The sequence below is a fragment of the Mesorhizobium shonense genome (assembly GCF_040545255.1).
Classification (GTDB): Bacteria; Pseudomonadota; Alphaproteobacteria; order Rhizobiales; family Rhizobiaceae; genus Mesorhizobium; species Mesorhizobium shonense.
The window spans coordinates 57672-115342 of record NZ_JBEPLM010000014.1; the positions used below are offsets into that span (position 1 = coordinate 57672).

Consider the following 57671-nt stretch of genomic DNA (forward strand, 5'->3'; position numbering starts at 1 on the left):
GAAGGCGGTGCGGCTCAAGGTGCTTTCGCTCCAGCGGCCGCAGCCGCCGCTGCCCGATCTCGTCTATTACTTCGCCCCGCTGAAGCAGGGCCGGCTCGACTATCTGGTGCAGAAGGCGGTCGAGATGGGCGCAGGCATCCTGCAGCCGGTCATCACCCAGCACACACAAGTGGCAAAGCCCGGCATCGAGCGGCTGCGCGCCAACGTTGTCGAGGCGGCCGAGCAATGCGGCATCCTGGCCGTGCCGGACGTGCGAGAGGCCGAAAAACTGGAGCGGCTGCTCGGCGGCTGGGACAAGGAACGGCGGCTGATCTTCTGCGACGAAGACGCCTCGACCAACAATCCGCTGCCGGCCTTGCAGAAGGTAAGTGAGAGAAAACTCGCGCTGCTGGTCGGGCCGGAGGGCGGATTTTCTGACGACGAGCGCAAAATGCTGAGGGCGCTGCCCTTCGTCACCGCCATCCCGCTCGGGCCGCGTATCCTGCGCGCCGATACGGCGGCTGTGGCGGCCCTTGCGGTGATGCAGGCGACGATCGGCGACTGGTAGGATCTTCCCTTCTCCCCTTGTGGGAGAAGGTGTCGCCGAAGGCGACGGATGAGGGGTGCTCCAGAAGACACCAACGTCTCACTCCGCTGGAACACCCCTCATCCGTCTTGGCGCTAAGCGCCGATCCACCTTCTCCCACAAGGGGGAGAAGGGAAGGCGCGCCGTGCAGATCAAATCCTGTTGAGGCGTGGCTCAGGATTTTTTGCTTGATCGGCTGCTGACATTTCGTCCATCTAGCGCCGGCGGCCGTCCGGCCCCTGCAGCGCCACGCCGCCTTTTTGGTGTGCTAAGAACGCTGTAGCACTAATATCTAGCGCAGGATGCCCGGCGGAAATCGAGGTGGATTTCCGGGCAATGCGCTTGGAGGGGCTTCATGGCGCGCGACACAACCGATACCAGTCCCATCGAAGGCATCGACGAACTCGTCGGCTACCTGGCCGCGGGCAACAAGCCGCGCGACAAATGGCGGATCGGCACCGAGCACGAGAAATTCCCCTTCTATGTCGACGGCAACGCGCCGGTGCCCTATGGCGGCGAGCGCGGCATCCGCGCCATCCTCGAAGGCATGCAGGAAAAGCTCGGCTGGGATCCAATCATGGATGCCGGCCGCATCATCGGCCTGGTCGAGCCGACCGGCCAGGGCGCGATCTCGCTGGAACCGGGCGGGCAGTTCGAACTCTCCGGCGCCCCGCTGGAATCGATCCATCAGACCTGCCGCGAGGGCAACGCGCATCTGGCGCAGGTGCGCGAGATCGCCGAGCCGCTGGGCATCCGCTTCCTCGGCCTCGGCGGCAGCCCGAAATGGTCGCTCGCCGAAACGCCGAAAATGCCGAAGTCGCGCTACGAGATCATGACCCGCTACATGCCGAAGGTCGGATCGAAGGGCCTCGACATGATGTACCGCACCTGCACGATCCAGGTTAACCTCGACTTCGAGAGCGAGACCGACATGCGCCGCAAGATGCAGGTGTCGCTGAAGTTGCAGCCGCTGTCGACGGCGCTGTTCGCCAATTCGCCTTTCACCGAGAGCCATCCGAACGGGCTGCAGAGCTGGCGCGGCGACATCTGGCGCGACACCGACAACCAGCGCTCGGGCATGCTGGAGTTCTGCTTCGCGCCGGATTTCGGCTTTGCCGACTATGTCGAATGGGCGCTCGACGTGCCGATGTATTTCGTCATCCGCGACGGGCAGTATCACGACATGACGCGCTATACGTTCCGCCAATTCATGGCGGGGGCCGCGCGCGCGCAAGTGCCTGATGGGCTGCCGACAATGGGCGACTGGGCAAACCATCTGTCGACCCTCTTCCCGGATGTGCGGCTGAAGCGCTTCCTCGAAATGCGCGGCGCCGATGGCGGGCCGTGGCGGCGCATCTGCGCCCTGCCGGCTTTCTGGGTCGGACTGCTCTATGACGAGCAAGCGCTGGATGCGGCCGAGACGCTGACATCGAGTTGGACCTACGAGGAAGCACTGGCGATGCGCAACGCGGTGCCGGAGCACGGCATTTCGGCGCCGTTCCGCAACGCCACCTTGCGCGAGGTCGCCCGCGACGTGCTCACCATTGCGCGGATGGGGCTGAAGAACCGCTGCAAGAAGAATCGCGACGGCTATGACGAGACCTCGTTCCTCAACACGCTCGACGAAGTCGTGGCGCGCGGCACCACCAGCGCCGAGGAGATGCTGTCGGCCTACCACACGCGCTGGGGCGGCTCGATCGAGCCGGTGTTCATGGAATATGCCTATTGACCGTCTGGCATCCGCTTGACGGTGGCGCGGCAAAAGCTGCTTCAATCAGGAATGGAAACGAACTAGGTTTCTCCGACGAGGATATTCCCGGAGGAGAATCCGATGCCTTCCCTGTTCGATATCTTTGCACAAGCCCAGAATGGTAGCGGCATGCAGGCGCTGGCCCAGCAATTCGGCCTCTCGCAGCAGCAGGCGCAGGCCGCGGTGCAGGCACTGCTGCCCGCCTTCTCGCAAGGACTCCAGCGCAACACCGCCGATCCTTACGGGATGGGCGCCTTCATGACAGCGATGGCGAGCGGCCAGCACGCCAAATATTTCGAGGACGCGACCCGGGCCTTCTCGCCGCAAGGCGTCGATGAAGGCAACGGCATTTTGGGCCATCTGTTCGGCTCGAAGGACCTGTCGCGCGCCGTCGCTGCCCAGGCCGCGCAGGCGACCGGGCTCAGCCAGCAGGTGCTGCAGCAGATGCTGCCTGCCATGGCATCGATGATGATGGGCGGGCTGTTCAAGCAGACCAACAACCAGATGCAAGCCGCCGGCGGCTTCGGCGGCGGCGGCAATCCGCTCGGCGAGATCATCGAGGAGATGATGCGCCAGGCGGGAGGTGGCGTGCAGGCCCCGCAGCCGCGTCAGGCGCCGCAACAGGCGCCCAATCCTTATGGCGACAACCCGCTCGGCAAGGTCCTGCAGGACATGTTCGGCGGTGGCGCGCAGCAACCGCAAAGCCAGCCGCAGCAGGCGCCGAACCCTTACGGCGACAACCCGCTCGGCAAGGTGCTGCAGGACATGTTCGGCGGCGGCGCGCAGCAGCCGCAGGGCCGGCCGCAGCAAACGCAGCCGACGCAGACGCAAAACCCTTATGGCGACAGTCCGCTCGGCAAGATCTTCGAGGAGATGCTGCGCCAAGGCGGCGGACTGGGCTTGCCGGGCGGGCAGCCGGCGCCGCAACAGCCGCAGCAGCGCCAACCCCAACAGAGTCAGCCGCCGCAGCCGCAGACCAATCCGAGCGGCCGGCCGCGAAACCCGTTCGACGACATTTTCGGCAGGATGTTCGAGACCGGCGCGCAGCAGCGCGACGAGTATCAGAGGGGGATGGAGAGCATCTTCGACCAGTTCAAGCGCGGCATGGATCGGCGGTAGGGACGCCCCAAAAGAAAAATGCCCGGTCCTGGAGGGGAACCGGGCAATGTGCAGGCAGGCCGGCGGGGAACCGGCTGGGAGTGTGGGAGCCTGCATGAAGCTTGGTCGCGCCGAGCCTTCAAAAGGTTCAAAGGCGACCGAAAATGCAGTCAGCGCAGCCGATCAGGCCACCTTGCGCGCGATATCCTCGACCGTGTCGGCGCGGTCGCTGGCGATGGCGCGCAGCTTCGCCGTCGGGTCGCGGCCGAAGGGCACCGCGACGGCGACGTGGAGGTCGGCGCGGGTGAGCCCGATATCGGCAAGCTCGGCATCCGACATCTCGCCGAGGCGATAGAAGGCGCGGCGATTTTTCCAGGCGCGATAGGTATCGGCGACCGCATTGAGCACACGCGTCGCAACAGCCGGACGCGTGGTGATGCGCGGGGTCTGGGTGGCGAATTCGAACGTGGTCATGGCAGTCTCCTTCGGGGACAGAGCGGACGAAACCAACCAATCGGCGCCTTGGGAGAAGCGCCGTTCCGGTCTCGATACACATGCCTTCATGTGGATGTTGGCAATTTGCCATCGATCGATTGATTAATCCAACGAATGTTTCTAATCTTTAGCATCAACATCAATGATGGATTGAACCGATGAAAGCGCCGCTCGATCTCGATCAGTTGCAGACCTTCATCTCGATCGCCGACACCGGCAGCTTCACCCGGGCGGCCGAAGAGGTGCACCGAACCCAGTCGGCGGTGTCGATGCAGATGCGCCGGCTGGAGGAGCGGATCGGCAAGCCGCTGTTCGAAAAGGACGGCCGCACCAACAAGCTGACCGAGGAAGGCGACAGGCTGCTTTCCTATGCGAGGCGGCTGATCTACCTCAACCGCGAGACTTTAGCCGCCTTCGACGACCAGCGGCTCGAAGGCACGATCCGCATCGGCACGCCGGACGACTACGCCGACCGCTTCCTGCCCGAGATCATGGCGCGCTTCTCGCGCTCCAACCCGCGCGTCGAGCTCACCGTCATCTGCGAGCCGACGCCGGGACTGGTCGAGCACATCAAGCGCGGCAATCTCGATCTCGCGCTGGTGACGCACAACGACACGCGCGGCCAGTCGGAAGTGGTGCGGCGCGAGCCGCTTTTGTGGGTCACCTCGGCCAACCATGCCACGCATGAGCAGGAGATCCTGCCGATGGCGTTCGGCCGGCCGAACTGCGTCTGGCGGCGCGCCGCGGTCGACGTGCTCGACCGGCAGAGCCGCGAGTACCGCGTGCTCTTCTCCAGCTTCTCGGCGACCGTTATCACCGCCGCCGTGCTTTCCGGCCTCGCCATCTCGGTGCTGCCGGAATGCGCGCTCAGGCCCGGCATGCGCGTGCTGGGCGAGGCCGACGGATTCGACGCGCTGCCGGACTGCCGCATCGGCATCATGCGCGGCCAGACCTCGCAGCCGGAGATCGTCGATGCGCTCGCCCGCCATATCGCGGAAAGCCTCGACAACATCTCGGTGCCGGTCGGCGAGGAAACGGGAAGCTTCGACTTCGCGGCACTCGCCTTCGCCAAGATGAAGCGGACCAAGGCAAACCAGATCCTGCCTGGCTGGTAGGTCGTCCGCCCCGAGACGTCGGACGAAGACAGGCCCGGGCAGCGCCAGGAAGGATTGTTCCCTACCTTGACGCGGCCCGATAAGCGTTCCCCAATCACGTTATGAGCGAAGCAGCAACCGAATCACGCAGCAACGCCACCGAATACACGGTGAGCGAGATTTCCGGCGCGCTGAAGCGCACGGTCGAGGACGCCTTCGGCAATGTGCGGGTGCGCGGCGAGATTTCCGGCTATCGCGGTCCGCATTCTTCCGGCCACGCCTATTTCGCGCTGAAGGACGACCGCGCGCGGATAGACGCCGTGGTGTGGAAGACCACGATGTCCAGGCTGAAATTCCGCCCCGAGGAAGGGATGGAGGTGATCGCCAGCGGCAGGCTGACCACCTATCCCGGCAAATCCAACTACCAGATCGTCATCGACAATCTCGAGCCGGCGGGCGCCGGCGCACTGATGGCGCTGCTGGAAGAGCGCAAGCGGCGGCTGCAGGCCGAGGGCCTGTTCGATGCCGGGCGCAAGCGGCGGCTGCCGTTCATGCCGCGCGTCATCGGTGTCGTCACCTCGCCGACGGGCTCGGTGATCCGCGACATCATCCACCGCATCAAGGATAGGTTTCCGCTTCACGTGCTCGTCTGGCCGGTGAGGGTCCAGGGCGAGACAACCGCCAAGGAGGTGACAGCCGCCGTCAACGGCTTCAACGCGCTCACCTGGGACGGCGCCGTGCGGCAACCCGATCTCCTGATCGTGGCACGCGGCGGCGGCAGCCTGGAGGACCTTTGGGGATTCAACGACGAAGGGCTGGCGCGCGCTGTCGCTGACTCGCACATCCCGATAATTTCGGCCGTCGGCCACGAGACCGACTGGACGCTCATCGACTTCGTCGCCGACATGCGCGCGCCGACGCCCACGGGCGCCGCCGAAATCGCGGTGCCGGTCAAGGCCGATCTCGAGGCCACGCTTGCAAGCCTCGGCGCGCGGCTCAACGCCTGCGCCTCGCGCAATCTCGAACGTAAGCGCCAGGCCGTGCGCGCCGCGGCGCGCGCGCTCCCCTCGCCCGACCAATTGCTCGCGCTGCCGCGCCGCCGTTTCGACGAGGCGACCAGCCGGCTGGGCCGTGGGCTGACGGTGAGCATCGAGCGCAAGCGCGCACGGCTGGATCGGCAGCGGCTGACGCCGGCGACCTTGTCGCGCCGGCTCAACGAGACGCGCACGCTGACTGGCCGCGACATTGCCCGCGCACGCGCCGCCTTCTTCGCCATCGTGCGCCAAGGCCGGGCACGCTTCCAGCGCACGTCGGTGAGGCTGTCGCCGGCGCCGATCGTCAGGCGGCAGAAGCTACAGGCCGACACTCTGGCCGGACTGACTCGTCGCCAGGACCAGGCGGTGGCGCGGCGGCTGGATCAGTTGCGAGCCGCTCTCACCCAGGCCGACCGGCTGCTCGCCACGCTGTCGCACAAGGCCGTGTTGGCGCGCGGCTTCGCGCTGGTCAAGGATGCCGATGGCGCCGTCATCAAGCGGGTCGCCGAATTGGCGCCGGGGGCGGCGCTGCAACTGGAATTCGCCGACGGCAATGCAGAGGCCATCGCCACCAGCGGCGGGGCGCGGCCGAAGCTGGCCGCCAAGCCCTCGACCAAGCCCAAGGAGCCGGGCAATCAAGGCTCGTTGTTCTGAGCATGAGCAGCCACCGCCCGCATCTTCGCACGCCTTCCGGCAAGCCGCGCCTGCGCTCGTTCGAGATAGCGCTGGACGGCACGCCCGGCCGCTTCAACGCCATCACCGACGTGCCGGGGGTCGCGGTCGGCTACACGACGCTGATTGCCGGCGACGGGCCGCTCCAGGTCGGCAAGGGACCGGTGCGCACCGGCGTGACCGCGATCCTGCCGAGGCCGCCTGGCGAGCTCGCCACGCCGGTGTTCGCCGGCGTGTTCAGCCAGAACGGCAATGGCGAACTCACCGGCACGCATATCATCGAGGAGACCGGCGCCTTCAACCTGCCGATCACCATCACCAACACCCATTCCTGCGGTGTCACGCGCGACGGCACGCTGCACTGGATGAGCCGGGTGCTGCCGGCAGCGCTCGACAGCGCCTGGGGCCTGCCGGTGTCGGCGGAGACCTATGACGGCTTCCTCAACGACATCAACGGCCATCATGTGGGCTTCGATCATGTCGCCTCAGCACTCGACGGCGCAACAGGCGGCGCCATCGAGGAAGGCAGCGTCGGCGGCGGCACCGGCATGATCTCGTTCGGCTTCAAGGCGGGGTCAGGCACGGCCTCGCGCATCGTCGAATGGCAGGACAGAAGCTACACGCTCGGCGTGTTCGTGCAGGCGAATTTCGGCAAAAGGCGCAACTTCACCCTTCGTGGCCGGCGCATCGGACCGGAGTTCACCGAACCGGCGATCCGCGAGGCCACGGCGCGCGCCGAAAAGGGTTCGATCATAGTGATCGTCGCCACCGACGCGCCGTTCCTGCCGCATCAGATGAAACGGCTGGCCAGGCGCGTACCGCTCGGCATCGCCATGACCGGCGGCTATGGCTACCACAGCTCGGGAGACATTTTTCTCGCCTTCTCGACCGCCAATCCCGAGGCCGCGCTGGCGGCTTCAGGCCGCCTAGCCCGCGCGGATTTCATCCCGGACGTCGATATCGATCCGTTCTTCGACGCGGTGGTGCAAGGGGTGGAGGAAGCGATCCTCAACGCGCTCACCGCCAATGAGGACATGACGGGGCGCGACGGCAATTTCGTACCGGCGCTGCCAACGGGATGGCTGAAGAACAAGTCCGGCTAAGGCGCGTCGCGATCTTTCAGATTCGCTCCTTGCGCTTTAGTTTCTGATTTTACGCATGTCTTTGTCCCGAAACCGGTTCCCACTTTCGGGAGACATGCTTTAAGCCAGACGCTCGGCTCGTTTGCAGGAGAATGCCGGGTTTTCCGGCGGGCGGGTATCTTACTCGGACGGCTTGTCCGGCTGCGTTTCGTCCTCGTTCTCCTCGGCGACTTCCTCGAGACGCGATGCGATCAGTTCCTTGATGTCACCGACCTCTTCCTGGATGTCTTCCAGAAGGATGCCTTCCTCGGCTGCCTTGGCGCAGCACTCCTCAGCGAGGGTTTCGGCCTGCTTCTCGATCCTGGCCGGCGAATGCGGGCACTGGACTTTCTCGCCAATCCATCCGCGCAAGAATTCGATCGCATGTTCACTCATACTGCTTCTTCCCTAGCGGCAATGCCGGTTGGTAGTCATGAACGCCCCCCAACGGATGCACGCCCCATTCGAACCCGAGTCGGCCTCGACCGGCAAGACTTCTTGCCCAAGGTCCACACAGCGGGAGGAATTGGAGGGTTCAGGGAACACGTTCTGATTGGTGAGGGTGATGATGCTTGGCCAGGACCGTCAAAGATCCGCACTATTGTTTCTGTTTGCTTTTTCCCGGTTTTTCGAACCGATTTCCGTCACAACACGCAACGCATTTACGGCGATCCCGCAGGCGCACCCAGGGCGAGAAGCCGAAAGCCGCCGCTATATAGTGATATCCTCACGCAATGTCGACTCCGGACGCCGTCCTGCTTCTTTCCGTCGCGTCAGGTGAGGCAGGCAACCATCGGATCGGAAGGCTATAGTCGCCTTCAACAGGCACAGTGCGATGCCTTCATTGGCCCTTGAACGCTCAAGTCGGGCACGCGTAACATCACATCGCTCAGACTGAGTCTGTTTCATTCGTCCGGACTAAATGTCCGGATCGGTTTGGATATTTTCCTTTGCATACGGATGCAAAAAGCAGCGCGCCGGAGCGCGGCAAGTCCTTTGCCCATGTGGCGGAAGCCTCCTGGGGCAAGGGGCTCAGCACCCTGCTGCGCATCATGCGCATGACGCTGCGCCATCCCTGGCAAGTCGCGATCACCATCGTCTCGACCTTCATTGCCGCGACGCTGCAGCTTCTCATTCCACGCCTGCTGGGGCGCGCCATCGATCAGGCGCAAGGCGTGATGGCCGTGGGCGCCGGCACCGCCGCGCAACAGGCGCTTTGGAACACGGCGCTCACACTGCTGGTCGTCAGCGTGCTGCGCGGCCTCTTCACCATGGCGCAGAACTACCATGGCGAGGCCGTCGGCCATCGGACCGGCTATGAGTTGCGCCTGGCGTTCTATGAGAAGATCCAGCGGCTGAGCTTTGCCTTCCACGACCGGGTCCATACCGGCGATCTGATCACGCTCGGGCTGCTCGATCTCGACGGCGTGCGCATGTTCTTTTCCACCGGCGTCCTGCGCGTGGTCCTGCTCGGCGTGCTGATCAGCGTCGGCGCCTATCTCTTGATCAGCACCGATCTCGTGCTCGGGCTGCTCAGCCTGAGCTTCGTGCCGTTCGTCGCCTGGCGATCCTCGGTCACCCAGTTGCGGCTGCGCAGCACCTGGCTGACGCTGCAGGAGCGCCTGTCGGTGCTGAGCCGAGTGATGGACGAGAATCTCGGCGGCATCCGTGTCGTGCGCGCTTTCGCGGCGCAGCGCCATGAGCTCAAGAAATTCGACCGCGCCAAGCAGGACGCGCTGGACCTCGCCAGCCAGCGCGTCGATATCCGCGTCAGCAACACCAGCGCCATGAACTTCTCGTTCCTGGCGGCCATGGGCCTGGTGCTCTGGTTCGGCGGCCAGAAGGTGATGTCGGGTCAAATCAGCGTCGGCACGCTGGCTCAGTTCCTCACCTTCATGACCATCCTGCAGATGCCGGTGCGCCAGCTTGGCCTGATGGTCAACTCGTTCGCACGCGCCTCGACCTGCGGCACGCGGCTGTTCGAGCTGCTCGACACCGAGCTCGACATCAAGGACGTGCCGGGCGCCAGCGACCTGGTCGTCACCGAAGGCGTGCTGCGCTTCGACGATGTCGGCTTCTGTTATGCAGGTTCAACTGGGCGGCCGACATTGTCCGGCATTTCCTTGGAGGCGAGGCCCGGCCAGACCATCGGCATCGTCGGCCCGCCCGGCAGCGGCAAGTCGACCATCGCGCATTTGATCCCACGCTTCTACGACGTGACCTCGGGCGCTATCACCATCGACGGCCAGGACATCCGCGCGGTCACGCTGCGGTCGCTGCGCAAGGCGGTGGGCGTCGTGCAGCAGGACGCCTTCCTGTTCACGACCTCGATCGAGAACAACATCGCCTACGGCAATCCCTGGGCACGCGAAACCCGTATCGGCCAAGCCGCTGAGTATGCCCAGTTGCACAACTACATCATCGGGCTGCCGGCCGGCTACACCACGATCGTCGGCGAACGCGGCGCCTCGCTTTCCGGCGGCCAGCGGCAGCGTCTGACCATCGCCCGCAGCCTGATGCTGCGGCCTTCGGTGCTGGTGTTCGACGATTCCACCGCGGCCATCGATGCCGGCACCGAACAGCGCATCCGGGCGGCGATGAAGCGCTTCGCCAAGGACCGCGTGACGCTGATCATCTCGCACCGGCTGGGCTCGCTGATGCATGCCGACGAGATCCTGTTCGTCGAGGGCGGCAGGATCGTCGAACGCGGCACGCATGAGGAATTGCTGGCCTTAGGCGGACGCTATCGCGCGCTCTACGACCTGCAGCTGCGACCCGACGACGATCGGCCCGCAGCACTGGGAGCCGCGTGATGTCGGACCCGCGCGACGACGAGAAGGAAGACACCAGCGGGCGTCCGGCGAAGGCGGTCGTCGGCTCGCACCGCGACGAGGAGGAGGTTTTCGGCAAGGCCTACGATCCGCGCATCGTGCGGCGCATCTGGAGCTTCGTGAGGCCGTATCAGACCCGGATTTTCATCTCGGTCGCCGCGGTGCTGGTGTTCACGCTGACGCAATTGGCGATCCCTCTGGTCATCCGCTACGCCATCGACCACGGCATGGCGCCGGGCAGGCTCGACCGTTCGGTCATGGCCTGGGCGACCGCCGCTTTCTCGGCGGTCATCCTTATGAATTATGCGGCGAGCTATGTGCAGGAAAGCGTCGTCGGCAAGGTGGCCGAGAATGTGCTCTCCGACCTGCGCCGCGCCATGTTCGGCCATCTGCAGCGGGTCTCGCTGAGCTTCATGGACAAGACCGAGGTCGGCCGGCTGATGTCGCGCCTGCAGGGCGACGTCAATTCGATGCAGGAGTTCCTCGAAACGTCCGTCATGTCTGTGGGCGACATCGTGCTCTTGTTCGGCATCGTCAGCGTGCTCTTGTGGCTCGATTTCCGGCTCGGGCTGCTGACGCTTTCGACCATGCCGATGCTGTTCATCGTGCGTCTGTTCTGGCTGCCGCGCGCCAAGGTCGCCTTCATGGCCGCGCACGAAACCAACTCGATCGCCAACGGCGCGCTGGCCGAAGGCATTCACGGCGTGCGCACCGTGCAAAGCCTCGAGCGCCAGCACGTCAATTTCGACCTCTATGACGAGAAGGTGCTGGCCAATCTCAATGCCCATCTGAGGTCGGCCAGATATGCGCAGGTGATGGTGCCGATCGTCGATACGCTGACCGGCATGGCCATGGCGACGGTCATCGTCGTCGGCGGTTCGATGGTGCTGTCGCACGGCCTCGACATCGGCGTCATGGTGGCGTTCCTGTTCTACATCCAGCGCTTCTTCGACCCCATCCGCTCGCTGACCATGCAGTACAGCGTCATGCAGCGCGCCATGGCCTCGGGACAGCGCATCTCCGAAGTGCTCGACGTGCCAGTGGACGTCAGCGACAGGCAAGGCGCGGTGGCGCTGTCGCGCGACATGGACGGCTCGGTCGAGTTCAGGAACGTCACCTTCGGCTACCGGCGGAACCAGCCGGTGCTGAAGAACGTCAGCTTCCGCGTCAATCCGGGGGAGACCGTCGCACTTGTCGGTCCGACCGGCTCGGGCAAGTCGAGCTCCATGGCGCTGGCGCACCGCTTCTACGATGTGTGGTCGGGTCAGGTGCTGGTCGGCGGGCACGACGTGCGCGACCTGACGCAGGATTCGCTCGGCGAACAGATGGCGATGGTCCTGCAGGAGCCGTTTCTGTTTTCCGGGACGGTGCTGGAAAACATCCGCTACCACAAGACCAATGCTACCCGAGAGGAGGTGGTCCGCGCGGCAAAGGCCGTGGGCGCGCACGACTTCGTCGAGCATCTGCCCGACGGCTACGACACCGAGCTCGAGCAGCGCGGCGGCAATCTCTCGCTCGGCCAGCGGCAGTTGATCAGCTTCGCGCGGGCTCTGGTGGCCGACGCCAAGATCCTTGTGCTCGATGAGGCCACTGCCAGCATCGATTCCTACACCGAGATGCTGATCCAAAAGGCGCTGGTAAAGCTGCTGGAAGGCCGGACCGGGCTCGTCATCGCCCACCGGCTGGCCACCATCCGTGGCGCCGACCGCATCATCGTGCTGCAGAACGGCGAGATCGTCGAAAGCGGCAACCACGATCAATTGATGGAACGAAAGGGCCTCTACGCCCGCCTCTACAACATGAACTACGCCTCGTTCGACGACATTTCGGAGGAGGAGATGGGAATGGACGCGGTGGCCGGCAAAGCGACGTGAGCGTCAAGGACGCCTGGATGGTTGGCGGTTCGCTATCAAGATCCTGATCGCCAGGTCGATCCTTCGCACGGTCATGTCGCCCAAAAGTGTGCAGCGGTTTTGGGGAAAACGACATGCATCGAAACAAAGATTTAAAGCGCGTCGCGATCTTTCAGATTCGCTCCATGCGCTTTAGGTTTTGATTTCTCACTGCAACAGACTCTATCATCAGGTATAGTCCCTAAGTGATCGCCGACGGCGGAGGAAAGAGCAAATGTCCGTGGATGCGGCACCGAGAAAAGTGGACGCCGAATATGCGATTGAATACCTCCAGGAACATCCGGAGGCCGGGCTTTGCTGCGAGGATCAGCGCTGGTGGATTACGCTGAACGCCAACGAGACCGATCAGCGGGTCCTGTTTCTTGATGTGGTCGAGGCTGAGCGGCTCAAAGATGATCCTCGCCTTCGACTGTTGTCCGGGATCGCTCATGCGGGCCGGTCACTCTGGGTCGTTCGGAGAATGACTTGACTATGTGCCATCCTCTAACACCCTAAGCGCCAGGCAGTGCGTAGACAACGAGGCCGCACGTGGACGCGCCGTCTCCATCCGTGAACCTGCCGCTTCGCCGAAGCCATTTGGCTGGTCTTCCCGATCGATCCGGCGATCCGTATCACAAGCCTTCGAAGCATCACCATGGCGCTGAACCAACGCCGCGTCCGTACCGCTCGGGCCGGTCACTCGCAGGTGTCTAATGTGAGGAACTTTTCTAACCCGAGGCATGGCGTCGGGGGGTGCCGAAGGAAATAGCGGCTGGACCGTCTGAAGAGAAAGGCGATCGGTACGCACTCAGCGTACTCGTCGATGCTTCAGCGGTTCAGCGTCGGCGCACCTCATCATGTTTCCAGAAAATCCAGTCCGCGGTAACATGAGCCAGAGGGACATGCACCAACCTCAGAAAGGGAGGTCCGCCATGAAAGTCAAAGACGCAATGCACAAGGGTGTCGACTGGGTCAGCCCCGAAACCGCTGTCACCGAACTGGCGAAATTGATGCGAGCCGAGGATATCGGTTCGATTCCCATCGGAGAGAACGACCGGCTGATCGGAATGGTGACCGACCGCGACATTGTCTGCAAAGGACTGGCGGAGGATGGTTTCGACAGCCGCACCGCGACAGCGCGCGATGTCATGACGACCGGCATTCACTGCTGCCGCGAAGACGACGATCTGGCCAAGGCCATGCGGCACATGGAGGAACTGAAAATCCGCAGGTTGCCGGTGATCAACAAGAGCATGCGTATGGTCGGCATCCTCAGCGTCGGCGACGTCGGTCAGTCGGCGCCGAGGGAACTTGTATCCCAATACGTCAAGAGCGTCTCCGCCCATCACCACTGAAGGGCGGCTCGCCCGGCGGATAGTCGATATCCGTCGGGCTGCGCCCATGCTCTCGATTGAAGACCTCAACCGGCCACGGCGCGCCGGCAGAAATGTCCGGTACTCGTGGCCAAGCTGGACCGCCTCTCGCCCGGACGTAAAGCTAGGCGACTTTGAGTTCCTTGACCGCCTTCTCGAAGGCAGACTTGATCGGCTTGGATACGTCCACCACGGCTTTGGTCGCGACGGCCTGGAGTTCCTTGGCCTGCTCGACGGCCGTTTCAACCTGCTTGCGGACGAAGGCGGTCTGCAGTTCAACGAATTCGGAAGGCGACTTAACGGCAACCAGGGCTTCAAAGTGCGAGAAGGCGGCTTCAGTATTGGCGCGCAGAACGGCAATTGTCTTCAACGACAGATCGCTGCCAACGGCTTTGGCGGTTTCGAAACTCGACTCGAGAGCCTTCTGGGCTTCTTCAGAGCCCGCCTTGAATTTGGCAAGAACTTCTTTTGACTGTTCGACGCCCTTTTCAGCGGCAGCGCGGAACTCGGCCGCAGCCTTGGACGGATCGAAGGTCGGCAAGGCGGTGCCTTCAGTGGTGTCAGGGGTTTTTTCAGCGGTGGACATAGTTTCCATCCTTCAGTGGACACCCCCAAAAAAGCGCCTCGTTCATTTTATGAAACCGACACAACCCAATAGCAATATTTTTGTGCGCTGCACCATGAATTTCTTGCCCTCCGTAACCAAGCGCTGAAGGCAGGGCGGCGCCTACAAATCGCTGGCGGAAACGGAACCCAGCGCACTCGCATGCCTCTCATTCAGATTTTTTCCCCGATCCTTTAACCAATTCCAGAAATCGAAAACTGTCTTTTTTAAAAGTCAGGCTGCGGTCCCTCCAGGTCGGCCACTGAGGCTATCTCGTCGAAGGTGAGATCGAACGCGTTGCAAAACACGAACACGACGCGCTCCAGCGGGGAGAGGCGCACCAGCTCGAACGATAACGTCTTCGGCGCGGACAGGAGCGGTTCGTTGCGAACAACGGTGCTCTCCTGGCTAGTGCCGCCGCCCCGGGGATCGACACTCTCGCGCCGACCGACCGGGACGCAACACCGTAGAGCCCGCATCCCCTTCAATTGAAGCAGCCAAGCTGTTAAAATGGGAGGTAGCGCACCTCGGTGCACCTGCGGGAGATGTGGGTTGTGACGACCCACCAGTTGCCCTGCAGTATTGATGCTTTGGCGGTCCAAGTGGCCCCCTGCGCCGTTCGCATCCCCCTTCAAACGTTGCCGACTGCGACGGAGCGCTGCCGCGCTTCGTGAGCGGTCAAACGCGTGCGAGCGGTTCTGGCATCGGCCCGCCGACAGGCTGGAGCGGAAAAGGGAGGAATACGATGGTCAGAAAATTTCTTTTCTCCGCAGTCCTCGCGCTGTCGTCGCTGATAGCGACACACGCGTTGGCCGACATAACTGTGCTCGTTCCCTCGGGAAGCGAGGGCGACGGCCTGAGAGCCGCTGCCGCCGACTATGCAAAGCTGAAGGGCACCAAAGTCGAGATCGTTCAGGCGCCCTATAGCAACGTTTTTGAACAGGGGGCCAATGCCGGCCAGACCAAATCGGGCGCCTTCGACATCGTATTGATGGATGATCCGTGGATTCCATTCTTCGCTGAGAACGGACACTTGGAGGACCTGACCCCATATTTCAAGAAGGCCGGGCTCGAAGGTCCGGACAACGATTTCCTGTCAAAGTCTCTGGCAGTCTGCCGCAATCCCTATAACAAGGGCCCCTATGTATGCCTGCCCTATGTCGGAAACGCGCAGATGTTCTTCTATGACGCCGCCAAGTTCAAGGAAGCCGGCGTCGCGACACCAAAGACCTGGAACGACGTGCTCAAGGCAGCCAAGGCACTCTCCGAAAAAGGCAGCGGTCGCTATTTCGGTTACGTCTTCCGGGGTGGCCAAGGCAACCCCGTCGTCGCCGACTTCATGCCGATCTTCTGGTCGTACGGCGCCGACATGTTCAACGGTGACCGGACAAAAGTGACGATCGACACGCCCGAAGGTGCCGCCGCGATGAAGACCTTCATGGCGCTGCGCGACGTCTCGCCGAAGGGTGTCGAGAGCTACAACGCCAACGAGGTCGGCCAGGCCCTGGCCGCGGGCACTGCAGCCTCGTCGATCAACTGGCCGAACTGGGTCGCGACTTTCGAAGACCCCAGCCAGTCGAAGATGGTCGGCAAGATCTCCTACTCGCCTATCCCGGCGGGCACCAAAGCGGGCAGCTCGGAAATCGGCCACTGGACGATGGGCATCATGGCTGCGGCTAAGAACAAGCAGGAGGCCTTCGACTTCATGCTGTGGGCGACCTCGCCGGAACAGATGAAAATCTCGGCCGAGCGCGGCAACCCGCCGGTGCGCAAGTCGATCTTCACCGATGCCAGCCTGACCAAACAGGAAAAATTTCGGCATTATCCAGTGCTCATGCAAGCGATCGAAGCCTCGACGCCGCGTCCGCGCCATCCGAAATGGCCCGAGATCGAGAACGCATTCGGAATCGAACTTTCCAAAGCCGTAGCTGGCACGGAAACGCCGGAGGAGGCGCTGAAGAAGTCCCAGGCGGCGGTCGAAGAGATAACCGGCATCAAGTAGCTGCCGCATTGTGATTTGAATGGAGCGACATCGGTGATGTCGCTCCATTTTTGCCGGGTCAGCCTCAGGGTAAGCACAAGCGCATCCGCGCCGGCTTTGGCTCTCGGGTTCGCCATGCTATGATTGACCGATATGACGGATAGAACTTCCGATGACCGTCTCTGTCGGTGCGAAGTTCGGAAATTCGTTCGAGCGGTGGTTTGAGCTCCACCTCCGGGTACTGATGCTTGCGCCAGCCATGCTCGTGCTCCTGACGCTCACGATATTCCCGTCGATCTATATGATCGTTGCGGCAGCAACACGGATCAGCCCGAATCCCGACCTGCCCTGGCAATTTGCCGGTGCTGACAATTTTCTGCGGCTTCTCACCGACGAGCAGTTTCACGTCGGCTTGTGGAACACGCTGGCGTTTACCGTCTTCGCTGTCGGCACCGAGTTCCTTCTCGGCCTCGGCCTCGCCTTGCTGCTCGACCGATATATCCGGCGCCTGAATTTCCTGAAAACGATTCTGATGTTGCCGATGATGCTGCCGCCGATTGCGGTCGCGATCACATGGAAGCTCATCTATGAGCCGCAATTTGGCGTGCTCAATGAGATCATGTTCCGGCTCGGCCTGCCTCTCCAGGCCTGGGCCGGCGACGTCAGGCTCGCCATGTTCTCAGTGATCGTCGCCGACGTCTGGCAATGGACGCCGTTCATGTTCCTGCTGATGCTTGCCGGGTTAGCCAGCCTGCCGGACGAGCCCTACGAGGCAGCAGCGATTGACGGCGCCTCCGCCTGGCGGCAGTTCTGGGATCTGACACTGCCGTTCCTGAAGCCGGTCATCGCCATCGCGCTTCTCTTGCGCATCATGGACGCGCTGCGGCTCTTCGATCTCGTCTTCATCTTGACCGGCGGCGGCCCCGCCGACCGGACCAAGACGCTCAGTCTCTACATTTACCAGGTGGCGTACCGCTTCGCCGACCCCAGCTATGCGGCCGCCATATCGCTGTTCGTGCTGTTCACGACTGTCGCGTTCAGCACCTGGTTCATCAAGCGGATGCGGCTTGCCGACTAGAGGGTCCATGGCGCACCGGCGAAAGAGCATCGGAATCCAGCGCATCGCCGCCTATGCGACGATCGCCGTAGCGCTCGTGATCACCCTCTTCCCGGTCTACTGGATCGCAGCCAATTCGTTCAAATACGACATCGATATCTTCTCGATACCGCCGCAATGGGTCCCCGCTAATCCGACATTGAAGCACTACCACGCCGCTTTCGTTGAGCGGCCTTTCCTGATCTACGCATTGAACAGCCTGATCATCGCGGTCTCGACGACGCTCGTCTCGGTCGTCTTTGGCTCACTGGCTGGTTATGCGCTCGCCCGTTTCCAGTATCCGGGCAGATGGCGCTACCAGATATCCTTCTGGATCCTGTCGACGCGCATGATGCCGCCGATCGTGACGATTATCCCGCTCTACATCGCCTTCAACCATCTCAGCATGCTGAATACCAAGCCTGCGGTGATCATCGCCTATACGGCGTTTAACCTGCCTTTCGCGACTTGGATGATGAAGAGCTATTTCCAGGACCTGCCGGTCGAGCTCGAGGAGGCGGCGATGGTCGACGGCGATACGCGATGGGGCGCGTTCCTGCATGTCGCCTTGCCCCTCGCCCGCCCTGGGCTTGCGGCCACCGCCATCTTTTGCCTGATCATTTCATGGAACGAGTTCCTGCTCGCCCTTATCCTGACCCTGACCGAACGATCGCAGACGTTACCGATCGGCATTGCCGGGCGCGTCACCCAGTACAACACCTATTGGGGCGAGATCAGCGCCGCCGGCTTCACCGCCTGCATCCCGATCATGATCTTCGCCTTCGTCGTCCAGAAACACCTGGTTCGCGGCATCTCGTTCGGCGCGGTCAAGGGGTGAGCCATGGCCTCGGTCGTCTTCAATGGCGTGATCAAGAAGTTCGGCGCATTCACTGCGGTCAGCGACCTCAATCTTGAGGTGCGCGACAAGGAATTTCTCGTCCTGCTTGGACCTTCGGGCTGCGGCAAGACCACGACCATGCGCATGGTCGCTGGCCTCGAGGAGGTTACTGCCGGAGCCATCTTCATCGGCAGCGACCGGGTCAACGACGTACTGCCGAAATATCGCGATGTTGCGATGGTCTTCCAGTCCTATGCGCTCTACCCCCACCTCAGTGTCGCGGATAACATCGGCTACCCCTTGAAGATCCGGAAGGTGCCGGAGGACAAGCGGCGCCGGATGGTCATCGAGGTGGCACGCCGGGTCGAGCTCGACGGCCTCCTCGACCGGCTGCCGAAGCAGCTCTCTGGCGGGCAGCGCCAGCGCGTCGCACTGGCCCGCGCCATCATCCGCACACCAAAGGTCTTCTTGATGGACGAACCGCTGTCCAATCTCGACGCCAAGTTGCGGGTCCAGATGCGGGCCGAACTCAAGCACCTCCAGCACGAGCTTCAGGTGACGACGATCTACGTCACTCATGACCAGATCGAGGCGATGACACTCGCTGACAGGGTGGCGGTGATGAACAAGGGCGTGATCGAGCAGCTCGGCACGCCGAGGGAGATCTACAACGACCCGCGAACCCTCTTCGTCGCTGGCTTTATTGGTTCGCCGCCGATGAACCTTATCGAGGGTGAGGTGAAAGATGGTGTCTTCACAAGCCCCGGCGGCATCAGGGTCGACGGCTTTGGGAGCGCGAGCGTTGCAAGGGCTGTGCTCGGCGCTCGCCCGGAGGACATCCATGTCCTTCCCGCCGCAAGCGCAAACGCCGATGTCGCCGCCCCGATATATTCGGTCGAACTGACCGGCGAAAACACGCTGGTCACCGTGCGCGCCGGAGCGACCTTGCTCACCATTCGCGCCGACAAGAACTTCGTGGGCGACTTCGATCAGATCGTGAATGTCGGCTTTGCGCCCGAACAGGTGTTCCTGTTTGATCGCCAGAGTCAAGGACGTGTCGATTTCTAGAAAGCTCCTGGCCGTCGCGGCACTCATATGGGCCGGAGCCGCCGCGGCCGACGATGATGTTATCGCGGACAACCCGCTTGTCGAAATACCCGGAGGTTCGTTCGTCTTCGGCAACGACATGGGCAATGAAAATGAGCAGCCGCAGCACATCGTCAAAGGCCGGGCCTTCGCCATGAACCAGACCGAGATCACCAACGCGCAATACCGCCGCTTCGTCGCGGCGACGGGCCATCGGGCCGCCTTCTACGACCGGCATCCAGTCCTGGGCCTGCCCGATCACCCGGTCGTCGGCGTCAGCTTTGCCGATGCCGAGGCGTTCTGCGCCCACTACGGCCTGACGCTGCCATCCGAGAAGGAATATGAGCGCGCGGCACGCGGGCCGCGGGGAGCGCGCTTTCCCTGGGGCGATGCGCCCGTAGACGCGGCACGGGCCAAATATGGACGCGACGCTTGTTGCGATGGTGATGACACTACGGCGCCGGCCCGATCGTTTCCGCTAGGGGCAAGCAGGGAGGGCCTGCTCAACCTGGTCGGCAATGTGTGGGAATGGACCCGCGACTTTTATGCGCCCTACGACGGCGAAGCATCGCCCGAAATTGCCAGAAAGTATCGGGTGCTTCGCGGTGGCGCGTGGAATAGCGACCCCACCCGCCTGAGCACGACCTACCGGCTTGCCTACGACCCGGATTTTCGCTTCGCTGCCAATGGAGGCTTCCGATGCGCGCGCTCATCGGATTGATCGCCCTTTCGCTCGTGATTGTCACAACAGACGGGGTGGCGGAGCCGAAGGCGGCGCCAGGATACAAAGTCGAAACCGTGCAAATGCCGGGGGCGATCTTCGCCGGTCTTGCACGCGACGGCGATGCCCTTCTGGTCACGGACCTCGCCGACGGCCGCCTCTACAGGTACACTCGGAACGACCGTTTCATCGCTTTCGGGCCCGTCTTGCCGCATGGCACCGACGTCATGGGCGACCCGACCGGGCCGTATCGGGTCGAGCGCCGTGGCAGCGGCTATCTCGTCGCCCAGGGCTGGACGCCAGCGAACCATGACGAAGGCCCCAACGACCACGCGATGCTCGAGGTCGACGAGGGCGCCGTCACGAAGGTCGTCAGCAACGACTTCTGGAACCCGTACGACTTCGCCGTGTCCGGTGACTCGCTCTACGTCATAGACGCCGCGCGAAACTCCGTCGAACGCCTTTTGCTCAACGGCAGCGACCGGACACAACTCTTCGCCTTCGCTCGGCTGAGCACCAGCGGCCAGTCCCTTACGGCCTTGTCGCCGACCGAGTTCGGCGACAAGCAAAAATACGAGTTCGACGCGGTTCCAACCGGCCTCGCCGTGCATGGCGGCCGGCTTTACGTCTCCCTGTTTGGCGGGTTTCCCTTCGTTGCCGGCAGTGGCCAAATTATCTCGCTGCCGCAGGCCGGCCAAACAAGCGTCGCCCGCATCGACGCCGTCAGCCTAAATGCTCCGGTCGATGTCGTTTTCGAAAAGACGGGAGAGATGCTGATCCTAGAGCACGGCACTTTCGATCAATCCCGTGGATGGGCTTCCGAAAGCGGAAGGCTTCTCAGTGTGAACCTGGCATCAGGAAAAAGGCAAGTGCTTCTCGACGGTCTGACCCGCCCGGTCGACGTGCTCCCTCTCGACAACGATGGTATCGTCATCTCACAACTGGACGGGAAGCTAGTCTTTCTCAGACAGGCAGGACCTGCCCAGTTGCACCCCTAAAATCTCCGATCGATGGGTCGCTGACGCTACGGGAATGTACGCCAGCGCCGGCGAGTTGCCGAGATCTATAGATCCAATGCGTCGGTGCACCAGCAACTCGTAGGAAGGAGGAGTCTCCCAACCGGCACTCCATGGGCGCTGCTAGGCTCAGCGGACCATGTGTATCTAAAATATTACCACCGCTCTCGACCAACGTCATCCATCAATCGGACAGAAGCTGGGCTTGGTGCTTTTAGGGTATTGGTGGTGGAATCCCAATCGATTACAAACAGAACCGAGAGCGTCCACATGCGTTGCCGGACTTTCCGGAAGCCGTTCGTGCGCGGGCACGCACGACATAGATCTCCAAAAAGCCGAGCGGACGATCGAGGGCCGCGATGTCGGCAGCAGCCGGCCCAAAAAAAGTCCGTTTCAACAAACGATTTCGACAACGGCGCTGTATTGGCGGTAGCCTCGGCGGCCCACCATAAGTCAACTAAATCAAAGCGATATGCGAAGGTTCGCCACCTTGGACTTGGCAAACCGAAGGAAGAAACTGGCGCTAAATCATTGATAAATAACGACAACGATAGGCCCGGAGGATGTATTCATACCTTTGTTTTTTCGACTTTTCGTGGGCCAAAATCAAAACTCTTCCCGTATCATTCCGTATCGTTTCGCGGCCTGAGGCTCAAGCTCCAGCCGTTCGGCCGCTCCCCGCCGGCTCTGCAGGCCCTTGCAGGCTAAATTTTAAAGGGACGCTCGGCCAGGACGGCAAGCGGATCTGGTCGCACCGCGGCCTAAACTAATGCATGTCGCCCAAAAGTGCGCAGCGGTTTTGGGCGACATGCATCAAGACAAATACTTAAAGCGCGTCGCCTGAATCCGCTTCAGCGCGACGCGCTTCAGGCCGCACTCGACGTGCATCGGCAGGCTTCGTCTCCGATATCCATACCGGCGTCGTCGTCTGCCGCCCTTCCGTGCCGCCTCAAGCCCCGTTTCAACCGAGCCTGACCTGTTACGGATCAGCAAGGCTTTCCGAGAAGTGCGCCGCGCTCTCCAATATGAGTAGTCAGTTTAGCGCAGCGCCAAGCCTCGATAATCTTGAGAAAAATCCGATACTAGGGCACAATTTGTGAGCGGAAGTGGACAGCTATCTCAAGTCCGGCCCTGTCGCGCCGAGCGACAGTTCGTGTCGGAGGAGCGGCGTCGATGGATCAGGGGTTCTTTCTTCTGTTCGCTGCGGCGTCCGTAGTCGCGGCTCTGACCTTGGTCCTGGCGCGGAATCCAGTTCACAGCGCATTAGCGCTGATGGCGTGTTTCCTGCAGATATCGGCGATCTTCGTCTTGCTGGAGGCGCCGTTGCTCGCGGTCATCCAGATCTTCGTCTATGTCGGCGCGATCATGGTCCTGTTCCTGTTCGTGATCATGATGATTGATGTGCGCGAAGCGGTGTTGCAGCGGTTCTTGCCCGGCAGCAACCTGCCTGTTCTGGTGCTGCTCGTCCTGCTTGGGGTCGAGATGCTTGTTTTGGTGCTCAGGAGCGACCGCTTTTCGGTCGCGGAGCCTGTCGCAATGCGCACCGGCGGTGAGGTCAGGCAGCTCAGCACGACGCTTTTCGCCGACTATCTCCTGCCGTTTGAAGTCGCCTCCGTCATCCTGCTGGCGGCCCTGGTAGGCGCCATCGTGCTGGCGCGGAAGGAGCCGCGGTGATGGTGCCGCTCTGGTGGTACATCGTGCTCGGAGTTGTCCTGTTCGTGATCGGAGCAGCAGGCGTGCTGCTCAGACGCAATATCCTGGTCGTGCTGATGTCGCTGGAACTGCTGCTCAACTCGGTCAATATCAATTTCATCGCTTTCGGGCATTACTACGACGACTTCCGCGGGCAGATTTTCGCAATCTTCGTCATCGCAATCACAGCGGCGGAAGTCGCCGTTGCCCTCGGCATCTTGGTCGCCCTCGCGAGGAACAAGTCCACTCTCAAGGTCGACGAAGTGACCATTTTGAAAGGATAGCCGGTGATTTCGATCCGGCCGCTGCTTGCCATTGCCGTCGCAGTTCTGGCGGCCCTTGCAGTTCTCCTTCTAAACAAACGCGAGAAACTTCGCGATGCCGTCTCGCCGTTGGCCGCGATCGCCATGTTCGCAATTGTCGCCTCAATGGCGCCCACGGTGCTGGCGGGCGGGACAGTCGATTTGCGCCTTTTCGAGATTCTGCCGGGGATCGACTTCGCTTTCCGTGTCGATGCGCTCGGTATGGTGTTTGCCACCGTCTCGTCGCTGCTGTGGATCGTGGCGTCGATCTATTCCATCGGCTACATGCGGCACTTGAATGAGCATGCGCAGACCCGGTTCTTCGCCTGCTTCGCCGCCAGCCTCGCGGCCGCCGCCGGGGGCGCCTTTGCCGCCAATCTGTTCACGTTGGTGATCTTCTACGAGGTGCTGAGCCTCGTTACCTATCCGCTTGTCTACCACCACGAGGACGAGGAGGGATGGACTGGCAGCCGCAAGTACCTCGTCTATTTGATGGGTGCGTCGAAAAGCGTGCTCCTGGCCGCACTTGCGTTGACTTACCAGATTGCGGGGTCGCTCGACTTTGTAGCGGGAGGACTGCTGGCGGGGGCCAACGCGTCAGCGTCGCTGCTAACCGTCGTCTATTTCTGCTACCTCTTCGGCTTCGCCAAGGCCGCGGTGATGCCCATGCACGCATGGCTGCCTGCGGCGATGGTGGCGCCGACACCGGTTAGCGCGCTCTTGCATGCGGTGGCCGTTGTCAAGATGGGTGTGTTCTGCGTGCTGCGCGTGGTGTTCCACGTCTTCGGCGCGGGGCTGGTGGGCGGGCTGGGACTCGGCATCGCCACGGCCTATGTGGTCTCGTTCACGATCCTGATGGCGTCCATCTACGCCCTGACGCGGGACGACCTGAAGGCACGGCTCGCCTATTCGACGGTCAGCCAACTCTCCTACATCGTGCTGGGCGCGGTTCTGCTGTCGCCCGCCGCGATGGTAGGCGGGATCATCCACATCGCGGCGCATGCATTCTCGAAGATCACTCTCTTTTTCTGCGCCGGGTCGATCTACTGCGCGTCTGGCAAGCGCAACATCAGCGACATGGCCGGCATCGGCCGCAGGTTGCCTTGGACGATGGGGGCGTTCTTCGTCGCCTCGCTCAGCATGATCGGAGTACCGCCGGCCGCGGGCTTTATCAGCAAGTGGTATCTGGCGCTCGGCTCGGTGGAGGCCGGGGAGACCCCCTTCCTTATCGTGCTCTTGGCTAGTTCGGTCCTGAACGCCGCCTATTTCCTACCAGTCAGCTATGCGGCTTTTTTCGGGACGGAGGCGCAGGAATGCCCGGCGACCGTTCGTGAAATTCCGATGCTAGCGCTCCCGCTCGTCGCGACCGCCATCCTGTCGGTGGCGATGGGCATCTACCCGGACTATTTCCTCGCCCTGGCGGAAAGAGTCGTCAGATGATCAAGCGTCTCGTCGATTTCTTTGGCGATGAGAGACATGCGAAAAGGCGTCGCCGGCTATTCTATCTGGTGCTCGTCCTGATCGTCATCGCCGACTTTCTGGTCTTCCGCGAACACGCCGAATACCTGTGGGAACGGCTGCCTGGCTGGTCTGCCCTCTATGGCTTCGGCTCCTGCGTGCTTCTGATCTTCGTGTCCAAGTTTTTTGGCCATCAGTGCGGGCTGATGCGGCGCGAGGACTATTATGACTGACTTCGTCCATCCCGGCCTGCTGTTCATTCTCGGCGCGCTTCCGATTCCCCTTTTAAATGGGTCTGTCCGCAAGGCCTATGTGCTGCTGATCCCGACGCTGGCGATCCTGGCCGTGCTCACGATGCATCCTGGCGGCTACGGCGCGGCGCGGTTCATCGGGCAGGAAATCATTGTTGCGAAGGTCGACAAGCTAAGCGTCCTCTTCGCCACCGTTTTCAGCATCATGGCATTAATCGGCATGGTCTATGCGTTGCATCTCACGCACGCAGGACAGCATGTGGCGGCTTTCATCTACGTCGGCAGCGCGCTCGGGGTAGTGTTCGCCGGCGACTACCTGACCCTGTTCCTTTTCTGGGAGGGCATGACGTTTGCCTCTGCCTACCTGGTCTTTGCCCAGCGCGGCGAGCAGGCTTTCGGCGCAGGGTTCCGCTACCTCATGGTCCATATAACCGGCAGCGTTGCCCTGCTCGGCGGCATCATTCTTCATGGGGTCGCCACAGGTTCGTTGCTCTTCGGCCCGATCGAGGGCGGGCTGGGCTTCGCCACCTGCCTGATCCTGGTCGGGTTCTTGCTCAACGCTGCGGTGCCGCCACTCAACGCCTGGCTGACCGACGCCTACCCGGAAGCGACCGTCACCGGGGCGGTATTCATGAGCGCCTTCACCACGAAGACCGCCGTCTATGTGCTGGCGCGGGCATTTCCGGGGACCGATCTTCTTGTCTGGCTTGGCACTGTGATGGCGCTTTACGGGGTCATCTACGCGGTGCTGGAGAACGATTGCCGGCGGCTCCTGGCGTATCACATCGTCAGCCAGGTGGGCTACATGGTGGCGGGCATCGGCATCGGGACCGAGATGGCGGTGAACGGCGCCGTCAGCCATGCCTTCGCGCATATTCTCTACAAGGCACTCCTCTTCATGGGTGCGGGTGCGGTGATCCACGTCACAGGGCGGCGCAAGCTCACCGAACTCGGAGGGCTCTACAAGACCATGCCGGTAACCCTTGCGCTGTACATGGTTGGCGCCTTTGCGATCTCGGCATTCCCTTTCTTTTCGGGCTTCGTCACCAAGTCGATGGTGGTGGCCGCCGCCGGACAGGATCATCGCGCGCTGGTGGTGCTGGCGCTGACGATGGCATCGTCAGGGACGTTCCTGCACACCGGACTCAAGCTCCCGTACTACATGTTCTTCGGCACGGACCACGGGCTGGAAGCGCGAGAGCCGCCGCGCAACATGCTGGTTGCGATGGGCATCGCGGCGGTGCTCTGCATTGCGATCGGGGTGTTCCCCCAGACGCTCTACGCACTCCTGCCGCATCCGGTCGACTTCCAACCCTACACCGCCGTACATGTCACCGAGAGCCTCGGCGTGCTGATGTTCACGGCCTTGGGCTTCGTCATGTTTCTAAGGGCGCTCGACCCCGAGAATACGATCAGCATCGACACCGACTGGTTCTACCGCATGGGCGCGCGGCGCTTCATGTGGCTCGCCGAAAAACCGCTGGCGCGCTACGAGAAGGCGGTGAGTGATGTGTCCGAGACCGCGGCGCTGCCCTTTCTGCACGGGTTGGCACGGGCAGGACTGCGGATCGATCTGCACGGCGTGGACGCCTTCGTGAATGGCGTAGCCCGCGCGATCCTGCTCGGCGGCGGGAAGCTGCGTCGGCTCCAGAGCGGCGTCGTGACCCATTACGCGCTGGCGATGATCGCCGGTGTGATCGCGGCTATCGCTGTATTCGCTGTGGCATGGCGGTAGGGGGCGCGATGACGGTCCCTTTGCTTAGCCTGATCGTGTTCACGCCGGCCGTCGGGGCAGCGGCGCTGATGTTTGTCCGCGGCGACGATGTCGTGCGGTGGATGGCACTAGGTGTCACCGTCCTCGACTTCGCGTTCTGCATCGCCATGCTTGGTGGCTTTGACACCTCTACCCACGAGATGCAGTTCACCGAGACACGCCAGTGGGTGCCCGCGCTAGGGATCACTTACGCACTTGGTATCGACGGGATCAGCGCACCCTTCGTGTTCCTGACCGCGCTGCTGGGCTGGATCTGCGTGCTTGCCTCATGGGTTGCGATCGACCGCAAGGTGAAGGAATTCATGGTCAGCCTGCTGGCCATGCAGGCGCTGATGCTGGGCGTGTTCTGCGCGCTGGATCTGTTCCTGTTCTACGTCTTCTGGGAGGCGATGCTTATTCCGATGTACGTGATCATCGGCGTCTGGGGCGGTGACGGCCGGATCTATGCAGCGTTCAAGTTTTTCCTCTACACGCTGGCAGGCAGCCTCATGTTCCTGATCGGTGTCATCGTGCTCTATTTCCAGGGTGGCGAGACTTTCGACATCCGCGCCCTGATGGCGCAGGATTTGCCGTTCCAGATTCAGTCATGGCTGTTCTTCGCCTTCCTGATCGCCTTCGCGGTCAAGGTGCCGATGGTCCCGGTCCATACCTGGCTCCCGGATGCTCATGTACAGGCGCCGACGGCCGGCAGCATCATCCTCGCCGCCGTGCTCCTGAAGATGGGCGCCTACGGGTTCCTGCGATTCTCGCTGCCGATGCTGCCCCAAGCATCGGTGCATTATTCCACGCTGATGCTGGTCCTTTCTGCAGTCGCCATCGTCTACGGCGGGTTGCTCGCCTTGGCGCAGGACGACCTGAAGAAGCTGGTGGCCTATTCCAGCATCAGTCACATGGGCCTGGTGACGCTTGGGATTTTCACGCTGAACCTCCGTGGGCTCGAGGGCGGCATCCTGCAGATGTTCAATCATGGCGTGACGACAGGGGCATTGTTCCTGGCTGTAGGCCTTATCTACGAGCGGACCCATACCCGCAGCATCGCGGATTATGGCGGCCTGATGAAGGCGGCGCCGGTCTATACGGCGTTTCTTGCACTGTTCGCCCTGTCGTCGATGGCGCTGCCGGGAACGAATTCGTTCGTGGGCGAGTTGCTGGTCCTGTCAGGCGCGTTCGCAGCCAACCTCGCTGTCGGCGCCGCTGCCGTTGTGGGGGCGTTGCTGGGAGCTGCCTATCTGCTTGGCATGTATAGGAAAGTCGCGCTTGGTCCGGCCAGCATCGGCATGCGGTACAAGGTTCGCGACGTGAACGCCCGCGAGATAGCGGCGATCCTGCCGCTAGCCGTCTTGGTTGTCTGGATCGGACTCTATCCGAAGCCCTTTCTCGAAATCATCGACGCCTCGGTGAAGCATCTACTGGCGCAGGTGCACGGTAAGGGGGGCGCCCAATGACCGCCGCCGCTCTTTTCCAGTCGATTCTGGCGAGCCTGCCCGAGGTCGTCGTGATTGCCGGGGCCTGCTTCCTACTGATCCTGGGACAGTTTTTGCGGAAGGGGCAGCAGCACCTCCTGGTCACGGCTTCAGTCGCGATCGTGCTGATTGCCGCCTTTGCAACACTCATGTTGGCGGGTGAGGTGCGGCCGGCCTACTCGGGTATGTTCATCGCCGACCGCTTCGCGATCTTCTTCAAGGTCGTGTTCTACCTGATCGCCGTTCTGACATTTCTTCTTTCGCGAAAATATGCCGAGATCGAAGGGATCGGGAGCAGTGAATACTATGTACTGTTGCTCTTGGCGCTTTCGGGAATGATGATCATGGCCTCGGCGATCGACCTCCTGTCGATCTATGTAGGCCTCGAACTTATGGTGCTCTGCACCTATGTGCTGACCGGCTTCCTGCGGCAGCAGCAGCGGTCGAACGAAGCGGCGCTGAAATTCGTAATCCTTGGCGGGGTCTCGACCGCGATTTTCCTCTATGGCGTTTCGCTGATCTACGGGCTCACCGGCACAACGCAGTTGGACAGGATGGCTACGGCGGTGACCGGAAACCCGCTCGATCCCGGGTTGCTCCTGGCTGTGGTTTTTATCGTCGCAGGGCTGGTTTTCAAGGTCGGCGCGGTGCCGTTCCATATGTGGGTGCCGGACGTCTATGAAGGGGCGCCGACGACGATCACCGCCTTCATGTCGGTGGGGCCTAAGGCAGCGGGGTTCGCTGTGATCCTGCGGGTGTTCCTCAACCCGCTGGTCGCCGCGTCGAATGTCTGGATCATCGTTGCCGTCATTGCGGCAGTGACGATGGCGCTCGGCAGTTTCGTGGCGCTGGTGCAGGACAATTTCAAGCGCCTCCTGGCCTATTCCAGCATCGCCCACGCCGGGTTCGCCATGTTCGGTGTGGCGGCCGGCGGTGCGGACGGAGTGGCCAGCGTGATGCTCTATTTGCTGATCTATGCGTTCATGAACCTCGGCATATTCGGCGCCATCATCATGATGCGGAACGGCAACTTCTCGGGCGAGGTCATCGAGGACTACGCCGGTTTCGCCAAGTCGCATCGCGGGCTGGCGCTTCTGATGCTGCTTTATCTGTTCTCGTTGGCCGGCATTCCGCCGACTGCCGGGTTCTTCGCCAAGTTCTACGTACTGGTCGCGCTCGTCGAGCGTGGCTTCATCGTGCTGGCAGTGATCGCGGTGCTGCTGAGCGCCGTTGCCGCCTACTTCTACATCCGCATCGTGATGGTGATCTACATGCGCGAGCCGGAGGGCGCGTTCGACCCGGCGCTGACGCCCGCGGTCGGCGCCACACTTGCCTTCACTGCTGCCGGCACCGTTGGCATCGGCCTGTTTCCGGCGTTATTTCTGAGGCTTGCGCAACATGCCGCAGTTGGTGGCTGACCGATTGGATTTGCAATGATCCGGCCGACGGAATACTCTGGCGGCGCAAGAAAGGAATGCCCAAGTTGCTTCCCAGGGCGCCCGTGTCACCGATCCCGAAGGGGTCGGTAGCGGCCTGAGCAAAGCCCTCGGTAGGTGACTGGGGCTACGCGACGTGACCGGAATGGAGTTCCTGCCGGTTCTTTTCATGGTCGCCGGAATTGTTCTGGTGGCGATGGTTACGCTTTTTGTCTCCTCGCTGCTGCGCCAATCCAATCCCTATCCAGCGAAGAACATGCCCTATGAATGCGGCATGGACCCGGCGGGCGAAGCCGCCGGAGGCCGCTTCAGGGTGCAGTTCTTCATCCTCGCGATCCTCTTTGTGGTCTTCGATGTCGAGACGATGTTCCTCTTTCCCTGGGCCGTTGTCCTGAAGGAGATCGGGCTGGTGGGCTATGTCGAGATGTTCATCTTCATATTGCTGCTTCTCGTGGGCTTCGCCTACGCCTGGCTGAAGGGGGCGCTGGAATGGGAGGCGTAAACAACGCGATCCGCGACAGTGTGCTGTTCACCACGGCCGACAGCCTGATCAGTTGGAGCCGAAGATCAGCGCTGTGGCCCGAAACCTTCGGCATTGCCTGCTGCGCCATCGAGATGATCTCGGCGGGATGTGCCCGCTACGATCTCGACCGCTTCGGCGTGGTGTTCCGGCCCTCCCCGCGCCAGTCCGACGTGATGATCATTGCCGGCACCATAACGCGGAAATTCGCGCCCGTGGTGCGCCGGCTCTATGACCAGATGCCGGAGCCGCGCTGGGTCATCGCTATGGGCACCTGCGCCATCTCGGGCGGGGTCTACAACACCTATGCGGTTGTGCAGGGGGCCGAGACCTTCGTGCCGGTGGACGTGCATGTGCCCGGCTGCCCGCCGCGGCCCGAGGCGCTGATGCACGGCTTCCTTCTGCTTCAGGAGAAGATCAAGAAATCCAGGGCGCTGGCCGGGACGCCCCTGGACCGGGTCGCGGTGCCATGAGCGTGGAGACGCCCCTCATCCGCACCCTGATCGCCGAACGTTTCGAGGGGGCAGTCAAGGAGCTTGGCTTCTCGCATGGAATCCACGTTTTCGCCGCTCCGCCTGACATGATCGTGGCGCTCTGCCGGTTCCTGAAGGAACACCCGGCGCTGCGGTTCGATTTCTTGTCCGACATCTGCGGGGTCGATCACTACCCCGAGGCGCCGCGTTACGAGGCGGTGTACCACCTCTTGTCGCTGCCGAACAAATGGCGCGTGCGGATCAAGTGCCGCTTAGGCGATCCGCCGCGGGTCCCGTCGGTGACGGGGGTCTGGCGCACCGCCAATTGGCATGAGCGCGAGGCCTGGGACATGTACGGGATCAGGTTCGAGGGCCATCCCGACCTGCGCCGCATCTATATGTGGGAAGGGTTCGAGGGCTTCCCGCAGCGCAAGGACTTTCCGCTCCGTGGCTACAGGGACAAGCTGAATCCGTTTGGCGCCGAAGGCCCGCCGCCGACGCAGCCCGACCTTGCCACCAAGGACATTCCATAGGGAGGCCGTTTCACACCGGGGCTTGAGATGACCGAAGTCACGGAACTGAGTTGGCCGGAATCCGATGCGCCCCACACCAGGGAGGTGCTTCTCAACCTCGGCCCGCAGCATCCCAGCACGCATGGGGTCCTGCGGCTCGTCCTCCAGTTGGACGGCGAATATGTCGCCCGCGTTGACCCGCATGTCGGCTACCTCCACCGCGGTACCGAGAAACTGGCAGAAAGCTTCTCCTACACCCAGATCTTCCCGCTGACCGACCGGCTCGACTACCTCTGCCCGCCCTCGAACAACCTTGCCTTCGCACTGGCGGTGGAGAAGCTCTTGGGCATCGAAGCGCCGATCCGCGCGCAATATATCCGCGTGCTGATGGCCGAACTGGCGCGGATATCCGGTCATCTCCTGATCACCGGCGCACTCCCGCTGGACCTGGGCGCCATGACCGCGCTCCTTTACGCCATGCGCGAGCGCGAAATGATCATGGACCTGTTGGAGATGATCAGCGGGGCGCGGATGCACACCTCGTTCTGCCGGGTCGGCGGGGTGCGCGAGGATCTGCCCGACGGATTCTTCCCAAAGATCCGCGAGTTCTGCGACATCTTCCCGAACCGGATCCGCGACTATGAACGGCTGGTCGATAACAACCGGGTGTTCCTGAAACGCACGCAGGGAATCGGTTTGATTTCGGCCGAAGACGGCATCGATCTCGGCCTGAGCGGCCCGAACCTGCGCGCCTCAGGCGTCGACTGGGATATCCGCCGCGACGAGCCCTATGAGATCTACGACCGGCTCTCGTTCAACGTCATCACCCGCGATGAAGGCGATTGCTACGCACGCTGGCGATGCCGCGTCGAGGAAATGCGCGAGAGCGTACGGATCATCGAGCAATGCCTCGACCAGATGCCCGACGGGCCGTTCCAGATCGACATGCCGACAGTCGCCTTCCCGGTGGACAAGGATCGGGTGCACTGCTCGATGGAGGCGCTGATCCAGCATTTCGACCTGTCGGCCTATGGCTTCAACGTGCCTAAGGGTGAAGTCTATTCGGCGATCGAGGCGCCAAAGGGCGAGCTCGGCTTCTACATCATCAGTGACGGGTCGCCGAAACCCTTCCGCATGAAGGTCCGGGCACCCTCGTTCGTCAACCTTCAGGCACTCTTTGGGGTCACCAACGCACGTTACCTGGCGGACATGATCGCCGTGCTCGGCAGCCTCGACCCCGTGATGGCGGAGGTGGACAAATAGCAGGGATTTGGACGCGATGAGCATGCGCGAAAAGATCGAAGAGGCGGCGTCGCGGTACCCCGACCAGCGCTCGGCGATCATGCCTGCGCTTCTGATAGCTCAGAAAGAACGTGGCCACCTGCCTGGCGCGGTGCTGGAGGAGGTCGCCGACATCCTCGGCGTCGAGCGAATCTGGGTCTATGAACTGGCGACCTTCTACACCCTCTTCCATACCGAGCCGGTCGGCATTTTCCACCTGCAGCTCTGCGACAATATCTCGTGCATGCTGCGGCGATCCGAGGACTTGCTGAGGCACCTGGAGGAGGTGCTCGGCATCAAGAAAGGCGGCACGACCCCAGACGGGCTGTTCACGCTTTCGACCGTCGAATGCCTCGGCGCTTGCGAGATGGCCCCGGTGATGCAGGTCGGCGACGACTATCACGGCGACCTCGACATCGCGCAGATCGACGCGCTCCTGGACAGGCTGCGCACGACGATGCGGCAGGCGACTGGCGCCGGTCTCGCCGCCGCGGGCCCGCCGGGAGAATAGCGCCATGTTCGAACCGGTCCTTCTCAGGAACGTGGACGTGCCGGATGGCCATCTGCTCGCGACTTATGAGGCCGGCGGGGGCTACCAGGCGCTGACCAAGGCGCTGCGGGAGCACACGCCCGACGAGATCATCGACCTCGTCAAGAAATCCAACCTGCGTGGGCGCGGCGGAGCCGGATTCCCAACCGGAGCGAAATGGAGCTTCGTGCCCAAGCGTGCCGGCAAGCCGAAATACCTGTGCTGCAACGCCGATGAGGGCGAGCCGGGCACCTTCAAGGACCGGATCATCATGGAGCGTGACCCGCACCAACTGATCGAAGGCATGGCGATCAGCGCCTACGCGATAGGAGCGGAAACCGCCTATGTCTACATCCGCGGGGAATACACGCTGGCGATCTCGCGGCTGGAGCAGGCGATCGCCGAAGCCCATGCGAAGGGCTATCTGGGAACACGGATCCTGGGCTCGGATTTCAGCTTCGTCATGCACATCCATTGCGGCGCCGGCGCCTATATCTGCGGCGAGGAGACCGCGATGCTCGACTCGCTCGAAGGCAAGCGGGCGCAGCCGCGTCTGAAACCGCCGTTTCCGGCCGTCGAAGGGCTCTACGCCAGCCCGACCGTGATCAACAATGTCGAGACGCTGGCCTGCGTACCGCATATCGTGGTGAGAGGACCGGACTGGTTCCGCGGCATCGGCCCGGACAAGAGTCCCGGCCCGAAGCTCTATTGCCTCAGCGGACAGGTGCGGAAACCGGGCCTTTACGAGCTGCCGATGGGGATACCACTGCGCGAACTGGTCGAAGACTGCGCCGGCGGGCCGCTGCCGGGGCGCAAGCTCAAGGCGGTGATCCCAGGCGGGGTCTCGGCGCCGATGATCCCGGAGCGCGGGCTGGACGTGGGGATGGACTTCGACTCGCTGGCCGCCGTCGGCTCGATGCTCGGCTCGGCCGGGGTGATCGTGATCGACGACTCGACCTGCGTCGTCAAAGTCGCCACCCGGATCATCGAGTTCTTCCACCACGAGTCCTGCGGCAAGTGCACACCCTGCCGCGAAGGGCTGAACTGGGTCGTGAAAGTGCTGCGCCGGGTCGAGGCGGGTCAGGGCGCGCCGGGCGATCTGGAACAGCTGGAGGCGCTCTGCAAAGGCATTTTCGGCAACACGTTCTGCGCTCTGGGTGATGGCGCGGCAATGGGCCTGCGGGCAGCACTGGTGCATTTCAAGCATGAATTCGTCGCGCATATCGAGGAGCGGAGGTGCCCGTTTCACTGAGGAGGGCGCAGCGAGAAGACCGCGAGGAAAGCCATGGTTCGCGTGACAATCGATGAACGAACGCTGGAAGTGGAGGCGAGCTCTACGGTGCTCCAGGCGGCCGAGCGTTTGGGCATCGCCATCCCGACCTTCTGCTATCTGAAGCGGCTGCCGGCGCTGGCCTCCTGCCGCATGTGCCTGGTTGAGATTGAGGGGCAGCGGCGGCTGCAGCCTTCTTGCGCCACCGCGGTCACCGAGGGGATGGTGGTGCGGACGAACACGCAGCTGATCGACGAAACGCGCTCTTCCATGCTCGACATGCTGCTCGCCAACCACCCCCTCGACTGCCCGATTTGCGACAAGGGCGGCGAGTGTGAGCTTCAAGACATGGTGATGGCGTACGGGCCCCGCACAAGCCGGTTCCGCGATGCCAAGCGTGTGTTTCACTCCGAGGACATCCGTCTCAGCCCGGTCATCATCATGAACGTCAACCGCTGCATCCAGTGCCAGCGCTGCGTCCGGATGTGCGAAGAAGTCGTCGGCGCGGTCGCATTGGGCACCGTCGAGAAAGGTATGGATACCGCTGTCACCGGCTTCGAGGGCAGTCTCGCGAGTTGCGACCAGTGCGGCAATTGCGTCGAGGTCTGCCCGGTCGGCGCGCTGATGAGCTTCCCGTATCGCTACAAGGCGCGGCCCTGGGATCTGGTCGAGACCGACACAATCTGCCCGCATTGCGGCACCGGCTGCCAACTGACCGTCGGCACACGCAAGGGCGAGTTCATGCGGGTCCGCTCGAAGGTAGAGCACGGAGTCAACCGCGAAACGCTCTGCGTGCGCGGGCGCTTCGGCCTCGACTTCGTCGGAAGCGAGGACCGGATCAAGCGGCCGATGATCCGTCGTGACGGGGGCCTTGTTCCGGTTTCCTGGGACGAAGCCGGTGACTACCTCCGCCGGCGGCTGTCGGCCGTCGCCGGAAAGGCCGCAGGCGGGCTAGCCTCGCCGCGCCTGCCAAACGAGGTGCTTTATCAGTTCCAGAAACTGATGCGCACGGCTTTCCGGACCAACAATATCGACTGCTCCTCGCGCTGGTCCACGCCCTTTGATGTGCTCGGCCCGTTGGTAGCCGCCTTCTACACGCGCGCGCCGCTGGAGGAGGTGATCGGCAACGATTGTGTGCTTGTCGTCGGCGGCAACGTTACCGACGAGAACCCGGTCACCGAATATTTGCTGCGGGATGGTGCGCGCCGGCGACAGACCAGGTTGCTCATGCTTTCGGCGCGGCCATCCCGTCTGGACGCCGATGCGCGGGCAGTCGTTCGCGTGCCGCCGGGCGGTGAGGCTCAGGGGCTTGCCGCGGTGGTGACCGGACTGGGAGCAGCTGGTCAGGCATTGCCGGGCGACGAATTTGCGAACATCGTCGCCACAACCGACGGGCCGGCGGCGGCCACCGACAGTGACGGTCCGGACCGCCTGGCCGCAGCGCTGCTGCAAGGCCGAAGCATCACCGTGCTTGTCAGCGCCGACCTCCTGAGATCGCCCCTGGCGCGCGCGACGATGCAGCAGCTCAGCAACCTTTTGCAGGTTCTCCGCGTGCTCGGTAAGGGTCCGGCGATGCAGTTCCTCTTCGACCGTGCCAACCAGCTCGGCGCCTGGGACATGGGCGTTCTGCCGACGGCGCTGCCAGGGCTGCGGGCGCTGGCCAATGATGCAGCACGCACAACTCTCGAGCGGGCCTGGAACGCCGAAATCCCGTCTGAACCGGGCGTGGATTTCGACGCCATGCTGAAGCTTTGTGAGAGGAAACGAATGGGTGCGCTCTATATCGCCGGCAGCGACCCCCTGATGTCCTATCCCGACCGGCGATTCGTGCAGCGGGCGCTTCGTGCCGCCGATCTCCTGATCGTGCAGGACACGTTCCTCACGGATACGGCGGGCCTAGCGGATGTCGTGCTGCCCGCGGCGAGTTATGGCGAGGAATCCGGCACGTTTACCAACAACGAAGGCCGCACCCAGAGGGTCGGCAAGTTCCGCGATCCCGCCCTCGAGGCGCGCGATAATCTGGCGATATTCGACTTCGTTGCGGCGCTTCGCGGCCAGGCGTTGTGGCCGTCGATCCAAGCCGAAATCTTCGGCGAAATTGCCCAGCTGGTTCGGGGCTACCAGGGGTTGACGCAGGACGGACTTGGCGCCGATGGAGCATTCACCAAGGCGGCCGCCTCAGCGCCGCCGGCAGGCGAGTTCTTCGCTCCCCCGCCAGCCCTTATTGCCACCGGCGGGCTCATGCTGGTCACCGGCAACTGCCTGTTCCACAACGGATATCTTTCCGAGCACTCGGAGGTCCTAAATACGGTCGCGGATGACCCATATGTCGAGATGAGCGCGGAAGATGTGGCGCGGCTTGGCCTTTCGGATGGCGATCAGGTGGTCGTGCGATCCACCCACGGCGAAATGACGGCGAAGCTCAAGGTCAACAAGCGTTTTCCCAAGGGTCTCCTGTTCGCTCCCGAGAACTACAGAGCCCTGCGTCTCAACAGTCTGCTGCGGCGGGGCGAATACCCATGTCCGGTGCACGTTGAAATCGCGCACCCCGCTTTCGAGATCGCCACTCTCGCTAACGACGGGGCGCGGCTTGGCAATCCGGGCTGAGGCACCACGGGTTCCCTGGCAAACCTATCCTCTGCACCTTGAGCCGGCGATCAGTGATAGCCGGTCCCGGCAATGTAATCGTACAGCACCTGCTCGTTGCTCATCAATTCTTCAAGGCGGTGCTTGACCACGTCGCCGATGCTCACCACCCCGACAGGCGCGCGGCCATCCATGACCAGCACATGGCGCGTGCGCCGTTCGGTCATGATCGCCATCACCGAGGGCAGGAAATCCTGTCCCGAACAGGTCGCCACACTGCGGTTCATGATTTCAGCGACCCGCATCAAGGGCGCCTCGGTCCCGTATTCAGCCACCGCATTGCAGCAGTCCCGCTCCGACAGCGTACCCAGGCAATCGCCGGGGAAACGGCTGACGACCACGAAGCCGATGTTGTTCTCCCGAAACAGCCGTAGCACTTCCACCATCGTCTGACTCGGAGTGACCGAAACGACCTCGGGAGCCTTGGCCTTCAAGATTTGGCAGACCAGCATATGAGCCTCCTGTCTGCGCGCTCCGGCTTGCCAGTTGGCGCGCCTTCATGTTCGTCGAATATTTCGCCACCAGTTGTACCCCTGCGGCTCGCTCGCCTCGACCAGCACGTCCTGTTCGGTATTCAGTCGTGCGGCGACCACGCCGCCGCCGGTCGTCGCCTTGCCCGGCTTGCCGAGCAGATCGTCACGCCCGATCACCAGGTCACGCGAGGAAAAACTCGAGAATTCGTACTGTTGGCCAAGCGCGATCGCGTCCGCCGGACAGGCGTCCTCGCACAGCCCGCAGAACAGGCACCGGGCCATGTCGATCTCGAATTTTGCCGGGTGTCGATTGCCCTTCTCGTCCTCGTAGGGGACGACTTCGATGCAGTCGCAGGGACAAATCCGCGCACAGAGTTCGCAGGCTACGCATTTGATCTCGCCCTCGTCGTCGCGTTTCAGGAAGTGATGCCCGCGGTAACGCGAATAGGGCAACCATTTTTCCTTGTCCGGATACTGCATGGTCACGGGTCTGGAGAACATGTAGCCGAAGGTCAGCGCCAAGGCGTTCGTTAGATCGGCGAAGAACGCCCAGCCGATCCATGTCCCAGTTCTGTCCAGTGCGCGCGACATCGTCGCCTCGTTGCAACCCCTAAAGGAAAGCAACACCGGTTATGATTATGTTCGCCATCGACAGAGGAAGCAAGACCTTCCAACCGATCGCCATCAACTGGTCGTAGCGGTAGCGCGGGAAAGTGAAGCGGAACCAGATGAACAAGTAGACGAAGACAGCGACCTTGAGCAGGAACCAGACGAGCGGTGGCAATGGGACCAGCACGCCGTTCCAGCCGCCGAAGAACAGGATCACCGCCAGGACCGACGTCAGAAGCATGACGGCGTATTCGCTGACCATGAAGAACGCAAAGCGGATACCGCTGTATTCGGTATGGAACCCGGCCCCCAGATCGCCTTCCGCTTCCGCCAGGTCGAAGGGAATGCGCTGCGATTCGGCCAGCCCGGCGACGAAGAACACGAAGAACCCGACCGGCTGGTAGACGATGTTCCAGACATCGGCTTGCGCCCGCACGATGTCGAGCAGGCTCATGGATTGCGCAAGCATGACCACGCCGATGACCGCGAACCCCATCGGGATCTCGTAGCTGATCATCTGAGCGCAGGTTCTGAGGCTGCCCAGGACAGCGTATTTGCTGTTTGCCGCCCAGCCGCCGAAGATGACGCCGTAGACCTCAATCCCGATCACCGCAAAGACGAAAAGGAGCGCCACGTTCATGTTGGAAACGTAAAGAGTGATCCTAGTGCCGAGGACCGAAACGGAATCGCCGAAGGGAACCGCGACAAAGACCACGAAGGGCGGGGCGAGCGCCAGGATTGGCGCCAATTTGAACAGGAAGCGGTCCGCCTCGGCCGGGATGTGGTCTTCTTTGGTCAAGAGCTTGACCCCGTCCGCGACCGGCTGCAGCAGCCCGTGCCATCCCACTCGCATCGGCCCCATCCTCTGTTGCATGTGCCCCGCGACCTTGCGTTCCACCCAGGTCAGCGGCAAGGGCAGCAGCAGCAGGATCGCAATCAGCAACGCGACCTTGAAGACGATCAGCCCAAGAGCAACGACAAGTTCCATGGTCCGAGGCCACTCGTTCGACGGGACGAAACCCGCGACCCGATTAGCACTGCGCGGTCGTTGGCTGCGCGGGAACGGCAATTGCCAACCGCAGCGCACCTTGTCCAATAGTATCACAGCCTTGCCATCACTGGCTACGATGCGCGCGACGCGGCGCTTGGACGGAGCGGCAGGGCGAAACGAACTGCCATTTCAATATTGTCTCGTACATTTTCGATAGAGCGCCTATCCTTGCGTCAGATCAATCGTGAAGCTCGTGTCGGAACGCAGCCTCAAGGCGACGCCCGCGCTTCCTACCAGTTTTGCCTGGCACCTAGCGTTTGGGACTGAGTGTTGCGCGGCGCGGCAACAGCGTCAGGGGCGACCCATGCAGCTCAGTTCAAGCAGTTTTGCTAACGGTGCGACGATCCCGCGGCGTTTCACCTGCGACGGTGAGGATCGTTCCCTCCCCTCGGCTGGACCGGCGCTCCGGCCGGCACCCGCAGCTTTGTCCTTCTCTGCGATGATCCAGACGCGCCGGCGGGGATCTGGCATCACTGGGCGGCCTATGACATTGCGGCCGATTGTGTAGAGTTGGCCGAAGGCGCTGCCCAGCACCGCGGCAAACAAGGCTTCAAGCAGGCAACCAACGATTTCCGGCGACCAGGTTACGGTGGTCCCTGCCCACCGCATCGCCATGGCAGACACCGCTATCATTTCCGGTTGCTTGCGCTGTCGATTGATCACCTGCCGCTCGGCAACAACCTATCGTGTCAGGCGGTCGAACGAGAAGCGCGCAAGCATCTCCTCGCCGAGGCGGTTCTCGTCGGAGTATATGCGCGATGATGGTCTTCGCTCGTGTGGACTCCAGCAATTGAGCAAGGCCTGCGGGTCATGAGCGGCATGACTGATCGTGATGGGCCCGGCTGGTACGCGTCATGCGGATCTTTCTCTGTGGCGATGTGATGACGGGGCGAGGCATAGACCAGGCGCTTCCACATCCGTGTGACCCTCGTCTTCACGAGCGCTATGTGCAATCGGCCATAGACTATGTCCGGATGGCGGAGGCGGCGAACCAACCGATACCGACGCCAGTCGACTTCCCCTACATCTGGGGTGCAGCGCTGCAGGAATTGGAGCGGGCGCGGCCGGACGCGAGCATCATAAATCTCGAAACCAGCATTACGCGCTGCGACGCCTATGTCGCCAAGGGCATCAACTACAGGATGAGCCCCGAGAACGCCGGCTGCTTTGTCGCCGCGGGGATCGACTGCTGCGTTCTCGCTAACAATCACGTTCTTGATTGGGGGCGCGCCGGGCTGCTGGAGACCCTGGCAACGCTCGAGCGTTTGCAAATCAAGACCGCTGGAGCGGGGCGCAATGCCGCCCAAGCAAGCGCCCCGGCGATTTTGGCAGACACCGACGCGGGGCGCGCACTTGTTTTTTCGTTCGCCTCGAAGACGAGCGGCGTCCCTCGACATTGGGCGGCGACGCATGACCGGGCCGGAGTGAACTTTCTACCTGCGCTTTCCGATGCGACTGTCGCAGCGATCGCCGATCTGGTGGCTGCGGACCGACGAGAAAATGATGTGGTCGTGGTCTCCCTTCATTGGGGACCAAACTGGGGCTATGACATCCCGGAGGAGCAAAGGTGGTTCGCCCACGAACTGATCGACAGGGCGGACATATCCATCGTTCACGGCCACTCATCGCATCATGCCAAATCCATCGAAGTGTACCGGAACCGCCTCATTCTTTATGGCTGCGGCGACTTCCTGAATGACTATGAAGGCATCAAAGGCCACAGGCAATTCCGGCCTGACCTTGCCCTGATGTATATCGCCGACCTTGGTCCTGGAAGCGATCTGGTCGCGCTCGAACTGGTGCCCTTCCAGATCCGCCGTTTCCAGCTCATCCGCGCGGCTAACAGGGACGTTGCCTGGTTGCAGCAGACCCTGGGCCGAGAAAGCGGGCAGTTTGGTACGGGCGTCGGAACTGCGCCAGGGGGAAGGCTTGCGCTGTCCTGGCCGACAATGTGAACTGGTGGTGGGCACGGTCATCCAATTGAGCTACGGTGCGCAAAGGAGCTCCGCAGAAAGTGGTCGTAGTTTCGCCAGGTGCGTCCAGCGGCCCAACTTCACTGCTTGGAAGCACGCGTTTCTTGTGAATGGCGCTCGTTGCCATGACCACGCCGATCGTCCTGCCTTGGCCGTTGCAAAGCCTCTTGGAGGCGATAACCCGGGCGGTGCTGCAGCCCGGCGACCGGCCTCACATCGATTTCTCGCGACCGATCGGCGAGGCCGGACTGATATCGCCGGACTCCGTGTCGTGGCGCGTGTTCAAGAACCCGCTTTCGCTGTTCATCGGCGGCGTCACCGCCGTGATCATGGAGCTTGCAGAACCGCGCGTGCGCACTGGCGTATGGGAGCATACGTCTTTCCGCCTGAATCCAATTCGGCGACTGCACAGCACGGGGCTCGCTGCCATGGTGACGATCTACGGTTCCCGCACCACGGCCGAGGCCATGATCGCCCGCGTTCGGCGGATACACGACCGGGTCACAGGCGTGACATCGTCTGGCGAAACGTATTGCGCCAATGACCCCGACCTTCTGAACTGGGTTCAGGGCACGGCGGCGTACGGCTTCGTCCAAGCTTATCACACCTATGTGCGGCAGCTCTCCGCATCGGAGCGCGACCGCTGTTATGCCGACGGCGTTCCCGCCGCGCGCCTTTTCGGCGCCACGGGCGCGCCGGGATCGGAAGCCGAGCTTGAAGCGCTGTTCCATGCGACAGCCGGACGGCTGGAGCGCTCGGCCATTGTGCTCGAATTTCTCGCCATCATGCGTTCGGCGCCTATCCTGCCGCTGCCGCTGAGGCCGGCACAGCACCTGCTGGTAGCGGCTGCCGTTGATCTGGTGCCTGATTGGATGCAGGCGCTGTTGGGGCTCACCGGGCACGGCTTGCACAGGTGGGAAGCCGAGGCAGTCCGGCAGGCAGGGGCTTTGGCGGATCGCCTCGTTATGGAAACCAACCCGGCCGTTCAGGCCTGCCGGCGGATGCGCCTTCCGGCCGACTATCTGTATGTCCATCGCAGCGCGGTCGGTGCCGGCCCATGATTGTCTTGTTCACGGATTTCGGCTTGGATGGCCCCTACACGGGTCAGATGAAGGCTATGTTGCACCAGATGGCGCCGGGCATCCCCGCGATCGACCTCTTCTCCGACGCGCCGGTCGGCAATCCCAAGGCGTCGGCCTACCTGCTGGCGGTCTACGCGCAGTGGTTTCCTGCGGGGACCGTCTTTCTCTGCGTCGTCGATCCAGGCGTCGGAGGGCCGCGCCCGTCGGTCATCGTCGAGGCCGACGGTCGCTGGTATGTCGGCCCCGGCAACGGCCTGTTCGAGCTGATCCAGCGCCGCGCGGCTGATACGTTCATCTGGGATATCGACTGGAAGCCAAAGCGCCTGTCTGCCAGCTTTTACGGGCGTGACCTGTTTGCCCCGGTCGCGGCCATGCTGGCACGCCGTGAGCCTCCGCCCGGCAGGCCGCGCCTGGATGAAGCAGATCGCCGTAGAGACTGGCCGGAGGACCTCGCCGAGATCGTCTATATCGACCATTTCGGCAATGCCATGACCGGCCTGAGAGCGGCCAGGCTACCGGCAGGCGCGAGGCTCGCCGCTGCAGACCGCGTGCTGGAGGGCGCGACGACCTTCGGCGATCGGCCGCCGGGCACGGCCTTTTGGTACGAGAACTCGAACGGACTTGCAGAGATTGCTGTCAATCAAGGGCGCGCGGACGGCGAGCTCGGTCTCGCGATCGGCAGTCCTGTGAAGATCGTCCTTTGAACGAAACCGGTTGTCCGTCACGGCGTTGATCTATTGCGATGCGCAAATCAACGAAACGAGGCCCGGGCGCCGATCTGCCGAAGCTGCGAAAAGGCAATGACAAGGCGCGGGCGAAGACCGGCAACAAACGGCTTGCCGAGCAGACTCGCAAGGTTCTGGCCAAGCATTATGCGAGCAAATACCGGGTGAGGTGATAAACGCGATCGCTATCCCGGAATGAGCACGAAGGGAGGTTGTCATGACCGATGGTATTGCTCAGAAAACCTGTACGCCCTGCCGCGGCGGTGTTGCGCCGCTAACGCAGGAGGCAGCCGAGGGCTATCTGTCCCAGACCCCTGGCTGGGAACTGGAGGAGGCGCGCCTGCTGCGCCGCAACTTCAAATTTGCGGATTTCCGTCAATCGCTCGGCTTCGTCGACAAAGTTGCCCGATTGGCGGAAGAAGAAGGGCATCATCCCGACATCTGCTTCGGCTGGGGTTATGCGGCAGTCTCGCTGCAGACTCACAAGATCAAGGGATTGCACGAGAATGACTTCATCATGGCCGCGAAGATCAACCTCATCGCCGGTTCGTAGAGAGGTGCTCGGCACCCAACAATCGGAACGGACCCAAAAGTTCGCGTTGATGATCGGCCGGTTAGCACGTCTTCGTCCCACGGTTCCTGCTATCCATTTGTATCACAATAGGTAGCACAATATGGGACACAAAAGCGCAAACGGGCGCAAGGCCCTTCATCGAATATCGCAATTTATGCTGGAAAATCAGCGGCTTACCTGAGAAACCGATGGTACCGTTGGCTGGGCTCGAACCAGCGACCCCCAGATCCACAATCTGGTGCTCTAACCAACTGAGCTACAACGGCACATCCGCCTGAGCGCAACTCGAGAAGAAATCATTCTCCGCGTCGGCTCTGTCGTCGGCGATGCGTCCAATACGGGCTATCAGAGTCTAATTCAAGGCCTTTGATGAGGCAAAGGCCGGTTCGGCGCACCGGGCACCATTTATCCAGGCAAAAGAAAAGGCCGGCGGGAGGAGGTGCCGGCCTTTTCCTGTTACGAGCCAGCGGGAGGAGGAGCTGGCTGGTCACCCCGGAGAGAGAAGGGAGGAGGTTTCGCCCTCCGGGTATTCATTCGATCAATTCGTCGCACATCTATTTGTCTGACGAAATGCGACGTTTTGATGCATCGTAAGGTTGCGACCTGAAATCAGGCCGCCTTGCTGTCCTTGAACGCCTTCTCGAAAGCGGTCTTCACCGGCTTGGAGACGTCCTCGACGGCCTTGGAAGCGACGGTCTGGAAGTCCTTGGCCTGCTCGACGGCCATCTCGGCGCGCTTGCGCAGGAAGGCGGTCTGCAGCTCGACGACCTCGGAGAGCGTCTTGGCGCCGACCAGGGCTTCGAGATGCGAGAAGCTGGCCTCGGCGTTGGCGCGCAGGATGGCGATGGTCTTGAGCGACAAGTCGCCGGAAACGGTCTTGGCGGTCTCGTAGGTCGACTCCAGAACCTTCTGGGTCTCCTCGGCGCCGTTCTTCAGCTTGGCATAGGCCTCTTTCGACTGCTCAACGCCCTTCTCGGCGAAGGCGCGGATCTGGTCGGTGGCCTTGGAAGCGTCGAAGCTCGGGAATTCAACGTTCTCGATGGTCTCAGCGGTCTTGGCAGTCTTGGACATTTTCCAACCTTTCGGGATAGCGGCTTTGACAGAAAGCCGTCTCGTTCATGTATGATGGCAATATAAAGGCAGTTTTTGTGCAATGCAACATCTTTGTTGCAGCGCACCATGAAAATCGCCCCGCCGTTAACCACGAGCCCAGAGATTTCGGTCGTTGCACGGCATGGCTTGTGGACCTTCGTCCCGTGCGCTTTTATTAACAAAGCGTTAACCGAAAATGCCCGCTTGCGGAGGGTTCGCCAGCGCATGCCGCCTGAAAACTACTCCTTCCTCGACGTCGCCGTGCTCGATGCGGTGCGCCAGCGCTTTGCCGCCGGCGACGCGCTTGCCATATTGTCGGCCGACCTAGAGCAAGTGATCTGGGCCAACGGGCCAGGTGCCGCGGTGTTCGGCTATCCGGATATCGAGGCCATCATCGGCGCCTCGGCGCAATTGCCGCTGATCGCCAGGCGGCAGATCATGGCGACCAGCGGCTTTCCGGACATCGGCAGCGACCGCGCCATCACCGTCAGGCTGGCGACCGGCATAGTGAGCCGTGCCGTCGGCTTGCTCGCCAGCGCGGTTACGATGCCGGACGGCGAAAAGGCGATCATGCTGGCGATGCCGGCGGCGCAGACCGGTTCGCGCAGTGCGGACGAAATCGCCAGCCGCGCCATCGGCGGCTTCACCGAGGCTGGGCATTTCATTGCCTTCGTCGATGCCCAAGGCCACATCGAGGCGGCCTCGGAGGGTTTTATCGCGCTCGGCATCAAGCCGGAGACCCTGGCTGCCCTTGTCGCGGACGTGGCAAGCGCTGGAGACCGCATCGTCAAGCGCCTTGTTCCCGGTGCAAACACCTCCTACCCGGCCGGTTTCGCGCGGCTCACCGACCAGCGCCATCTGCTGGTGGTGATCGACGAGGAGCAACTCGACGGCCGGCAGGACGACCGGCCTGGTGGCGATCAGGCGGCAGCGTCGGAAAGCGCGTCCACCATCTCCGAAGACAAGAGCGCCGCCAGCGAAGCCGAGCCCGCCCGCGAGAACGATACCAGCGCCGAGGCAGGCAAGCAGGCTGACGATACCGGCCCCGCGCAGCATGACCATTGGTATTTCAACGCCGGCGGCGACGACGCGGGGCGGCCCGAACCGGAAGCGCCGGCACGGGTCGAACCGACGGATGCCGCGGTCGAAAGCCAGCAGGACGCCGCCGAAATCGCGCCGCCGGCAGAGCCGGCCGCGGCTCGCGCTATCGACCGTTCGGCGCCGCCGCTGCGTTTCGTCTGGCGCACCGACGCCGAAGGCAAGTTCAGCGCGCTGTCGCCGGAATTCGCCGACATCGTCGGCAAGCCGGCCGCCGATGTGATCGGCCGCCGCTTCAGGGATGTCGCCACGACTTTCGGTCTCGACGCATCGGGCGAGATCGCCACCCTGCTCGAGCGGCGCGATACCTGGTCGGGGCGCTCGGTGCTTTGGCCGGTGGCCGGCATGGACCTGAAGATCCCCGTCGATCTGGCGGCGCTACCGGTCTATGGCCGCGGCCGCGCCTTCGAGGGTTTTCGCGGCTTCGGCGTCGCGCGCAGCGCCGACGCCGTTGTCGATCCGGAAGCGCTGGGCATGGCGCTTGTGCCCAATGGCGCCGCACCGGCCAAACCCCAACCTGCCGCCGGGCAGCCGGCGGCCGAGCCGCCGAAGCCCGCCGACCCGTTCCAGGGCGAGGTACCGGCGCTGACGATCGTGCCGAAGCCGGAGCGGCGCTATGCCGACAAGGTGATCCGGCTGGCCGAGCACAGGCAGCCGGCGAACGACAAGCAACCGGAAAATGACAGGCAGCCGGGACCTGACAAGGGCCTGTCGATCCTCGAGCGCAGCGCCTTTCGCGAGATCGGCGAGCGGCTGCGGAAGGACAGTTCCGGCCCGGCCGAGCCGACGACTGGCGAAACCGCCGGCGCTGAAAAGCAGCCTGATGCGACCGCGCCCGCCGACAAGGCCGGTCCCGCGGCCGAGCCGAAGGCCGGCGAGAGGAAGACCGGCGAATATGATCTGAACGCGCCCGACGCGACCGGGCAAGAGCCTGCCCCACGGGAAGATAATCAAGCGCAGCCCGAGGCCGAGGCCGTCGAGACGGCCGAGGCGGAGACCGAGGCGGAAGATCAGAAGGACCTGGCTCGGCTCGACGGCATCGACGATGCTTCCGAGACCGTCGGTGAGGAAGACGATACGCCACCCGCGTCCGGTTCGCTGCTCAACTATGCCGGGCGCGAGAAGACCGACGATGAACCGCCGGCCGAGGCGCCTGACGCCGGCGCTGACGACGACAGCATGACCGCCGACGATTTCCGCGACGCGGAAGACAGCGAGGACTGGGCCGGACCCGACAGCGCCCTGCCCGAAGCTGGACAGCCCGGCGAAGCGAAAGCCGCGTCACCGGAACGGCCGCGCCTCACGGTGCCCCTGCTCAAGCTCGAAGGCTTCGTGCCGTCGGCTTTCTCCACCGGGGAGGAATCCAGGGCACCCGACACGTCGATCATCGCCAGGCTTCCGGTGCCGCTGCTCATCCATTCCGGTGATGTGCTACATTACGCCAATCACGCGTTCCTTGAGCTCACCCGCTATGACACGCTGGAGGACCTTGCCGATGCGGGCGGGCTGGGCGCGCTGTTCGCCGACCATTACGCCGACGATGGCGAGGCCGACGAAAGCGACCGCTCACTGAAGCTCACGACCCGCCAGGGTCAGGAATTCCCGATCGATGCGCTGTTGCGTTCCGTGCCGTGGCGCGGCGGCAAGGCGCTGATGCTGGTGGTGCGCCGCTCGGGCGAGGACGAAGCGCCGGCGGCGCATTTCAGCGCGGCGAATGACGAGCCGAGCCAGCAGCCGGACGTTTCGGAGCTCAAGTCGCGCATCGCCGAAATGCGCACCATCATCGACACCGCCACCGACGGCGTGGTGCTGATCGGCCGCGACGGCAATATCGGCTCGATCAGCCGCCCGGCGGAAGCCCTCTTCGGCTTCGACAGCGACGAGATCGCCGGCAAGCCCTTTGCCTCGCTGTTCGCCATCGAAAGCCAGCGCGCGGCGCGCGACTATCTGGCCGGCCTTTCCGAGCCGGGCGTGGCCAGCCTGCTCAATGACGGCCGTGAGGTCATCGGCCGCGAGGCGCAGGGGCGTTTCATCCCGCTGTTCATGACCATCGGCAGGCTGCCCAACGACAGCGGCTTCTGCGCCGTCGTCCGCGACATCACACAGTGGAAGCGCGCCGAGGAGGATCTCACCCAGGCGCGCGCCGTGGCCGAGCGCGCCTCCTCGCAGAAGACGGATTTCCTCGCCCGCATCAGCCATGAAATCCGCACGCCGCTCAACGCCATCATCGGCTTTTCCGAACTGATGGTGGACGAGAAGTTCGGCCCGATCGCCAACGACCGCTACCGCGACTATCTGCGCGACATCAACCGTTCGGGCAATCACGTTCTCGACCTCGTCAACGACCTCTTGGATATCTCCAAGATCGAGGCCGGCCAGCAGGAGATGGCCTACGAGGCGGTGTCGCTCAACGACACGCTGGCCGAGACGGTGGCGATGATGCAGCCGCAAGCCAACCGCGAGCGCGTCATCATCCGCTCGAGCTTCGCCTCGCGGCTGCCGGAAGTGGTGGCGGATTTGAGAAGCGTGCGCCAGATCGCGCTCAACATCCTGTCCAACGCCATCCGCTACACGCAGGCCGGCGGCCAGGTAATCGTCTCCACCGCCTACGAGGCCTCCGGCGACGTCGTCATGCGGGTGCGCGACACCGGCATCGGCATGACCCAGGCCGAGATCGAGCAGGCGCTGAAGCCGTTCAAGCAGATCAATGCGCTGAAGCGCGGCCGCGGCGACGGCACCGGCCTCGGGCTGCCGCTGACCAAGGCGATGGTGGAGGCCAACCGCGCCCGTTTCACCATCACCTCCACGCCCGGCGAAGGCACGCTGGTCGAGGTCGGCTTCCCCTCGACGCGCGTGCTGGCCGAATAGTCGAGCCCAAAAGAAAAAGGCGTCCAATGGACGCCTTGAAAGATGGGATTGCTGTCACAACGGGGGCTTGAGCGAATCTGAACCTCAGGGGACGAGGAACGGGATTTCTCCCTCAAGTTACACGCGACTATCGGCGCCGTCCCTTAACAAGTCCTTACCGGAGGCCGAAAAAATTTACGAATGTGTACCACTCGTGAAATCTAGGTAAATTCGATCGCCACTTTTTGTTAACTATGCGGTGCCGCTCTACGGCCTGACATACCGCGAGCCTTGGCGATTAGCCGAAGCCCTCGCGACGTCGTCATCCTTGGGCGAAGCAGGAGCGAAGCTCCGTCGCGGAGACCCAAGGATCCATGCCGTTACCTCGACCGAAGAGTGCAGCGGGAGCAGAATTCTATAAACGTTGCAATGCTTTAGCGTCACGGAATGGATCCTAGGGTCTGCGCGCGTCGCTTCGCTCCTTGCTCCGCCCTAGGATGACGACCGCGAAGGGCACAACCAGGAAACCCTCTGCTGGCGATAATCCGTTTGGCTCTAGCTAGCCAACTGCGGCAAATTCCTGAACAGCTCGAGCGCTTCCGGATTGGCGAGCGCTTCCATGTTTTTGATGGCGCGGCCGTGGACGACGTCGCGCACCGCGAGTTCGGTGATCTTGCCCGATTTGGTCCGCGGGATATCGGTGACGGCTACGATCTTGGCCGGCACATGGCGGGGGCTGGCGCCGGTGCGGATCCTGGCGCGGATGCGCTTTTCCAAATCCTCGTCGAGCCTCACGCCGGCGGCCAACCGCACGAACAGGACAACGCGCACGTCATTGTCGAAATCCTGGCCGATGCACAGCGCCTCCAGGATTTCCGGCATCTGCTCGACCTGATTGTAGATCTCCGCCGTGCCGATCCTCACCCCACCCGGATTGAGCGTGGCGTCGGAGCGGCCATGGATGATCATGCCGCCATGCGCCGTCCATTCGGCGAAGTCGCCATGGCACCAGATATTGTCGAAGCGCTCGAAATAGGCCGCGTGATATTTCTTGCCTTCCGGATCGTTCCAGAAGCCGATCGGCATCGACGGGAAGGCTTTCGTGCAGACGAGCTCGCCCTTCTCCCGCCGGATCGGCCTGCCGTCATCGTCCCACACATCGACAGCGAGGCCGAGACCCGGCCCCTGGATCTCTCCGGTCCAGACCGGTTCTATCGGCACGCCGAGCACGAAGCAGGAAACGATGTCGGTGCCGCCTGAGACCGAGGCCAGGTGCACGTCCTCCTTGATGCCGTCATAGACGAAGCGGAAATCCTCCGGCGACAGCGGCGATCCGGTGGAGGAGATGGTGCGCACGCTCTCGAGGTCATGGCTCTTGATCGGCCTCAGCCCCGCCTTGCGGACGGAATCGATGAACTTCGCCGAGGTGCCGAAATGGGTCATCTCCTCCGCATCGGCGAAATCGAACAGCGTGTTGCCGTCAGGATAGAAGGGCGAGCCGTCATAGAGCAGAAGCGTCGCCCCCGAGGCGAGGCCCGAGACCAGCCAGTTCCACATCATCCAGCCGCAGGTGGTGAAGTAGAAGAAGCGATCGCCGTCGAGCAGGCCGGCATGCAGGCGATGCTCCTTGACATGCTGGATCAATGTGCCGCCAGCCGAATGCACGATGCATTTCGGGATCCCGGTGGTGCCGGAGGAGAACAGGATGTAGAGCGGGTGCGAAAACCGCAGCCGCTCGAAGGCGAGCGGCTTGGCGGCGAAGGGCGAAAGCGCTTCTTCGAGCGCCGCTGCCTTGTCGATGGTGGCGGCGACATCGGAGGACGTGCCGAGATAGTCGACGATCAGCACCTTGCGCACCGTCGTGAGTTTCTCGGCCACCACGCGGACCTTGTCGGCGACCTCGATGGCCTTGCCGTTGTACCAATAACCGTCGGGCGCGATGAAGACGACCGGCTCGATCTGGCCGAAACGGTCGAGCACGCCCTGTTCGCCGAAATCGGGCGAACAGGAGGACCAGACCGCGCCGATCGAGGCTGCGGCCAGCATGGCGGCGACGGTCTCGGGCATGTTGGGCATCATGGCGGCGATGCGGTCGCCCTCTCCGACCCCAAGCGACAGGAAGAGCTGCTGCAGGCGCGAGGTGAGCGCATGAAGCTCATTCCAGGACAGCCGGTGCTCGACCTTGTCCTCGCCGCGAAAGACGATGGCCAGACCGCCGCCGGTCTTCTTCAAGAGGTTCTCGGCGAAATTGAGCTTGGCGTCGGGAAAGAAGGCCGCGCCCGGCATCTTCTCGCCGTCGATAAGCGCCCGCTCGCCTTTGTCGCCGACAAGCCCGCAAAAATCCCAGACCAGGCTCCAGAACGCCTCGCGATCGTCGATCGACCAGCGATGCAGCTCGGCATAGCTGGAAAAAGCCTTCCCCGATTTCGCTTCGGCAGCTTTCATGAAGGCGGTCATCGGCGCGGAGGCGATCTTGTCCTGCGTCGGCGTCCACAAGGGGGTGTCGGCGGCCATGATCGTTCCTCCCAGGGCGCGTCGCGATTGCGGCAGTTAAGCCTGACGTCGCCTACGTCGTTGTCCCAAAACCGGCGTGCCGTTGCGGGGCCGGACGGGTCTATCGCTTATGCATACCGCAGCGCAGCAGAGCAAGATTTTGTTGGAATGGCCGACAAGGATGCGGCGCAAATGCCATTGCAGGGCCATAAAGACTTGAAAAGCGTCGGCGCTCGGTTACACCCGTCGGGCGATTTGTCGGCAATGGAAGCATACGGGGCGAAATGCCATCATCTTTGATCCGGCGCGGGGTATGGGTGATCGGTGTTGCGGTGCTGGTCATCGCGCTGGCCGTCGCCGCCCTGCCGCTGATTGCCTCGACGCGGATCGTGCGCGACCGTATCGCCTGGGAATTGAGCGCCTGGAGCGGTTTTCGCGTGACGATCGACGGCTCGCCGCGCATCGAGGTGTGGCCGAAGTTCCGGGCAATCCTCAGCGACGTGACGCTGTCGCAATGGACAGAGACCGACGCGCCGCCGGTGGTCGAAGCCGAGCGTGTCGAAGTCGACCTCTCTGCCATGGCCGCCCTGCAAGGCGACGTGGCGTTCTCGACGGCGAGACTGGTGCGGCCGACGATCAGGGTCGAGCGCACGGCGAGCGGCCTCTATTTGCCGCCGCTGCCCTCCGGCGGCCGCATCACGCGCTCGATCGACACGGCGCGCGGCGTGGTCACCGCGAACCCGCAGAAACCCGACCTCGGCAGGCTGCCTTCCGATCCGTTCGGCACCGTCGAGTTCCGCGACGGCCGTGTCGTGACCTCGGCGGGCGGCAAGGAAACCGAGATCCTGAGCAGCCTCAGCGGCCAGGTGAACTGGGCGGCGATGAACAGCGACGCCTCGCTCACGGCGACCGGCATATGGCGCGGCGAAAGCGTCCAGATCGACTTTTCCTCGGCGAGGCCGCTGGTGCTGTTTGCCGGAGGCGTCGCGCCCGTCACCCTCGCCTTCAAGGCGGCGCCCGCCACCCTCTCCTTCGACGGCGTGGCGTCGATGTCGGAGAACGCCTATCTGGACGGCCAGGCGAAATTCGCCGCTCCGTCGCTCAGACGCCTGCTTGAATGGTCACAGGCCGGCATCGCGCCGGGTGCCGCGATCGGCTCCGTCTCGGTCGCGAGCAAGGTGACGGCGTCGGCGGGACGGGCGAAATTCGAGAACACGACGGTGGCGCTGGACAACAACCCCGGCATGGGAGCGCTGGACTTTTCATTCAGCGAGGCCCTGCCCGTCATTTCCGGCACGCTTGCCTTCGACACGCTCGACCTTCGATCGTTCCTTTCTGCCTTCACCCCGATCACTCCCACCGGCGAAGCCGGCCCCGGCGAGATCGACACCAGCTTCGCCGACAAGATCAACCTCGATCTCAGGCTGTCGGCGGCGCACGCCACGGCCGGCCCGATACAGCTCGCCGATGTCGCCGCGACCGCGCAGGTCAAGAACGGGCTTGCCGTCTTCGACATCTCCGACGCCTCTGCCTTTAACGGCAACATCCAGAGCAGCCTGCGTTTCGACCGCAAGCCGGACGGCACCAAGGTCGAGATGCGGCTTTTGGCGTCGGATGTCGACACCGGCGCCTTCGCCACTGCGGCCGGGATGACGCGGCTGGTGCCGGCCGGCACCGGAACCGTCTCGATCATCCTCAAGGGGCCGGGCAAGGCCTGGGACTCGATCTTCGAGAACGCCGACGGATCCTTCTCGGCGACGTTCGGGCCGGGCTCGCTCAACGGCCTCAACCTGCCTGCCTTCCTCAAGCGCAACGGACAGGGCGGGTTCTTCGCCCTCGACGATGTCGCCGACGGTTCGCTGCCGATCGATGGCGCCGAGATCAAGGCAAGCATCTCGAAAGGCGTGGCGAGGCTGGACAAGGCCGAGGTCAATGCGCAGAAGTACAAGATCTGGCTTTCCGGCATCGCCTCCTATGCCGGACGCGGGCTGGCGCTCTCCGGCGGCATCATTCCGACCGGGCAGCCCGCGCAGCAACAGCCGGCGCAGCAGCCAGCCGCCACCGGTCAGGCGGCGGTGCAGGCGCCGCAGCCGCCAAACCAGTCATTGTTCTTCGTTGGCGGCAACTGGAGCACGCCGTTCATCTCGCCGATCAGCCGGGGTGTTTCAGGCCAATAATTCTGGCAAAGCGCGCAAGCGAGTCCATGCCAGAGATAGGAAGGACAAGGCGACAAGGCGCGCCCCGTCCCCTCCTCACCCGCGCTGCGCCGCCTGCTCGTCGCGCTGGCGCTGGACCTCGCGGCGCTTGTTGGCGATCGAGGCGATGATGACGCCGACCGCGACCACCGCGATCAGGATGGTGCAGGCGGCGTTGATCTCCGGCGTCACGCCAAGGCGCACCTGGCTGTAGATCTTCATCGGCAATGTGGTTGCGCCCGGGCCGGAAGCGAAACTGGCGATGACCAGGTCGTCGAGCGACAGCGTGAAGGCCAGCATCCAGCCTGAGATGATCGCCGGCATGATGACCGGCAAGGTGATCTGGAAAAAAGTCTTCACCGGCGGCGCGCCGAGGTCCATGGCGGCTTCCTCCAGCGAGCGGTCGAAGGAGACCAGGCGCGACTGCACGACGACGGCCACGAAACACATGGTGAAGGTGGTGTGGGCAAGCGTCACCGTGAAGAAGCCGCGGTCGAGCCCGACGGCGACGAACAGCAGTAGCAGCGACAGGCCGGTGATGACTTCCGGCATGACCAGCGGCGCAAAAACCATGCCGGAAAACAACACCCGCCCCCTGAAGCGCGTATAGCGCGTGAGCGTGATCGCGGCCAGCGTGCCGAGCACGGTCGCTACGGTGGCCGAGATGACGCCGACACGCGCCGTCACCCAGGTGGCGTCCATCAGGCCCTGATTGTGGAACAGCGAGACGTACCATTTGGTCGAGAAGCCGCCCCAGACGGTGACGAGCTTCGATTCGTTGAAGGAAAAGACGATGAGCAGCACGATCGGCAGATAGAGGAAGGCAAAGCCGAGCACGATCGAGGTGATGTTGAAGCGGCTCCAGGTGGCGTTCATTTGCCTTGCTCCTGGGCGCGCGCCTGGGCCTGCTGGAAGAACATGATCGGGACGGTCAGTACCAGGAGCAGGATGACCGCTACCGCCGACGAGACCGGCCAGTCGCGGTTGGCGAAGAACTCGTTCCACAGCGTCTTGCCGATCATCAGCGTCTGCGAACCGCCGAGAAGGTCCGGGATGACGAATTCACCGACGGCCGGGATGAACACCAAAAGGCAGCCAGCGATGACGCCGGGCAGCGACAGCGGGAAGGTGATCTTCCAGAAGGCGCCGGTCGGCGGGCAGCCAAGATCCTGCGCCGCCTCGATCAGCGAATAGTCCATCTTCTCCAGCGACGAATAGAGAGGCAGCACCATGAAGGGCAGGTAGGAATAGACGATGCCGATGAAGATCGCGGTGTAGGTGTTGAGGATGACCAGCGGCTGGCTGACGAGGTGCAACGACAGAAGCACCTGGTTGAGCAGCCCTTCCGGCTTGAGGATGCCGATCCAGGCATAGACGCGGATCAGGAACGAGGTCCAGAACGGCAGGATCACCAGCATCAGCAAGGTCGGGCGTACCGTCGCAGACGCGCGCGCCATGCCGTAGGCGATCGGATAGCCGACGATCAGCGTCAGCAGCGTCGAGATGGCGGCGATGATCAGGCTCGTCACATAGGCGTTGAAGTAGAGCGCGTCCTGGGTCAGCCAGGTGTAGTTGTCGAAGTTCAGTTCGCGGAAGCCTGCGAAGAACCCGGAAACCCCGTCGCTGAAATCGAGCACGGGCGTGTAGGGCGGCATCGAGATCGCCGTCTGCGACAGCGAGATCTTGAAGACGATGATGAAAGGGACGAGGAAGAAGAAGAGCAGCCAGAGATAGGGGATGATGATGACCAAGCGGTCGACGAAACCCTTCGCCAGCCTGGCCGGCAATGCTGCAGCGGTTGCGGTGGGTGGAGAAGCCGTGGCGGCGATGTTGGTCATGGCCCGCTCCTACCTGGTCAGCACGACGCCGGCATCTGGCCGAAAGGAAACCCAGGCGCGGTCGTTCCAGGTCAGCGGATCCTCGGTGACGCGCGCCGCGTTCAACGCGCTTGCCCGCACGATCTGCCCGTCGTCCAGCCTGATGTGATAGACGGTCATGTCGCCGAGATAGGCGACATCGTAGATCTCGCCCTCCAGGGCGTTGACGGCGTCGGCCGGCTTCTTCGACGAGACCTTGATCTTCTCCGGCCTGATCGCGAAGACGATGTCGGCGCCGTTGGCGGTCTCGGCGGCGTTCTCGACGACGATCTGCGCCCCGGTCGCGCCGGTGATGCGCGTCGTATTCGCCGCTCGCTCGGCGACCTTGCCCTCGAACATGTTCACATTGCCGACGAAATGCGCGACGAAGCGCGAGGTCGGGGCCTCATAGACTTCCGCCGGCGTGGCGACCTGCATCACCTCGCCCTTGTCCATGATGGCGATGCGGTCGGCCATGGTCATGGCTTCTTCCTGGTCGTGGGTGACGACGACGAAGGTGAGGCCAAGCTCCTGCTGCAGGTCCATCAGCTCGAACTGCGTCTCCTCGCGCAGCTTCTTGTCGAGCGCGCCGAGCGGCTCGTCCAGGAGAAGCACCTTCGGCCGCTTGGCGACCGAGCGGGCGAGCGCGACGCGCTGGCGCTGGCCGCCGGAAAGCTGATGCGGCTTGCGCTTGGCGAACTGCTCGAGCTTGACCAACCTCAGCATCTCGGCGACGCGCTTTTCGATATCGGGCGCGGGCATGCCTTCCTGCTTGAGGCCGAAGGCGATGTTCTTCTCCACCGTCATATGTGGGAACAGCGCGTAGGACTGGAACATCATGTTCACCGGCCGCTTGTAGGGCGGGATGCCGCGCAGGTCCTGGCCGTCGAGCAGGATGCGGCCTGCCGTCGGCTCCTCGAAGCCGGCGAGCATCCTGAGCAGGGTCGACTTGCCGCAGCCCGAGGCGCCAAGCAGGGCGAAGAATTCGCGCTCGAAGATGGTCAGTGACAGATTGTTGACCGCGGTGAAGTCGCCGAACTTCTTGGTCACCTTGTCGAACTGGATGTAAGGCTTGGCGCTCGGATCGTTCCATGGCGCGAAATCCCTGCGGATGCTGCCAAGCGATTTCATGTCCCCACTCCGTTCTTGTTCTTGGTGCTTCAAAAGAAGCGACCCCGGCAGTTGGCTGCCGGGGGCCGCGTCTCGACGCTTATTGGCCGGTGACGATCTTGGTCCAGGTGCGCGTGATGACGCGCTGTGTCTTGGGATCGTATGGCTGCACGGTATAGAGCTTCTTGGTCGTCTCCTCGTCCGGATAGACCGAGGTGTCTTCCAGCAGCGCTTTGTCGACGAACTGCTGCGAGGCCTTGTTGCCGTTGGCGTAGAGCACGTAGTTCGACGACTTGGCGATGACTTCCGGCGTCATCATGTAGTTGATGAACTCGAGCGCATCGGCGACATGCGGCGCATCGGCCGGGATGGCCATCTGGTCGAACCACATCTGGGCGCCTTCCTTCGGCACCGAATAGCCGATCTCGACACCCTGCTTGGCTTCCTCGGCGCGGTTGCGCGCCTGGAACACGTCGCCCGACCAGCCCACCGCCAGGCAGATGTCGCCGTTGGCCAGAGCATTGATGTATTCCGACGAATGGAATTTGCGGATATAGGGCCGGACCTTCAGCAGCGCCTCCTCGGCCTTGGCGATATCGTCGGGCGAGGTGCTGTTCGGGTCGAGGCCGAGATATTTCAACGCCGCCGGAATGATGTCGGCCGGCGAATCCAGCACATAGACGCCGCAATCCTTCAGCTTGGCCAGGCTCTCCGGATTGAAGAACACGTCCCAGCTGTCGACCTTGTCGGTGCCAAGCGCCGCCTGCACCTTCTTGACGTTGTAGCCGAGGCCGACCGTGCCCCACATGTAGTTGACCGAGTACTCGTTGCCCGGATCGTACTTGGCGGTGCGCTCCAAAATGACGTCCCACATGTTGGAGATGTTGGGCAGCTTCGACTTGTCGAGCTTCTGGAACACGCCGGCCTGGATCTGGCGCGCAAGGAAGTTGGCGCTGGGCACGACGACGTCGTAGCCGCTGCCGCCGGCCAGCAGTTTCGTCTCCAGGATCTCGTTGGAATCGAAGGTGTCGTAGACGACCTTGATGCCGGTTTTCTTGGTGAAGTCGTCGATGATCGAGCTGTCGATATAGTCCGACCAGTTGTAGACGTTGACGACGCGGTCGTCGGCATGGCCGCCTACCGTGAAGAGCGTCAGGAATGCCGAAGTCGCCGAAAGCAAAAGCGCTTTGCGGATCATAATGTTCTCCTTTGGTGAGTGTTCCCGTGCCGGCTCGTCGCGATATGGGCGCGGGACGGCGTTTGGTTCAGACTATTGGGCTTTCCGGTGAGCGCCAAGCGCGCGCGCCTGGCGGTACGCCGGACCGTTGAGTGGTGGTTGTGGCCCGTGCATCCCTCCCAGGAAGATGTTCGGGCAGCGTCAGCGGCGTTCGCCGCGGCGGATGCAGAAATATGACGATGCGGTCCGGCCCCGGTGAGGCCGGCTGAGACACTTGGCAAGATACGCCTGTCTTGTTGTTGCCGTAATTGCAGCCTGCCCGGCCGGCAACGGGGTTGTCAATGGGGAAGACACTGCGGCGTCAATTGGGAGACGGCAGGCCGGTGACGCCCGGCCGCTCGGGACGCGTCTGCCGCTTGAATTCAAACCCGACATGGACAAG

The 57671-nt window shown here is 62.9% G+C and carries 50 protein-coding genes, 1 tRNA gene and 1 pseudogene (2 of these 52 cut by a window edge); 38 read left to right on the plus strand and 14 right to left on the minus strand.

Annotated features, from left to right (window positions below):
• From ABID26_RS28265 to ABID26_RS28275, 3 genes are all read left to right on the plus strand, one after another.
• A protein-coding gene (locus ABID26_RS28265) for a 16S rRNA (uracil(1498)-N(3))-methyltransferase (protein ID WP_292371963.1) crosses the window boundary here: on the plus strand, positions 1-547 show its 3' portion. 188 nt of this gene lie to the left of the window's left edge; the window shows 547 of its 735 coding nt (coding positions 189-735); its start codon lies off the left edge, out of view; its stop codon occupies positions 545-547.
• Positions 548-920: 373 nt separating this feature from the next.
• Positions 921-2294, plus strand: coding sequence for a glutamate--cysteine ligase (locus ABID26_RS28270; RefSeq protein WP_292371965.1), 1374 nt, complete (start codon positions 921-923; stop codon positions 2292-2294).
• 102 nt (positions 2295-2396) lie between these two features.
• A complete protein-coding gene (locus tag ABID26_RS28275; protein WP_292371967.1) occupies positions 2397-3434 on the plus strand; it encodes a DUF937 domain-containing protein in 1038 nt (345 codons plus the stop codon).
• A 162-nt stretch (positions 3435-3596) separates the two neighbouring features.
• On the opposite strand, the gene ABID26_RS28280 is transcribed toward ABID26_RS28275, so the two are convergent.
• Positions 3597-3887 (minus strand): DUF1127 domain-containing protein, encoded by a 291-nt coding sequence (locus ABID26_RS28280; protein ID WP_126101931.1) that lies wholly within the window; start codon positions 3885-3887, stop codon positions 3597-3599.
• A gap of 179 nt (positions 3888-4066) precedes the next feature.
• Between ABID26_RS28280 and ABID26_RS28285 the strand changes: the two genes are divergently transcribed.
• The 3 genes from ABID26_RS28285 (at position 4067) to ABID26_RS28295 (ending at position 7811) form a co-directional block, all read left to right on the plus strand.
• Positions 4067-5023 (plus strand): LysR substrate-binding domain-containing protein, encoded by a 957-nt coding sequence (locus ABID26_RS28285; RefSeq protein WP_126101932.1) that lies wholly within the window; start codon positions 4067-4069, stop codon positions 5021-5023.
• A 101-nt stretch (positions 5024-5124) separates the two neighbouring features.
• A complete protein-coding gene (xseA, locus tag ABID26_RS28290; protein WP_292341868.1) occupies positions 5125-6690 on the plus strand; it encodes an exodeoxyribonuclease VII large subunit in 1566 nt (521 codons plus the stop codon).
• A gap of 2 nt (positions 6691-6692) precedes the next feature.
• Positions 6693-7811 carry a DmpA family aminopeptidase gene (locus ABID26_RS28295; protein ID WP_292371969.1) on the plus strand — a complete coding sequence of 373 codons (1119 nt, stop codon included), beginning with the start codon at positions 6693-6695 and terminating at the stop codon, positions 7809-7811.
• Between the two features lie 159 nt (positions 7812-7970).
• Here the strand turns inward: ABID26_RS28295 and ABID26_RS28300 are convergent, their stop codons facing one another.
• Positions 7971-8225 (minus strand): hypothetical protein, encoded by a 255-nt coding sequence (locus tag ABID26_RS28300; protein ID WP_292368952.1) that lies wholly within the window; start codon positions 8223-8225, stop codon positions 7971-7973.
• 554 nt (positions 8226-8779) lie between these two features.
• Between ABID26_RS28300 and ABID26_RS28305 the strand changes: the two genes are divergently transcribed.
• From ABID26_RS28305 to ABID26_RS28320, 4 genes are all read left to right on the plus strand, one after another.
• Positions 8780-10642: an ABC transporter ATP-binding protein gene (locus ABID26_RS28305; RefSeq protein WP_292371971.1), complete on the plus strand. Its 1863-nt coding sequence runs from the start codon at positions 8780-8782 to the stop codon at positions 10640-10642.
• The gene (locus tag ABID26_RS28310; protein ID WP_292368949.1) at positions 10642-12534 is read left to right on the plus strand and encodes an ABC transporter ATP-binding protein; all 1893 of its coding nucleotides are present in this window, start codon (positions 10642-10644) and stop codon (positions 12532-12534) included. The genes ABID26_RS28305 and ABID26_RS28310 overlap by 1 nt, the downstream gene beginning before the upstream one ends.
• 253 nt (positions 12535-12787) lie before the next feature.
• Positions 12788-13042: a hypothetical protein gene (locus ABID26_RS28315; RefSeq protein WP_126101938.1), complete on the plus strand. Its 255-nt coding sequence runs from the start codon at positions 12788-12790 to the stop codon at positions 13040-13042.
• A 442-nt stretch (positions 13043-13484) separates the two neighbouring features.
• On the plus strand, positions 13485-13907 hold the full coding sequence (locus ABID26_RS28320) for a CBS domain-containing protein (RefSeq protein ID WP_126102849.1): 423 nt from the start codon (positions 13485-13487) through the stop codon (positions 13905-13907).
• Positions 13908-14049: 142 nt separating this feature from the next.
• On the opposite strand, the gene ABID26_RS28325 is transcribed toward ABID26_RS28320, so the two are convergent.
• A complete protein-coding gene (locus ABID26_RS28325) occupies positions 14050-14511 on the minus strand; it encodes a phasin (protein ID WP_435528618.1) in 462 nt (153 codons plus the stop codon).
• Between the two features lie 763 nt (positions 14512-15274).
• On the opposite strand from ABID26_RS28325, the gene ABID26_RS28330 reads away from it, so the two are divergent.
• The 20 genes from ABID26_RS28330 to nuoG all read left to right on the plus strand — a co-directional run bounded on the left by ABID26_RS28330 (position 15275) and on the right by nuoG (position 36835).
• Complete coding sequence (locus ABID26_RS28330; RefSeq protein ID WP_292371973.1) at positions 15275-16531, plus strand: ABC transporter substrate-binding protein; 1257 nt, start codon at positions 15275-15277, stop codon at positions 16529-16531.
• Between the two features lie 238 nt (positions 16532-16769).
• A complete protein-coding gene (locus ABID26_RS28335) occupies positions 16770-17588 on the plus strand; it encodes a carbohydrate ABC transporter permease (protein ID WP_435528619.1) in 819 nt (272 codons plus the stop codon).
• A 7-nt stretch (positions 17589-17595) separates the two neighbouring features.
• Positions 17596-18444, plus strand: coding sequence for a carbohydrate ABC transporter permease (locus tag ABID26_RS28340; RefSeq protein WP_292302177.1), 849 nt, complete (start codon positions 17596-17598; stop codon positions 18442-18444).
• Between the two features lie 3 nt (positions 18445-18447).
• Positions 18448-19512 carry an ABC transporter ATP-binding protein gene (locus tag ABID26_RS28345; RefSeq protein ID WP_292368942.1) on the plus strand — a complete coding sequence of 355 codons (1065 nt, stop codon included), beginning with the start codon at positions 18448-18450 and terminating at the stop codon, positions 19510-19512.
• Complete coding sequence (locus ABID26_RS28350) at positions 19478-20251, plus strand: formylglycine-generating enzyme family protein (RefSeq protein WP_292371977.1); 774 nt, start codon at positions 19478-19480, stop codon at positions 20249-20251. Before ABID26_RS28345 ends, ABID26_RS28350 begins: the two co-directional genes overlap by 35 nt.
• Positions 20230-21249 carry a ScyD/ScyE family protein gene (locus ABID26_RS28355; protein ID WP_292371979.1) on the plus strand — a complete coding sequence of 340 codons (1020 nt, stop codon included), beginning with the start codon at positions 20230-20232 and terminating at the stop codon, positions 21247-21249. The genes ABID26_RS28350 and ABID26_RS28355 overlap by 22 nt, the downstream gene beginning before the upstream one ends.
• 1191 nt (positions 21250-22440) lie before the next feature.
• Positions 22441-22941: an NADH-quinone oxidoreductase subunit J gene (locus tag ABID26_RS28360; RefSeq protein ID WP_126101946.1), complete on the plus strand. Its 501-nt coding sequence runs from the start codon at positions 22441-22443 to the stop codon at positions 22939-22941.
• Positions 22941-23243 carry an NADH-quinone oxidoreductase subunit NuoK gene (gene nuoK / locus ABID26_RS28365; protein ID WP_126102850.1) on the plus strand — a complete coding sequence of 101 codons (303 nt, stop codon included), beginning with the start codon at positions 22941-22943 and terminating at the stop codon, positions 23241-23243. Before ABID26_RS28360 ends, nuoK begins: the two co-directional genes overlap by 1 nt.
• Positions 23244-23246: 3 nt before the next feature.
• Positions 23247-24701, plus strand: a complete 1455-nt coding sequence (locus ABID26_RS28370; protein WP_126101947.1) for a monovalent cation/H+ antiporter subunit D family protein — start codon at positions 23247-23249, stop codon at positions 24699-24701.
• Positions 24698-24952 carry a hypothetical protein gene (locus ABID26_RS28375; protein ID WP_126101948.1) on the plus strand — a complete coding sequence of 85 codons (255 nt, stop codon included), beginning with the start codon at positions 24698-24700 and terminating at the stop codon, positions 24950-24952. The genes ABID26_RS28370 and ABID26_RS28375 overlap by 4 nt, the downstream gene beginning before the upstream one ends.
• Entirely contained in the window at positions 24945-26705 is a 1761-nt protein-coding gene (locus ABID26_RS28380; protein ID WP_126101949.1) for a Na(+)/H(+) antiporter subunit D, read from the plus strand. The genes ABID26_RS28375 and ABID26_RS28380 overlap by 8 nt, the downstream gene beginning before the upstream one ends.
• A gap of 8 nt (positions 26706-26713) precedes the next feature.
• The gene (locus tag ABID26_RS28385; protein WP_292302190.1) at positions 26714-28189 is read left to right on the plus strand and encodes an NADH-quinone oxidoreductase subunit M; all 1476 of its coding nucleotides are present in this window, start codon (positions 26714-26716) and stop codon (positions 28187-28189) included.
• A complete protein-coding gene (locus ABID26_RS28390) occupies positions 28186-29625 on the plus strand; it encodes an NADH-quinone oxidoreductase subunit N (protein WP_126101951.1) in 1440 nt (479 codons plus the stop codon). Before ABID26_RS28385 ends, ABID26_RS28390 begins: the two co-directional genes overlap by 4 nt.
• Before the next feature lie 154 nt (positions 29626-29779).
• Positions 29780-30145 carry an NADH-quinone oxidoreductase subunit A gene (locus tag ABID26_RS28395; protein ID WP_126101952.1) on the plus strand — a complete coding sequence of 122 codons (366 nt, stop codon included), beginning with the start codon at positions 29780-29782 and terminating at the stop codon, positions 30143-30145.
• Positions 30133-30636, plus strand: a complete 504-nt coding sequence (locus tag ABID26_RS28400; protein ID WP_111547966.1) for a NuoB/complex I 20 kDa subunit family protein — start codon at positions 30133-30135, stop codon at positions 30634-30636. Before ABID26_RS28395 ends, ABID26_RS28400 begins: the two co-directional genes overlap by 13 nt.
• Complete coding sequence (locus ABID26_RS28405; protein ID WP_126101953.1) at positions 30633-31169, plus strand: NADH-quinone oxidoreductase subunit C; 537 nt, start codon at positions 30633-30635, stop codon at positions 31167-31169. Before ABID26_RS28400 ends, ABID26_RS28405 begins: the two co-directional genes overlap by 4 nt.
• Before the next feature lie 27 nt (positions 31170-31196).
• The gene (gene nuoD / locus ABID26_RS28410; protein WP_292368933.1) at positions 31197-32411 is read left to right on the plus strand and encodes an NADH dehydrogenase (quinone) subunit D; all 1215 of its coding nucleotides are present in this window, start codon (positions 31197-31199) and stop codon (positions 32409-32411) included.
• Positions 32412-32427: 16 nt separating this feature from the next.
• Positions 32428-32940 (plus strand): NADH-quinone oxidoreductase subunit NuoE, encoded by a 513-nt coding sequence (nuoE, locus tag ABID26_RS28415; protein ID WP_126101955.1) that lies wholly within the window; start codon positions 32428-32430, stop codon positions 32938-32940.
• Between the two features lie 4 nt (positions 32941-32944).
• The gene (gene nuoF / locus ABID26_RS28420) at positions 32945-34210 is read left to right on the plus strand and encodes an NADH-quinone oxidoreductase subunit NuoF (protein ID WP_292302200.1); all 1266 of its coding nucleotides are present in this window, start codon (positions 32945-32947) and stop codon (positions 34208-34210) included.
• Between the two features lie 33 nt (positions 34211-34243).
• Positions 34244-36835 (plus strand): NADH-quinone oxidoreductase subunit NuoG, encoded by a 2592-nt coding sequence (gene nuoG, locus ABID26_RS28425; RefSeq protein ID WP_292371984.1) that lies wholly within the window; start codon positions 34244-34246, stop codon positions 36833-36835.
• A gap of 50 nt (positions 36836-36885) precedes the next feature.
• On the opposite strand, the gene ABID26_RS28430 is transcribed toward nuoG, so the two are convergent.
• Genes ABID26_RS28430 through nuoH form a run of 3 tightly spaced genes read right to left on the minus strand, consistent with a single transcriptional unit; the run spans position 36886 to position 38944 of the window.
• Complete coding sequence (locus tag ABID26_RS28430; RefSeq protein ID WP_126101958.1) at positions 36886-37326, minus strand: CBS domain-containing protein; 441 nt, start codon at positions 37324-37326, stop codon at positions 36886-36888.
• Positions 37327-37371: 45 nt separating this feature from the next.
• Positions 37372-37938 carry an NADH-quinone oxidoreductase subunit I gene (locus ABID26_RS28435; protein WP_292371986.1) on the minus strand — a complete coding sequence of 189 codons (567 nt, stop codon included), beginning with the start codon at positions 37936-37938 and terminating at the stop codon, positions 37372-37374.
• A gap of 19 nt (positions 37939-37957) precedes the next feature.
• On the minus strand, positions 37958-38944 hold the full coding sequence (gene nuoH, locus ABID26_RS28440) for an NADH-quinone oxidoreductase subunit NuoH (protein WP_292372228.1): 987 nt from the start codon (positions 38942-38944) through the stop codon (positions 37958-37960).
• Between the two features lie 504 nt (positions 38945-39448).
• Between nuoH and ABID26_RS28445 the strand changes: the two are divergent.
• The 6 genes and pseudogenes from ABID26_RS28445 to ABID26_RS28470 form a co-directional block, all read left to right on the plus strand.
• Positions 39449-39769: pseudogene (locus tag ABID26_RS28445) on the plus strand (YbhB/YbcL family Raf kinase inhibitor-like protein); the annotation flags it as partial.
• A 92-nt stretch (positions 39770-39861) separates the two neighbouring features.
• Positions 39862-40962 (plus strand): CapA family protein, encoded by a 1101-nt coding sequence (locus ABID26_RS28450; RefSeq protein WP_292371988.1) that lies wholly within the window; start codon positions 39862-39864, stop codon positions 40960-40962.
• Between the two features lie 143 nt (positions 40963-41105).
• Entirely contained in the window at positions 41106-42041 is a 936-nt protein-coding gene (locus ABID26_RS28455; protein ID WP_354417201.1) for an oxygenase MpaB family protein, read from the plus strand.
• Positions 42038-42766 (plus strand): SAM hydrolase/SAM-dependent halogenase family protein, encoded by a 729-nt coding sequence (locus ABID26_RS28460; RefSeq protein WP_292371993.1) that lies wholly within the window; start codon positions 42038-42040, stop codon positions 42764-42766. The genes ABID26_RS28455 and ABID26_RS28460 overlap by 4 nt, the downstream gene beginning before the upstream one ends.
• A gap of 38 nt (positions 42767-42804) precedes the next feature.
• On the plus strand, positions 42805-42960 hold the full coding sequence (locus tag ABID26_RS28465; protein ID WP_292371995.1) for a hypothetical protein: 156 nt from the start codon (positions 42805-42807) through the stop codon (positions 42958-42960).
• A 44-nt stretch (positions 42961-43004) separates the two neighbouring features.
• A complete protein-coding gene (locus ABID26_RS28470) occupies positions 43005-43340 on the plus strand; it encodes a 4a-hydroxytetrahydrobiopterin dehydratase (protein ID WP_126101964.1) in 336 nt (111 codons plus the stop codon).
• A gap of 210 nt (positions 43341-43550) precedes the next feature.
• On the opposite strand, the gene ABID26_RS28475 is transcribed toward ABID26_RS28470, so the two are convergent.
• Positions 43551-43627, minus strand: a tRNA-His gene (locus tag ABID26_RS28475).
• Positions 43628-43970: 343 nt separating this feature from the next.
• Complete coding sequence (locus ABID26_RS28480) at positions 43971-44432, minus strand: phasin (RefSeq protein ID WP_059186110.1); 462 nt, start codon at positions 44430-44432, stop codon at positions 43971-43973.
• Between the two features lie 246 nt (positions 44433-44678).
• Here ABID26_RS28480 and ABID26_RS28485 point away from each other — a divergent pair, with 246 nt between their 5' ends.
• Positions 44679-48419 (plus strand): histidine kinase dimerization/phospho-acceptor domain-containing protein, encoded by a 3741-nt coding sequence (locus tag ABID26_RS28485; RefSeq protein ID WP_292371997.1) that lies wholly within the window; start codon positions 44679-44681, stop codon positions 48417-48419.
• Positions 48420-48953: 534 nt separating this feature from the next.
• On the opposite strand, the gene ABID26_RS28490 is transcribed toward ABID26_RS28485, so the two are convergent.
• A complete protein-coding gene (locus ABID26_RS28490; RefSeq protein WP_292371999.1) occupies positions 48954-50912 on the minus strand; it encodes an acetoacetate--CoA ligase in 1959 nt (652 codons plus the stop codon).
• Positions 50913-51175: 263 nt separating this feature from the next.
• On the opposite strand from ABID26_RS28490, the gene ABID26_RS28495 reads away from it, so the two are divergent.
• Positions 51176-53068 carry an AsmA family protein gene (locus tag ABID26_RS28495; RefSeq protein WP_292368900.1) on the plus strand — a complete coding sequence of 631 codons (1893 nt, stop codon included), beginning with the start codon at positions 51176-51178 and terminating at the stop codon, positions 53066-53068.
• Between the two features lie 75 nt (positions 53069-53143).
• Here the strand turns inward: ABID26_RS28495 and ABID26_RS28500 are convergent, their stop codons facing one another.
• From ABID26_RS28500 to ABID26_RS28520, 5 genes are all read right to left on the minus strand, one after another.
• Positions 53144-53962 (minus strand): ABC transporter permease, encoded by an 819-nt coding sequence (locus ABID26_RS28500; RefSeq protein WP_292372001.1) that lies wholly within the window; start codon positions 53960-53962, stop codon positions 53144-53146.
• On the minus strand, positions 53959-54924 hold the full coding sequence (locus tag ABID26_RS28505) for an ABC transporter permease subunit (protein WP_292372003.1): 966 nt from the start codon (positions 54922-54924) through the stop codon (positions 53959-53961). Before ABID26_RS28505 ends, ABID26_RS28500 begins: the two co-directional genes overlap by 4 nt.
• A gap of 9 nt (positions 54925-54933) precedes the next feature.
• Positions 54934-56073, minus strand: coding sequence for an ABC transporter ATP-binding protein (locus ABID26_RS28510; protein ID WP_292372005.1), 1140 nt, complete (start codon positions 56071-56073; stop codon positions 54934-54936).
• 79 nt (positions 56074-56152) lie between these two features.
• The gene (locus tag ABID26_RS28515) at positions 56153-57250 is read right to left on the minus strand and encodes a polyamine ABC transporter substrate-binding protein (RefSeq protein WP_126101971.1); all 1098 of its coding nucleotides are present in this window, start codon (positions 57248-57250) and stop codon (positions 56153-56155) included.
• Between the two features lie 340 nt (positions 57251-57590).
• Positions 57591-57671: the end of a DMT family transporter gene (locus ABID26_RS28520; RefSeq protein WP_292372007.1), read on the minus strand. It continues 870 nt past the right edge of the window; only the last 81 of its 951 coding nucleotides appear in the window; its start codon lies beyond the right edge, outside the window — the gene reads right to left on this strand; the stop codon is at positions 57591-57593.

Coding starts and splice junctions, on each gene's coding strand:
- ABID26_RS28405 (WP_126101953.1), top strand. CDS start 30,633: ATGAGCGTGGAGACGCCCCTCATCCGCACCCTGATCGCCGAACGTTTC.
- ABID26_RS28335 (WP_435528619.1), top strand. CDS start 16,770: ATGCTCGTGCTCCTGACGCTCACGATATTCCCGTCGATCTATATGATC.
- ABID26_RS28310 (WP_292368949.1), top strand. CDS start 10,642: ATGTCGGACCCGCGCGACGACGAGAAGGAAGACACCAGCGGGCGTCCG.
- ABID26_RS28340 (WP_292302177.1), top strand. CDS start 17,596: ATGGCGCACCGGCGAAAGAGCATCGGAATCCAGCGCATCGCCGCCTAT.
- ABID26_RS28330 (WP_292371973.1), top strand. CDS start 15,275: ATGGTCAGAAAATTTCTTTTCTCCGCAGTCCTCGCGCTGTCGTCGCTG.
- ABID26_RS28455 (WP_354417201.1), top strand. CDS start 41,106: ATGACCACGCCGATCGTCCTGCCTTGGCCGTTGCAAAGCCTCTTGGAG.
- ABID26_RS28450 (WP_292371988.1), top strand. CDS start 39,862: ATGCGGATCTTTCTCTGTGGCGATGTGATGACGGGGCGAGGCATAGAC.
- ABID26_RS28515 (WP_126101971.1), bottom strand. CDS start 57,250: ATGATCCGCAAAGCGCTTTTGCTTTCGGCGACTTCGGCATTCCTGACG.
- ABID26_RS28375 (WP_126101948.1), top strand. CDS start 24,698: ATGATCAAGCGTCTCGTCGATTTCTTTGGCGATGAGAGACATGCGAAA.
- ABID26_RS28435 (WP_292371986.1), bottom strand. CDS start 37,938: ATGTCGCGCGCACTGGACAGAACTGGGACATGGATCGGCTGGGCGTTC.
- ABID26_RS28355 (WP_292371979.1), top strand. CDS start 20,230: ATGCGCGCGCTCATCGGATTGATCGCCCTTTCGCTCGTGATTGTCACA.
- xseA (WP_292341868.1), top strand. CDS start 5,125: ATGAGCGAAGCAGCAACCGAATCACGCAGCAACGCCACCGAATACACG.
- nuoE (WP_126101955.1), top strand. CDS start 32,428: ATGAGCATGCGCGAAAAGATCGAAGAGGCGGCGTCGCGGTACCCCGAC.
- ABID26_RS28485 (WP_292371997.1), top strand. CDS start 44,679: ATGCCGCCTGAAAACTACTCCTTCCTCGACGTCGCCGTGCTCGATGCG.
- nuoF (WP_292302200.1), top strand. CDS start 32,945: ATGTTCGAACCGGTCCTTCTCAGGAACGTGGACGTGCCGGATGGCCAT.
- ABID26_RS28465 (WP_292371995.1), top strand. CDS start 42,805: ATGCGCAAATCAACGAAACGAGGCCCGGGCGCCGATCTGCCGAAGCTG.
- ABID26_RS28300 (WP_292368952.1), bottom strand. CDS start 8,225: ATGAGTGAACATGCGATCGAATTCTTGCGCGGATGGATTGGCGAGAAA.
- ABID26_RS28275 (WP_292371967.1), top strand. CDS start 2,397: ATGCCTTCCCTGTTCGATATCTTTGCACAAGCCCAGAATGGTAGCGGC.
- nuoG (WP_292371984.1), top strand. CDS start 34,244: ATGGTTCGCGTGACAATCGATGAACGAACGCTGGAAGTGGAGGCGAGC.
- ABID26_RS28500 (WP_292372001.1), bottom strand. CDS start 53,962: ATGAACGCCACCTGGAGCCGCTTCAACATCACCTCGATCGTGCTCGGC.
- ABID26_RS28505 (WP_292372003.1), bottom strand. CDS start 54,924: ATGACCAACATCGCCGCCACGGCTTCTCCACCCACCGCAACCGCTGCA.
- ABID26_RS28380 (WP_126101949.1), top strand. CDS start 24,945: ATGACTGACTTCGTCCATCCCGGCCTGCTGTTCATTCTCGGCGCGCTT.
- ABID26_RS28270 (WP_292371965.1), top strand. CDS start 921: ATGGCGCGCGACACAACCGATACCAGTCCCATCGAAGGCATCGACGAA.
- nuoD (WP_292368933.1), top strand. CDS start 31,197: ATGACCGAAGTCACGGAACTGAGTTGGCCGGAATCCGATGCGCCCCAC.
- nuoK (WP_126102850.1), top strand. CDS start 22,941: ATGGTGCCGCTCTGGTGGTACATCGTGCTCGGAGTTGTCCTGTTCGTG.
- ABID26_RS28295 (WP_292371969.1), top strand. CDS start 6,693: ATGAGCAGCCACCGCCCGCATCTTCGCACGCCTTCCGGCAAGCCGCGC.
- ABID26_RS28320 (WP_126102849.1), top strand. CDS start 13,485: ATGAAAGTCAAAGACGCAATGCACAAGGGTGTCGACTGGGTCAGCCCC.
- ABID26_RS28470 (WP_126101964.1), top strand. CDS start 43,005: ATGACCGATGGTATTGCTCAGAAAACCTGTACGCCCTGCCGCGGCGGT.
- ABID26_RS28390 (WP_126101951.1), top strand. CDS start 28,186: ATGACCGCCGCCGCTCTTTTCCAGTCGATTCTGGCGAGCCTGCCCGAG.
- ABID26_RS28280 (WP_126101931.1), bottom strand. CDS start 3,887: ATGACCACGTTCGAATTCGCCACCCAGACCCCGCGCATCACCACGCGT.
- ABID26_RS28510 (WP_292372005.1), bottom strand. CDS start 56,073: ATGAAATCGCTTGGCAGCATCCGCAGGGATTTCGCGCCATGGAACGAT.
- ABID26_RS28360 (WP_126101946.1), top strand. CDS start 22,441: ATGGATCAGGGGTTCTTTCTTCTGTTCGCTGCGGCGTCCGTAGTCGCG.
- ABID26_RS28345 (WP_292368942.1), top strand. CDS start 18,448: ATGGCCTCGGTCGTCTTCAATGGCGTGATCAAGAAGTTCGGCGCATTC.
- ABID26_RS28400 (WP_111547966.1), top strand. CDS start 30,133: ATGGGAGGCGTAAACAACGCGATCCGCGACAGTGTGCTGTTCACCACG.
- ABID26_RS28480 (WP_059186110.1), bottom strand. CDS start 44,432: ATGTCCAAGACTGCCAAGACCGCTGAGACCATCGAGAACGTTGAATTC.
- ABID26_RS28285 (WP_126101932.1), top strand. CDS start 4,067: ATGAAAGCGCCGCTCGATCTCGATCAGTTGCAGACCTTCATCTCGATC.
- ABID26_RS28385 (WP_292302190.1), top strand. CDS start 26,714: ATGACGGTCCCTTTGCTTAGCCTGATCGTGTTCACGCCGGCCGTCGGG.
- ABID26_RS28460 (WP_292371993.1), top strand. CDS start 42,038: ATGATTGTCTTGTTCACGGATTTCGGCTTGGATGGCCCCTACACGGGT.
- ABID26_RS28495 (WP_292368900.1), top strand. CDS start 51,176: ATGCCATCATCTTTGATCCGGCGCGGGGTATGGGTGATCGGTGTTGCG.
- ABID26_RS28430 (WP_126101958.1), bottom strand. CDS start 37,326: ATGCTGGTCTGCCAAATCTTGAAGGCCAAGGCTCCCGAGGTCGTTTCG.
- nuoH (WP_292372228.1), bottom strand. CDS start 38,944: ATGGAACTTGTCGTTGCTCTTGGGCTGATCGTCTTCAAGGTCGCGTTG.
- ABID26_RS28325 (WP_435528618.1), bottom strand. CDS start 14,511: ATGTCCACCGCTGAAAAAACCCCTGACACCACTGAAGGCACCGCCTTG.
- ABID26_RS28490 (WP_292371999.1), bottom strand. CDS start 50,912: ATGGCCGCCGACACCCCCTTGTGGACGCCGACGCAGGACAAGATCGCC.
- ABID26_RS28315 (WP_126101938.1), top strand. CDS start 12,788: ATGTCCGTGGATGCGGCACCGAGAAAAGTGGACGCCGAATATGCGATT.